51 protein-coding genes and 1 other RNA gene are annotated in these 56,347 nt (G+C 71.2%); 22 read left to right on the top strand and 30 right to left on the bottom strand.

The annotated features are described in order from the left end of the window. Positions 1 to 198: 198 nt before the first annotated feature. Complete coding sequence (locus C2L58_RS44750; protein WP_103343701.1) at positions 199 to 786, bottom strand: FMN reductase; 588 nt, start codon at positions 784 to 786, stop codon at positions 199 to 201. After that, on the bottom strand, positions 783 to 1,895 hold the full coding sequence (locus C2L58_RS44745) for an LLM class flavin-dependent oxidoreductase (protein ID WP_103343700.1): 1,113 nt from the start codon (positions 1,893 to 1,895) through the stop codon (positions 783 to 785). Before C2L58_RS44745 ends, C2L58_RS44750 begins: the two co-directional genes overlap by 4 nt. A gap of 107 nt (positions 1,896 to 2,002) precedes the next feature. Between C2L58_RS44745 and C2L58_RS44740 the strand changes: the two genes are divergently transcribed. The 3 genes from C2L58_RS44740 to C2L58_RS44730 all read left to right on the top strand — a co-directional run bounded on the left by C2L58_RS44740 (position 2,003) and on the right by C2L58_RS44730 (position 8,198). Continuing rightward, positions 2,003 to 3,499 (top strand): hypothetical protein, encoded by a 1,497-nt coding sequence (locus C2L58_RS44740; RefSeq protein ID WP_103343699.1) that lies wholly within the window; start codon positions 2,003 to 2,005, stop codon positions 3,497 to 3,499. 134 nt (positions 3,500 to 3,633) lie between these two features. Then, the gene (locus C2L58_RS44735) at positions 3,634 to 5,685 is read left to right on the top strand and encodes a DNA gyrase/topoisomerase IV subunit B (protein WP_103343698.1); all 2,052 of its coding nucleotides are present in this window, start codon (positions 3,634 to 3,636) and stop codon (positions 5,683 to 5,685) included. Positions 5,686 to 5,714: 29 nt separating this feature from the next. Continuing rightward, positions 5,715 to 8,198, top strand: a complete 2,484-nt coding sequence (locus C2L58_RS44730) for a DNA gyrase/topoisomerase IV subunit A (protein ID WP_103343697.1) — start codon at positions 5,715 to 5,717, stop codon at positions 8,196 to 8,198. A gap of 51 nt (positions 8,199 to 8,249) precedes the next feature. Here C2L58_RS44730 and C2L58_RS44725 read toward each other — a convergent pair whose 3' ends face one another. Beyond that, a complete protein-coding gene (locus C2L58_RS44725; protein ID WP_103343696.1) occupies positions 8,250 to 9,521 on the bottom strand; it encodes a ThuA domain-containing protein in 1,272 nt (423 codons plus the stop codon). Positions 9,522 to 9,549: 28 nt separating this feature from the next. Beyond that, the gene (locus C2L58_RS44720) at positions 9,550 to 11,379 is read right to left on the bottom strand and encodes a glycoside hydrolase family 3 protein (protein WP_103343695.1); all 1,830 of its coding nucleotides are present in this window, start codon (positions 11,377 to 11,379) and stop codon (positions 9,550 to 9,552) included. Positions 11,380 to 11,532: 153 nt separating this feature from the next. On the opposite strand from C2L58_RS44720, the gene C2L58_RS44715 reads away from it, so the two are divergent. Further along, the gene (locus C2L58_RS44715; protein WP_103343694.1) at positions 11,533 to 12,024 is read left to right on the top strand and encodes a mycothiol transferase; all 492 of its coding nucleotides are present in this window, start codon (positions 11,533 to 11,535) and stop codon (positions 12,022 to 12,024) included. Between the two features lie 245 nt (positions 12,025 to 12,269). Here C2L58_RS44715 and C2L58_RS44710 read toward each other — a convergent pair whose 3' ends face one another. The 6 genes from C2L58_RS44710 to C2L58_RS44685 all read right to left on the bottom strand — a co-directional run bounded on the left by C2L58_RS44710 (position 12,270) and on the right by C2L58_RS44685 (position 16,054). Continuing rightward, entirely contained in the window at positions 12,270 to 12,767 is a 498-nt protein-coding gene (locus C2L58_RS44710; RefSeq protein WP_103343693.1) for a YbaB/EbfC family nucleoid-associated protein, read from the bottom strand. Next, positions 12,764 to 13,147, bottom strand: a complete 384-nt coding sequence (locus tag C2L58_RS44705; protein WP_103343692.1) for a hypothetical protein — start codon at positions 13,145 to 13,147, stop codon at positions 12,764 to 12,766. Before C2L58_RS44705 ends, C2L58_RS44710 begins: the two co-directional genes overlap by 4 nt. Positions 13,148 to 13,150: 3 nt before the next feature. Continuing rightward, positions 13,151 to 14,284 (bottom strand): C40 family peptidase, encoded by a 1,134-nt coding sequence (locus tag C2L58_RS44700; RefSeq protein ID WP_103343691.1) that lies wholly within the window; start codon positions 14,282 to 14,284, stop codon positions 13,151 to 13,153. Then, the gene (locus C2L58_RS44695; protein WP_103343690.1) at positions 14,281 to 14,625 is read right to left on the bottom strand and encodes a hypothetical protein; all 345 of its coding nucleotides are present in this window, start codon (positions 14,623 to 14,625) and stop codon (positions 14,281 to 14,283) included. The genes C2L58_RS44700 and C2L58_RS44695 overlap by 4 nt, the downstream gene beginning before the upstream one ends. 109 nt (positions 14,626 to 14,734) lie before the next feature. Then, positions 14,735 to 15,481, bottom strand: coding sequence for a DsbA family protein (locus tag C2L58_RS44690; RefSeq protein ID WP_103343689.1), 747 nt, complete (start codon positions 15,479 to 15,481; stop codon positions 14,735 to 14,737). Positions 15,482 to 15,547: 66 nt separating this feature from the next. Then, positions 15,548 to 16,054 (bottom strand): MauE/DoxX family redox-associated membrane protein, encoded by a 507-nt coding sequence (locus tag C2L58_RS44685; protein WP_103343688.1) that lies wholly within the window; start codon positions 16,052 to 16,054, stop codon positions 15,548 to 15,550. Positions 16,055 to 16,130: 76 nt separating this feature from the next. Between C2L58_RS44685 and C2L58_RS44680 the strand changes: the two genes are divergently transcribed. The 4 genes from C2L58_RS44680 to C2L58_RS44665 all read left to right on the top strand — a co-directional run bounded on the left by C2L58_RS44680 (position 16,131) and on the right by C2L58_RS44665 (position 21,135). Next, complete coding sequence (locus C2L58_RS44680; protein ID WP_103343687.1) at positions 16,131 to 16,961, top strand: glutamate ABC transporter substrate-binding protein; 831 nt, start codon at positions 16,131 to 16,133, stop codon at positions 16,959 to 16,961. After that, entirely contained in the window at positions 16,958 to 19,360 is a 2,403-nt protein-coding gene (gene hrpB / locus C2L58_RS44675) for an ATP-dependent helicase HrpB (protein WP_103343686.1), read from the top strand. The genes C2L58_RS44680 and hrpB overlap by 4 nt, the downstream gene beginning before the upstream one ends. A 78-nt stretch (positions 19,361 to 19,438) precedes the next feature. Further along, complete coding sequence (locus C2L58_RS44670) at positions 19,439 to 20,353, top strand: ATP-binding cassette domain-containing protein (protein WP_103343685.1); 915 nt, start codon at positions 19,439 to 19,441, stop codon at positions 20,351 to 20,353. Continuing rightward, positions 20,350 to 21,135, top strand: coding sequence for an ABC transporter permease (locus tag C2L58_RS44665; RefSeq protein ID WP_103343684.1), 786 nt, complete (start codon positions 20,350 to 20,352; stop codon positions 21,133 to 21,135). Before C2L58_RS44670 ends, C2L58_RS44665 begins: the two co-directional genes overlap by 4 nt. A 31-nt stretch (positions 21,136 to 21,166) precedes the next feature. On the opposite strand, the gene C2L58_RS49600 is transcribed toward C2L58_RS44665, so the two are convergent. Then, entirely contained in the window at positions 21,167 to 21,334 is a 168-nt protein-coding gene (locus tag C2L58_RS49600; protein WP_158264247.1) for a hypothetical protein, read from the bottom strand. A gap of 137 nt (positions 21,335 to 21,471) precedes the next feature. On the opposite strand from C2L58_RS49600, the gene C2L58_RS44655 reads away from it, so the two are divergent. After that, positions 21,472 to 24,519, top strand: coding sequence for a tetratricopeptide repeat protein (locus C2L58_RS44655; protein WP_103343682.1), 3,048 nt, complete (start codon positions 21,472 to 21,474; stop codon positions 24,517 to 24,519). 15 nt (positions 24,520 to 24,534) lie between these two features. Here the strand turns inward: C2L58_RS44655 and C2L58_RS44650 are convergent, their stop codons facing one another. Continuing rightward, the gene (locus C2L58_RS44650) at positions 24,535 to 25,188 is read right to left on the bottom strand and encodes a TetR/AcrR family transcriptional regulator (RefSeq protein WP_103343681.1); all 654 of its coding nucleotides are present in this window, start codon (positions 25,186 to 25,188) and stop codon (positions 24,535 to 24,537) included. On the opposite strand from C2L58_RS44650, the gene C2L58_RS44645 reads away from it, so the two are divergent. Next, the gene (locus C2L58_RS44645; RefSeq protein ID WP_233226276.1) at positions 25,129 to 26,265 is read left to right on the top strand and encodes an FAD-dependent monooxygenase; all 1,137 of its coding nucleotides are present in this window, start codon (positions 25,129 to 25,131) and stop codon (positions 26,263 to 26,265) included. The genes C2L58_RS44650 and C2L58_RS44645 overlap by 60 nt on opposite strands. On the opposite strand, the gene C2L58_RS44640 is transcribed toward C2L58_RS44645, so the two are convergent. After that, positions 26,210 to 26,884 carry a response regulator gene (locus C2L58_RS44640; protein ID WP_103343679.1) on the bottom strand — a complete coding sequence of 225 codons (675 nt, stop codon included), beginning with the start codon at positions 26,882 to 26,884 and terminating at the stop codon, positions 26,210 to 26,212. The genes C2L58_RS44645 and C2L58_RS44640 overlap by 56 nt on opposite strands. Further along, positions 26,881 to 28,452, bottom strand: coding sequence for a sensor histidine kinase (locus tag C2L58_RS44635; protein WP_103343678.1), 1,572 nt, complete (start codon positions 28,450 to 28,452; stop codon positions 26,881 to 26,883). The genes C2L58_RS44640 and C2L58_RS44635 overlap by 4 nt, the downstream gene beginning before the upstream one ends. Positions 28,453 to 28,707: 255 nt before the next feature. Here C2L58_RS44635 and C2L58_RS44630 point away from each other — a divergent pair, with 255 nt between their 5' ends. Further along, complete coding sequence (locus tag C2L58_RS44630; RefSeq protein ID WP_103343677.1) at positions 28,708 to 28,917, top strand: hypothetical protein; 210 nt, start codon at positions 28,708 to 28,710, stop codon at positions 28,915 to 28,917. Beyond that, the gene (locus C2L58_RS44625) at positions 28,914 to 29,678 is read left to right on the top strand and encodes a hypothetical protein (RefSeq protein ID WP_103343676.1); all 765 of its coding nucleotides are present in this window, start codon (positions 28,914 to 28,916) and stop codon (positions 29,676 to 29,678) included. Before C2L58_RS44630 ends, C2L58_RS44625 begins: the two co-directional genes overlap by 4 nt. Here the strand turns inward: C2L58_RS44625 and C2L58_RS44620 are convergent. After that, positions 29,660 to 29,881 (bottom strand): hypothetical protein, encoded by a 222-nt coding sequence (locus C2L58_RS44620; RefSeq protein ID WP_103343675.1) that lies wholly within the window; start codon positions 29,879 to 29,881, stop codon positions 29,660 to 29,662. The two genes, C2L58_RS44625 and C2L58_RS44620, sit on opposite strands and share 19 nt — an antisense overlap. 8 nt (positions 29,882 to 29,889) lie before the next feature. Next, entirely contained in the window at positions 29,890 to 31,017 is a 1,128-nt protein-coding gene (locus tag C2L58_RS44615; protein ID WP_103343674.1) for an inorganic phosphate transporter, read from the bottom strand. Between the two features lie 194 nt (positions 31,018 to 31,211). Here C2L58_RS44615 and C2L58_RS44610 point away from each other — a divergent pair, with 194 nt between their 5' ends. Both C2L58_RS44610 and C2L58_RS44605 read left to right on the top strand, forming a co-directional pair. Continuing rightward, complete coding sequence (locus C2L58_RS44610) at positions 31,212 to 32,630, top strand: acyltransferase (protein ID WP_103343673.1); 1,419 nt, start codon at positions 31,212 to 31,214, stop codon at positions 32,628 to 32,630. 81 nt (positions 32,631 to 32,711) lie between these two features. Then, positions 32,712 to 33,575, top strand: coding sequence for a lipase (locus C2L58_RS44605; RefSeq protein WP_103343672.1), 864 nt, complete (start codon positions 32,712 to 32,714; stop codon positions 33,573 to 33,575). On the opposite strand, the gene C2L58_RS44600 is transcribed toward C2L58_RS44605, so the two are convergent. The 6 genes from C2L58_RS44600 to hutH all read right to left on the bottom strand — a co-directional run bounded on the left by C2L58_RS44600 (position 33,559) and on the right by hutH (position 41,741). Next, complete coding sequence (locus C2L58_RS44600) at positions 33,559 to 34,716, bottom strand: FAD-dependent oxidoreductase (protein WP_233226275.1); 1,158 nt, start codon at positions 34,714 to 34,716, stop codon at positions 33,559 to 33,561. The two genes, C2L58_RS44605 and C2L58_RS44600, sit on opposite strands and share 17 nt — an antisense overlap. Positions 34,717 to 34,823: 107 nt before the next feature. Beyond that, positions 34,824 to 35,969 carry an imidazolonepropionase gene (gene hutI / locus C2L58_RS44595; RefSeq protein ID WP_103343670.1) on the bottom strand — a complete coding sequence of 382 codons (1,146 nt, stop codon included), beginning with the start codon at positions 35,967 to 35,969 and terminating at the stop codon, positions 34,824 to 34,826. Further along, positions 35,957 to 37,189: a formimidoylglutamate deiminase gene (locus tag C2L58_RS44590; RefSeq protein WP_233226277.1), complete on the bottom strand. Its 1,233-nt coding sequence runs from the start codon at positions 37,187 to 37,189 to the stop codon at positions 35,957 to 35,959. The genes hutI and C2L58_RS44590 overlap by 13 nt, the downstream gene beginning before the upstream one ends. Positions 37,190 to 37,314: 125 nt before the next feature. Next, a complete protein-coding gene (locus C2L58_RS44585) occupies positions 37,315 to 38,511 on the bottom strand; it encodes an allantoate amidohydrolase (protein ID WP_103343668.1) in 1,197 nt (398 codons plus the stop codon). Next, a complete protein-coding gene (gene hutU / locus C2L58_RS44580) occupies positions 38,508 to 40,160 on the bottom strand; it encodes a urocanate hydratase (RefSeq protein ID WP_103343667.1) in 1,653 nt (550 codons plus the stop codon). The genes C2L58_RS44585 and hutU overlap by 4 nt, the downstream gene beginning before the upstream one ends. A gap of 57 nt (positions 40,161 to 40,217) precedes the next feature. Then, positions 40,218 to 41,741 carry a histidine ammonia-lyase gene (hutH, locus tag C2L58_RS44575; protein WP_103343666.1) on the bottom strand — a complete coding sequence of 508 codons (1,524 nt, stop codon included), beginning with the start codon at positions 41,739 to 41,741 and terminating at the stop codon, positions 40,218 to 40,220. An 84-nt stretch (positions 41,742 to 41,825) separates the two neighbouring features. Here hutH and C2L58_RS44570 point away from each other — a divergent pair, with 84 nt between their 5' ends. The 3 genes from C2L58_RS44570 (at position 41,826) to C2L58_RS44560 (ending at position 45,325) form a co-directional block, all read left to right on the top strand. Continuing rightward, complete coding sequence (locus C2L58_RS44570; RefSeq protein WP_103343665.1) at positions 41,826 to 42,608, top strand: IclR family transcriptional regulator; 783 nt, start codon at positions 41,826 to 41,828, stop codon at positions 42,606 to 42,608. Positions 42,609 to 42,729: 121 nt separating this feature from the next. Beyond that, positions 42,730 to 43,947: an MFS transporter gene (locus tag C2L58_RS44565; protein WP_199191729.1), complete on the top strand. Its 1,218-nt coding sequence runs from the start codon at positions 42,730 to 42,732 to the stop codon at positions 43,945 to 43,947. A gap of 139 nt (positions 43,948 to 44,086) precedes the next feature. Then, the gene (locus C2L58_RS44560) at positions 44,087 to 45,325 is read left to right on the top strand and encodes a GGDEF domain-containing protein (protein WP_103343663.1); all 1,239 of its coding nucleotides are present in this window, start codon (positions 44,087 to 44,089) and stop codon (positions 45,323 to 45,325) included. 4 nt (positions 45,326 to 45,329) lie between these two features. Here the strand turns inward: C2L58_RS44560 and C2L58_RS50130 are convergent, their stop codons facing one another. Together C2L58_RS50130 and ssrA are read right to left on the bottom strand one after the other, a co-directional pair. Next, positions 45,330 to 45,485: a hypothetical protein gene (locus tag C2L58_RS50130; protein WP_014466647.1), complete on the bottom strand. Its 156-nt coding sequence runs from the start codon at positions 45,483 to 45,485 to the stop codon at positions 45,330 to 45,332. A 699-nt stretch (positions 45,486 to 46,184) separates the two neighbouring features. After that, positions 46,185 to 46,552: a transfer-messenger RNA gene (gene ssrA / locus C2L58_RS44555) on the bottom strand. 152 nt (positions 46,553 to 46,704) lie between these two features. Here ssrA and C2L58_RS44550 point away from each other — a divergent pair. The 5 genes from C2L58_RS44550 to C2L58_RS44530 all read left to right on the top strand — a co-directional run bounded on the left by C2L58_RS44550 (position 46,705) and on the right by C2L58_RS44530 (position 50,982). Then, positions 46,705 to 47,379, top strand: a complete 675-nt coding sequence (locus C2L58_RS44550; protein WP_103343702.1) for a sensor domain-containing protein — start codon at positions 46,705 to 46,707, stop codon at positions 47,377 to 47,379. Further along, the gene (locus C2L58_RS44545) at positions 47,376 to 48,509 is read left to right on the top strand and encodes a sensor histidine kinase (protein WP_103343662.1); all 1,134 of its coding nucleotides are present in this window, start codon (positions 47,376 to 47,378) and stop codon (positions 48,507 to 48,509) included. Before C2L58_RS44550 ends, C2L58_RS44545 begins: the two co-directional genes overlap by 4 nt. A 39-nt stretch (positions 48,510 to 48,548) precedes the next feature. Continuing rightward, positions 48,549 to 49,190 carry a response regulator transcription factor gene (locus C2L58_RS44540; protein ID WP_103343661.1) on the top strand — a complete coding sequence of 214 codons (642 nt, stop codon included), beginning with the start codon at positions 48,549 to 48,551 and terminating at the stop codon, positions 49,188 to 49,190. A 156-nt stretch (positions 49,191 to 49,346) separates the two neighbouring features. Continuing rightward, complete coding sequence (locus C2L58_RS44535; RefSeq protein ID WP_103343660.1) at positions 49,347 to 49,571, top strand: hypothetical protein; 225 nt, start codon at positions 49,347 to 49,349, stop codon at positions 49,569 to 49,571. A 97-nt stretch (positions 49,572 to 49,668) separates the two neighbouring features. Continuing rightward, positions 49,669 to 50,982 (top strand): acyltransferase family protein, encoded by a 1,314-nt coding sequence (locus C2L58_RS44530; RefSeq protein ID WP_103343659.1) that lies wholly within the window; start codon positions 49,669 to 49,671, stop codon positions 50,980 to 50,982. Positions 50,983 to 51,028: 46 nt separating this feature from the next. Here C2L58_RS44530 and C2L58_RS44525 read toward each other — a convergent pair whose 3' ends face one another. From C2L58_RS44525 to C2L58_RS44500, 6 genes are all read right to left on the bottom strand, one after another. Next, positions 51,029 to 51,928 carry an amidohydrolase family protein gene (locus tag C2L58_RS44525; protein ID WP_103343658.1) on the bottom strand — a complete coding sequence of 300 codons (900 nt, stop codon included), beginning with the start codon at positions 51,926 to 51,928 and terminating at the stop codon, positions 51,029 to 51,031. Further along, complete coding sequence (smpB, locus tag C2L58_RS44520) at positions 51,925 to 52,407, bottom strand: SsrA-binding protein SmpB (protein ID WP_013223156.1); 483 nt, start codon at positions 52,405 to 52,407, stop codon at positions 51,925 to 51,927. Before smpB ends, C2L58_RS44525 begins: the two co-directional genes overlap by 4 nt. A gap of 45 nt (positions 52,408 to 52,452) precedes the next feature. After that, the gene (ftsX, locus tag C2L58_RS44515; protein WP_103343657.1) at positions 52,453 to 53,346 is read right to left on the bottom strand and encodes a permease-like cell division protein FtsX; all 894 of its coding nucleotides are present in this window, start codon (positions 53,344 to 53,346) and stop codon (positions 52,453 to 52,455) included. Positions 53,347 to 53,393: 47 nt separating this feature from the next. Then, positions 53,394 to 54,083, bottom strand: a complete 690-nt coding sequence (ftsE, locus tag C2L58_RS44510) for a cell division ATP-binding protein FtsE (protein WP_003082104.1) — start codon at positions 54,081 to 54,083, stop codon at positions 53,394 to 53,396. Positions 54,084 to 54,195: 112 nt separating this feature from the next. Beyond that, positions 54,196 to 55,293: a peptide chain release factor 2 gene (gene prfB / locus C2L58_RS44505; protein WP_199191728.1), complete on the bottom strand. Its 1,098-nt coding sequence runs from the start codon at positions 55,291 to 55,293 to the stop codon at positions 54,196 to 54,198. Positions 55,294 to 55,356: 63 nt separating this feature from the next. Further along, positions 55,357 to 55,857 carry a PadR family transcriptional regulator gene (locus tag C2L58_RS44500; protein ID WP_086852689.1) on the bottom strand — a complete coding sequence of 167 codons (501 nt, stop codon included), beginning with the start codon at positions 55,855 to 55,857 and terminating at the stop codon, positions 55,357 to 55,359. Positions 55,858 to 56,347 lie beyond the last annotated feature (490 nt).

Here is a 56,347-nt window from a genome sequence, read left to right as displayed (position 1 = left end):
CACGAACCACTCCCATTCGCAGCCTGAACACGGGAAAGGCCCGCAGCCACACGGCTACGGGCCCACACCCACGCGAATCCGGGTTAGCGACCGACTCAGCAGTCGCAGCGCTTCGTCTGCGCCGCAACCACCGGGCAGCCATCCGCCGCCCAGCTCAACCACCTACAGGACACCCCGAGCCGGGCAGGGAAGCCGGGCTCACTCGGCCGCCAGCAACTGCTCGAACGGAACGAAATCCGGCTCCCCCGACACTGCAGGCCGTCCCCCGGCCAGCGAAGCCAACTCCGCCCCCGCCTTCTCGATCCGCCGCTGCAACGCCCCTGAGGCCTCACCCCTGCCCCAGTCGGACGAAGCCGCGTACACGCCCGTAGCGACCGGATCCGCCTTCAAGTACCCGAACAACGGCCGCAGCTGGTAGTCGAGCACCAGGGAATGCCGTTCCGTCCCGCCCGTGGCCGCGAGCAGCACCGGCTTGCCCACCAGCGAATCCGCGTCCAGGACGTCGAAGAACGACTTGAACAACCCGCTGTAGCCCGCCGTGAACACCGGCGTCACCGCGATCAGCGCGTCCGCGCCGGTCACCGTCTCGATCGCCGTGCGCAGCTGCGGGCTCGGGAAGCCGGTCAGGAGGTTCTTCGTGATGTCCAGCGCGATGTCCCGCAACTCCACCACGGACACCGAGACCGGTTCCCCGGCCGCGGCGACGGTCGCCGCGGCCAGGCGGTCGGCCAGCAGGCGGGTCGATGAAGGCACCGACAGGCCGGCCGTCGCCACTGCGAGTTTCATACCGAAGCCTCCATCGAATCCGCCACCGAAGCCGCCTCCGGAGAAGCCGCCTTCAGGGACGCGTGCGTCGGCGCGTCCGGGACGTGCGCGGGACGCAGGGAGTCCAGCTCCTTGCGCAGCACCGGAATCACCTGCTCGCCGAGCAGGTCGAGCTGCTCCAGCACCGTCTTCAGCGGCAGGCCCGCGTGGTCCATCAGGAACAGCTGGCGCTGGTAGTCGCCGAAGTTCTCGCGGAAGGTCAGCGTCTTGTCGATGACCTCCTGCGGGCTGCCCACCGTCAGCGGCGTCTGCTCCGTGAACTCCTCCAGGGACGGGCCGTGCCCGTACACCGGCGCGTTGTCGAAGTACGGCCGGAACTCGTTCCACGCGTCCTGGGACTTCGGGCGGATGAACGCCTGGCCGCCCAGGCCGACGATCGCCTGGTCCGCCGAGCCGTGGCCGTAGTGCTCGAAGCGCCGGCGGTAGAACGAGATCAGCTGCTGGAAGTGCGACGTCGGCCAGAAGATGTGGTTGGCGAAGAAGCCGTCGCCGTAGTACGCCGCCTGCTCGGCGATCTCCGGGCTGCGGATGGACCCGTGCCAGACGAACGGCGGGACGCCGTCCAGGGGCCGCGGGGTCGACGTGAAGCCCTGGAGCGGCGTCCGGAACTTGCCGGACCAGTCGACGACGTCCTCGCGCCAGAGCCGGCGCAGCAGCGCGTAGTTCTCGATGGCCAGCGGGATGCCCTGGCGGATGTCCTGGCCGAACCACGGGTAGACCGGGCCGGTGTTGCCGCGGCCCATCATGAGGTCGACGCGGCCGTCGGCGAGGTGCTGCAGCATCGCGAAGTCCTCGGCGATCTTCACCGGGTCGTTCGTGGTGATCAGCGTCGTCGACGTCGACAGGATCAGCTTGGACGTCTGCGCCGCGATGTGGCCCAGCATCGTCGTGGGCGACGACGGGACGAACGGCGGGTTGTGGTGCTCGCCGGTCGCGAAGACGTCGAGGCCGACCTCCTCCGCCTTGAGCGCGATGCGGACCATCGCCTTGATCCGCTCGTGCTCGGTGGGCGTGGTTCCGTTCGTGGGATCGGTCGTGACGTCGCCCACCGTGAAGATTCCGAACTGCATGACCTGCTCCCTTCGCGAGCACCATCTTACATGCGCGTTCAACTACTTCCAAGCAAGAGATATTCCGGCCGTCAGGTGCTCCAGGGGCACCGGCTAAGGTCGTGGGCATGGACGCGGAGCTCGCTCGGCTGGGTTTGGCAGAACGTTCGGTACGACTACTCGCCGGTCGCGACATCTGGGCCTCGATCACCCCCTTGCTCGCCCCGCGCCGGAACCTGGTGGCCGCCTTCGGCCACGTCGGTCCCGGCGCGGCGGCCCTGCTGCCCTTGCAACCCGGAGACACGCTGATCACGGACGCGAGCCTGGACACCGTGCTGTCCGGCGCGACGAGCCCGCACGCGCTGCTGCACTGGGTCAAGGCGGGGGTGATCGTGCACTCGCTGCGGGGGCTGAACGCGAAGCTGGTGATCGCGGAGGACGACCCGTCGTTCGTCGTGGTCGGCTCGGCCGACGTCACGGCCGCCGGCCCGCGGCAGCTGTTCGAGGCCGTCACGCTCTCCCACGAGCGGCAGACCGTCGAGGAGGCCCAGGAGGCCTGGCTCGAGTGGTGCGACCTCGCGGGCCCCTCGCTGACCGCCGGTGACCTGGAGCCGCTGCTGGAGCAGTACGGCGCCGGCAAGCCGGTCACGGCCCGCCCCGCGGCGACCCGGCCCGCCGCCGCCCGGCCGGTGGTGACCAGCCGCCCGGTGACGCCGGTCCGGCCCGCGGCCGCGACGCCGCCGCCCTCACCGGTGCGCCCCGCGGCTCCCGCGCCTTCGCCCGTCCGCCCGGCTCCCACGCCGCCCGCCTCCCCGGTGCGCCCGGGCGTTCCGGGCGCGGCTCCGTCGGGCGTGATCCGCCCGGGTGTTCCCGGAGGCCCGGCCGCGACGTCTGCGGCCCGCCCCGGCGTCCCCGCCGAGGTCGCGAGCCCCGAACAGCCCGCCACGGCCCCGCCGGCCGCCTCCGCCGCCGAGCCGGGCACCACGCAGCCGGAACAGCCGGAACCGGCCACGCCCGCCGCTGCCGAGGCCGGTTCGCCGGCCGGCACCGCGGAACCGGTTGCGGCCGAACCGGAAGCCAACGAAGCCTCCGAAGGCACTGAAGCCCCCGAAGCCACTGACGTGCCCCGGCCGTCCTGGCCGCGCCCGGCCGAGCTGTACCTGGTCAGCCTCGTCGAAGGCGGCGAACCGAACGCCGAGGCCGCGTACCGGCTCGAAGAGCTGCAGCGCGAATACACCCACCCCGGCGAGGACGGCGAATCACCGTTCCGCGTCGAGCTGCTCTGGGCCGACGACGGCCAGGGCCAGGACCCGCCGCGCACGCTCCGCGCGGGGGTGCACGTGATCCCCGTCTACAGCCAGAAGCAGGGCCGCCCCCTCGTCGGGTCGCGGATCGAGGCCCCCGGTCTCGTCCTGCAGGCCTACATCGACGAATTCGCGTACCCCCGCCGGACGTACTGCTACGTCCTGACCCGGCAGTCGGCCGCCAAACCGGCCTTCGGCGACCTCCGCAAGGCCCTCGCCACGATCGGCGAGAAGCCGAACTTCCGGAACAGCTTCCAGGTCCCGCGGAAGATCGAAGCCCTGCTGGGCCTGTGGCCCGACCTGGGCTACGACCCCCGCTGACGGGCGGCGTACGCCACTCCGGGGACGGGAGCGCGCGAAAGTTGTCGGGGTGGGCGGATATCCTGCACTACGGTGCAGGCGAGTCCGCACCACCACCAGCACTTTCGCGAGCCACGATCCGGGAGAACGACCCTGTGACTGCCGAGACCTTGTACGGGGCCGACGACCTGACGCATCTCGAGGGTCTCGAAGCCGTCCGCAAACGACCCGGGATGTACATCGGCTCCACCGACAGCCGGGGCATCAACCACCTCTTCTCGGAGGTGGTGGACAACTCCACGGACGAAGGGGTCGCCGGCCACGCGACGAAGATCGTCGTCACCCTGCACGCCGACGGCAGCGTCCAGGTGGACGACGACGGCCGCGGCATCCCGACCGGCACCCACGCCAAGTCCGGTTTGTCCGGTGTCGAGCTGGTGCTGACGCGCCTGCACGCGGGTGGCAAGTTCGGCGGCTCGGGCTACAAGACCTCCGGCGGCCTGCACGGCGTCGGCGCTTCGGCGGTCAACGCGCTGTCGCACCGCTTCGACGTCACGGTGAAGCAGGACGGCAAGGTCCACCAGATGTCGTTCAAGCACGGCGTCCCGGGCACGTTCGACGCGCCCGGCCCGAAGGCGAAGTTCACCCGCCGGTCCGGGCTGAACCTCACCGGCAAGATGAAGCGCGGCGAGCGCAGCGGCACGTCGATCCGCTACTGGTACGACGCGCGCTACTTCGAGTCCGGCGCGGCGCTCGACGTCGACGGCGTACGGGCCAAGCTGCGCAACACCGCGTTCCTCGTCCCGGGCGTCACGTACGTGCTGCGCACCGCGATCGAAGACACGATCAACGAGGAAACCTTCCACTTCCCGCACGGCCTGGTCGACATGGTCGACTTCCTCACGCCGTCGGGCGAGAAGCCGGTCTGCGGCACGCTGCTGATCACCGGCGAAGGCACGTACAAGGAGAACGCGGCCGACGCCGCCGGGGTGATGCAGTCCAATGTGGAGCGCCACGCCGAGGTCGAGGTGGCGATGCGCTGGGGCACCGGCTACGAGCGCACGGTCGAGTGCTTCACCAACACGATCCGCAACGTCCACGGCGGCACGCACCGCCGCGGCTTCGACCGCGCGGTGACGAAGGCGCTGCAGGAGGCCATCTCCAAGACCCGCGGGCTGCTCAAGCCCAAGGAGGACATGCCGACCCTCGAGGACGTCCTCGAGGGCATGACGGCCGTGGTGCACGTCCGGCTGCCGGAGCCGCAGTTCACCTCACAGACCAAGGACGAGCTGTCCACCGCCGGGATCACCCGGGTCCTGCAGGCCATCGTCGACAAGCACGTCAAGGCCTGGACCGAGGATCGCAAGACCAAGTCCGAGGCGAAGGTCGTGCTGCAGAAGGTGGTCGACGCCTCGCGCGTCCGCCTCACCCAGAAGCAGCAGAAGGACGCCGCCCGGCGCAAGACCGCCCTGGAAGGCGCGGCGATGCCGCCGAAGCTGGTCGACTGCCGCACCACCGGCGTCTCCCGCAGTGAGCTGTTCCTGGTCGAGGGCGACAGCGCGCTGGGGTCGGCGCGGATGGCGCGCGTCTCGGAGTACCAGGCGCTGCTGCCGCTGCGCGGCAAGATCCTGAACGTCCAGAAGGCGTCGCTGGGTGACACGCTGAAGAACGCCGAGATCGCGTCGATCGTCCAGGTGCTCGGCGCGGGCACCGGGCGCACGTTCGACCTGTCGACCATGCGCTACGGCCGGGTGATCCTGATGGCCGACGCCGACGTGGACGGCTCGCACATCCGCACGCTGCTGATCACGCTGTTCGCGAAGTACATGCGCCCGGTGATCGAGGACGGCCGGCTTTACGCGGCGATGCCGCCGCTGCACAAGCTCGTCACGAAGGGCCGCAACCCGGAAACGCACTTCACGTACACGCAGCAGGAGATGGAGACGAAGTTCGCCGAGCTGGAGAAGGCGGGCAAGAGCATCGTCACCCCGGTGCCGCGGTTCAAGGGTCTCGGCGAGATGGACGCCGACGAGCTGTGGGAGACCACGATGAACCCGGCCACCCGCTCGGTCCGCCGCATCACCATGGACGACGTCGAAGCCGCCGAAGGCGCGCTGGAACTGCTGATGGGCGAGAAGGTCGAGCCCCGGCGGAACTGGCTGGTCGCCTCTTCGGACCGGATCGACCGCGAAGCCATCGACGCCTGAGTTTTTCATAGCTACCAAGGAGTTCTGCCGTGGCACGCCGCAAGGGCACCACCACCAAGGTCGATCCGAGCGCGTTCGACGCCGCCGGGGCGCAGGTCTTCGAGAACCCGCTGAAGACCGAGATCGAAGACTCCTACCTGGAGTACGCGTATTCGGTCATCCACTCGCGCGCCCTGCCGGACGCGCGGGACGGGCTCAAGCCGGTGCACCGCCGGATCCTGTACTCGATGAACGAGAACGGCTACCGCCCGACGCACGCGTACGTGAAGTCGTCGCGCGTGGTCGGTGACGTGATGGGCAAGTACCACCCGCACGGCGACGTCGCGATCTACGACGCGATGGTGCGGCTGGCGCAGGACTTCTCGCTGAACGTCCCGCTGATCGACGGTCACGGCAACTTCGGCTCCCCCGACGACGGCCCGGCCGCCAGCCGGTACACCGAAGCACGGATGTCGCCGGAGGCGATGCAGCTGGTCGGCGAGCTCGGCGAGGACACCGTCGACTTCCGGCCGAACTACGACGGTTCGCTCGAGGAGCCGTCCGTGCTGCCCGCGGCGTTCCCGAACCTGCTGGTCAACGGCACGTCCGGGATCGCGGTCGGGATGGCGACCAACATGATCCCGCACAACCTCGGCGAGGTCGTCGCCGCGGCGCGGTGGCTGATCACGCACCCGTCCGCGACGCTCGACAAGCTGATGGAGTTCGTGCCCGGCCCCGACCTGCCGACCGGCGGCAAGCTGCTGGGCCTCGACGAGGTCCGCCGCGCCTACGAGACCGGCCGCGGCGTGGTCCGGATGCGCGCGAGCGTCGAGACCGGCCCCCTGGAGGGCAGCCGCGGGCGGCAGGCGATCACCGTCACCGAGCTGCCCTACGGCGTCGGCCCGGAGAAGGTGATCGAGAAGATCACCGACGAGGTCAACAAGTCCAAGCGGCTCACCGGCATCGCCGACGTCAAGGACCTCACCGACCGCGAGAACGGCACGCGGCTGGTCATCGAGTGCAAGGTCGGCGTCAACCCGCAGGCGCTGCTGGCCGACCTCTACCGGCTGACGCCGCTGGAGCAGTCGTTCGGCATCAACAACCTGGTCCTCGTCGACGGCCAGCCGCAGACCCTGGGCCTGAAGGAACTCCTGGAGGTCTTCCTCCGCCACCGCTACGACGTCGTCACGCGGCGCACGAAGTACCGGCGCCGCAAGCGCGAAGAGCGCCTGCACCTGGTCGACGGCCTGCTGATCGCGCTGCTGAACATCGACAAGGTGATCAAGCTCATCCGCGAAAGCGAGAACGCGCAGGCCGCGAAGGACGGCCTGATGACGCGCTTCAAGCTGTCGGAGATCCAGGCGACGTACATCCTGGACACGCCGCTGCGCCGCCTCACGAAGTACGACCGGCTGGAGCTGGAGTCGGAGCAGGAGCGGCTGCGCGAGGAGATCGCGGAGCTGACCAAGATCCTCGACGACGAGTCGGTGCTGAAGAAGCTCGTCTCGGCGGAGCTGGCGAAGGTCGCGAAGGACTTCACGACCGAGCGCCGCACCGCGCTGATCGACGGCGACCTGAAGGAGGTCCTAGCCGCGTCGAAGCCGTCCGGGCCCCTCGAAGTCGCGGACGACCCGTGCCAGGTGATCCTGTCGGCGACCGGGCTGGTGGCGCGCACCGCGGCCGAGTCGGAGGAAGCGACGGAGACGCGGCGCCGCAACGGCCGCGTGAAGCACGACGCGGTGGCGGCCCTGGTCCACACGACCGCGCGCGGGCAGGTGCTGCTGGTGACCAGCCGCGGCCGGGCGTTCAAGACCGACGTGCTGCCGCTGCCGGTGCTGCCGGAGCAGGCCGGCACGGTCTCGCTGCGCGGCGGCATGGCGGCGAAGGAACTGGTGCCGCTGGAGAAGGGCGAGACGGTCGTCGGGATCGCGCCGCTGGGCGAGCAGGCGGCGGCCTCGCCGGGCCTGGCGCTCGGCACGAAGGCCGGCGTCGTGAAGATCTGTTCACCGGAGTGGCCGGTCCGCTCGGACGAGTTCGAAGTGATCTCGTTGAAGGACGGCGACGAGGTCGTCGGCGCAACGTGGCTGACGGACGGCTCGGAGACGCTGGCGTTCGTGTCGTCGGAGGCGTCGCTGCTGAAGTACCCGGCGTCCCTGGTCCGCCCGCAGGGTCTCAAGGGCGGCGGCATGGCGGGCATCAACGTGGGTTCGGGCTCGGTGGTGTTCTTCGGCGCCGTCCGCACGGACGACGACGAGCACGGCGAGCCGATGGTGATCACCGCGACGGGCCAGAGCGTGAAGGTGACACCGTTCAGCGAGTACCCGGCCAAGGGCCGCGCCACGGGCGGCGTCCGGGCGCAGCGGTTCCTCAAGGGCGAGACGGAGCTGCGGGTGGCGTGGATCGGCCCACGCCCGGCGGGCGCGGCCCGCAACGGCGACCCGGTGGAGCTCCCGGAGATCGACGTCCGCCGCGACGGCTCGGGCCACGCCCACCCGGGCCCGGACGTGGTGGGCCACCTCATCGAACGCGGCTGACGGTCGTGAGTGTTTAGGCGGGTTAGAACCCGCCTAAACACTCACGACCCGCTAGCCGACCTTGAACGACTGAGCGGCGCTGCCGCTGCAGGCCGCCTGGACCAGCTGGACGCTGTCCGCCGTCGACGAGCCCGGCACGGTCAGGCACTTGCCGCTGTGGCGGGCGGCGAAGTGGTAGTAGCCGCCACCTTCGGAGACCGGCTGCCACTGCTGGTTGCCGCCGCCGCTGTAGGACCACAGCTGCAGCCCGGCGTTGTCCGCGGTCGAGACGTCGGTGACGTCGATGACCTCGGCCGTGTTCGTCCGGTTGTTGATCCGGTCGTAGCCGCCGCTGGTCGGGGCGAACTGGTACTGCTGGGCCGCGGTGCCGTTGCAGGTGTACTGCTGGATCACCGTGCCGTTGGCGCTGCCGGCCGCGCGGGCGTCGACGCACTTGCCGGACGCCTTGTTCGTCACCGCGTAGAACGCCGCGGGGTCGATCGTGCCCGGGTCGGTCGGCCCGGTCGAGCCGCCGCCGAGCCACTTGAGCCCGTCGAGCACGAACCGGTTCTGGTCGGCGCTCTCGAACGTCGACGACAGCGCCGTGTTCGTCTCGTAGTTCATCGCGTTGTGGCCGAAGTTGGCGTAGAGCATCTTGTAGTTCTTGTTCGTCCACGCGATCGGGTAGTAGCCGCTGTACCAGGTCTGGTTCGGGTCGGTGCCGATCGGGAAGGTGCCCTGGTCCATCGACGCCAGGACGGTGATGTTGCCGTTCTGGCGCAGGTCGTTCTGCCAGGCGTACCACTCCGACGTCGACGACCGGATCGTCGCCGGCAGGTTCGCCGTCGACGGGTGCGTGCGGTTCTCGATCTTCAGGGTCTCCGGGGTCGGGCCCCACGTGTTCGACGTGAACCGGCCGGTGCCGAGGAAGTCGTTGTGGAACCAGTTCGCGTAGAACGGCGTCGAGCTGTCGTTGTAGGCGGTGACGTGGAAGCCGAAGAACCCGCCGCCCGCCTGCATGTACCGCTGGAAGCCCTGGAACTGCGCCTGCGACTGCGGCTGGTCGTCGAGGAACAGCACCACCTGGTACTGGTCCGGGGTGAGGGTGGTGAGCTGGTTCCAGTTGGTCGTCGCGGTGTAGGTGAACCCGTTGGCCGCCGCCTGCTGCGGGAACCAGACGTTCGCTTCCTTCTCGAAGCTGATGTGCGCGGCGTCGTACGTGCCGCTGTAGAACGCCAGGACCTTGAACGGGGTGGCGGCCTGCACGGGCGGGCCACCCAGGCTCAGCCCGAGGCAGGCGGCGAAGAACGCCAGGATCCGGATCAGCGGACGGCGGGATCTCATGGGCGGACCTTTCCGTGGGGGACGGGGATCACCAGGGGCGGTGCGGGTACCGCAGGCCGAAGCCGAACGGGAACAGCGCGGGCTTGCCGTCGCCGGCGTTGATCGGCTGCTGGTCGGCGCTGCGCATCCAGGTCACCGGCAGCTTGCCGGTGGGGTTGTAGTCGCCGAAGAGGACGTCGGCCACGCCCTGCCCTTCGCTGCCCGGCAGCCAGGATTCGACGAGCCCGGCCCAGTCCGGCAGCTGCGCGGCGATGTCGAGCGGGCGCCCGGACACCAGCACGACCACCGTCGGCACGCCGGAGTCCTTCAGCTTCTGGAGCGTGGCGAGGTCGGTGGCGTCCAGCCCCATCCCCTGGGGACGGTCGCCCTTGCCTTCGGCGTACGGCGTCTCCCCCACGACCGCGACGGCGACGTCGTAGCTCTTGTCGATCCCCGTGCCGTCCTTGGCGAAGGTGACCTGCGCGGACTTCTGCCGGATGCCCTGCAGGATGGTGGTGCCCGGGATGACCGGGCCGCTGGTGCCCTGCCAGCCGACCGTCCAGCCGCCGGACTGGTTGCCGAGGTCGTCGGCGTTCTTGCCGGCCACGAAGACCTTGCCGCGCTTCGAAAGCGGCAGGACACGCCCCTCGTTCTTCAGCAGCACCTGGGATTCCCGCACGGCCTGGCGCGCCAGCTCGCGGTGCGGCTTGCTGCCGATCGTGGCCAGGAACCGCCGGTCGGTCAGCGGGTGCTCGAACAGGCCGAGCTCGAACTTCTTGGTGAGGATGCGGCGGTTGGCGTCGTCGATCCGGGACATCGGCACGCGCCCCTGGTCCACCAGCGACCGCAGCGTGTCGATGAACTTCTGCCACGCGTAGGGCACCATCACCATGTCGATGCCGGCGTTGATCGACGCCTCGACCTCTTCCGGGGTGAAGCCGCTCTGGCCGTCGATCTTGTCGACGCCGTTGTAGTCGGAGACGACGATCCCGGTGAACCCGAGTTCCTTCTTGAGGACGTCGTTGATCAGGTAGGAGCCGGCGTGCATCTTGACGCCGTTCCAGCTGCTGTAGGAGATCATCACCGAGCCGACACCGCGCTGGATCGCGGCCTTGAACGGCGGGAGGTGGATCGCGCGCAGCTCCTGCTCGCTGATCTCGGTGTTGCCTTCGTTGACACCGCCGGTGGTGCCGCCGTCGCCGACGTAGTGCTTGGCGGTGGCCATGACCGAGCCGGGCCGGTTCAGCGCGTTCCCTTGCAGGCCGGTGATGATCGACGTCATCTGCGTGGCGAGCTGCGGAACCTCGCCGAAGGATTCGTAGGTCCGGCCCCAGCGGTCGTTGCGGGCGACGCACAGGCAGGGCGCGAAGTCCCAGTCGATCCCGGTGCCGGAGACCTCTTCCGCGGTGGCGCGCCCGATCTTCTCGACCAGCCGCGGATCGCGTGTCGCGCCGAGGCCGATGTTGTGCGGGAAGACGGTGGCGCCGTAGAGGCCGTTGTGGCCGTGAACGGCGTCGACACCGTAGATCAGCGGAATGCCCAGCGGCGTGGCGAGCGCGGCTTTCTGGAAGCCGTCGTACATGTCGGCCCAGGTGACGGGCGTGTTCGGGGTCGGCTGCGAGCTGCCGCCGGAAAGCAGCGAGCCGAGCCGTCCGGTGGTGACGTCCGCCGGGCTGCTGACCCCGAGCCGTTCGGCCTGCATCATCTGGCCGAGCTTGTCGTCGAGGGACATCCGGCTGAGCAGGTCCGCCACCCGCACCTTGACCGGCCGCCAGGAGTCCTTGTAGGCCGGGCCGTTCCCGGCCAGCGCGGGTGTTTCCGACGTCAGCAGCAACGCGAGAGCCAGCGCGCCGATGCCCAGCCTGCGTCCGAGGCGCATCCGGGTCCTCCTCGTCGAGAGACCAAAATTCACGCCTTGAATTAATACATAGCCGTTCCCGGTTGGTCCAGACCTCTACGGGAACTCGGTTGCCGCTCAGCGGGATGGCACTTCCGGTCGGGAACTGGCCTGATTCGGTCCTACGGTGTGCTCATGACCCGAGAACACGAAGACCTCCTGGGCCTCCTGGCCGAAGTCCGCAAGCGCTTGCTGATCCCGGCCCGCGACCTCTCGGACGCCGACGCGGCCAAGCGCACGACGGTCAGCGACCTGACCCTCGGCGGCTTGATCCGCCACCTGGCCACGGGCGAGCGCCTGTGGCTCCGGATCCTGCGCACGGCCGACGGATCCCTGCCGGACGGCATGCTGGACACGGACCAGTACGCGATGAGCGAGACGCTGTCCCACTGGCTCACGGCTTACGCGGAGGCCGCCGCGGCGACGGACGAGTACGTGGCTTCGCTGCCTTCACTGGACGTCGAGGTGCAGCTGCCGACGACGCCGTGGTCACCCCCGGAACCCCGGTTCTGGTCGGCCCGCCGGATCATCCTGCACCTGATCCACGAGACGGCCCAGCACGCCGGCCACGCGGACATCATCCGCGAATCCCTGGACGGCGCGAACTCCACCGCCCAGCTCGGCTGACTACTTCGGGCTCTTCGGCTTTCGCACCCGGCGACGAGAAGAAGGCACCCGTGATCCATCTCCGCGTTCCGGCCCGCGCAGGGTCACGACGAACAATGGACGAGTTCGGGTTCGCGTGAAGCGGGTGCACCACACCCTCGGCATTGTCCGCGGTGTGGCGCCGGAGCCGTTTCCGCCAATGCCGTCGCGGTCCTCCACGCAGACCGCCGCCCTCAAGGGACGGCTTCACGATAACACGAAGAGAGTCACCGATCCGAGCGCAGCGAAGCCGGGTCGAAGGACTCCCAATACGCGTCCTCGTCGTCAACACCGGCAGCGGGCTCCGGTGACGAAGGCGAAGAAGCCCCCAGCCGCTCGGCCCGCTGCCGTTGGAACTCCTCGACCGTCATGCCCGGGTCGTCGTCCTCGGCGCGGGCCGGGGCCGGCATGCCGGTCATCTGCTCGATCATCGCCGTCATGTCCTCGCCGAGCAGCAAGGCCACCTTGTTGTAGCCGTCCTGGGTCGCCTCGCGCATCGCCGCCTGGGCGATCTCCACCACCAACGGCCCCAGGCGCTCGCCCAGATCGACCGCCGAGGGGGCCAGCCACAGCCGCAGGAGCTTTCCGCGGGCGTCGACCGTCACCTCGACCTGGCCGTCGAGGTCGTGGGCCGTGCCCGACGCCGACGCGAGCAGTTCCTCCACGCGGGCCATGGCTTCTTCGCGGGCGCGGGCCTGGGCGATCAGCTGGCGGGTCGTGATCACCGCGGTCCCCCACCGTAGGAGTAGGTCTCGGCGTCCGGGTCGTCGTCCGGAATCGGCTCGTAGCCCAGGGTTTCCAGCTGTTCGCGGTCGACGACGGGCGACAGCGCGTGGTACATCCGGTCGCCCGCGCGGCGGGTCGCGCGCTGGGCCAGCTCGAAGATCCGGTCGGCGAGCACCGCGGACCCGTGCCGCAGCTCCGAGCGGTGGATCGACACGCCGGTCAGCAACCCGCCCGGCGCCACCTGGACTTCGATCCCGTCGGACGCGGCCTTGCCCACCACCGGACCCGAGCGGGCCAGGCGTGCGGACACCTCCTCGCCCGCGCGCGAGGCCTGTTCGGCGATCCGCGCGGACGCCAGGTCGATGTCGAATTCAGCCACAGCTCACCCCGTAGGCCGGTAGAAGCCGATGAACGACTGCCCCGCGTTCGTGGTGCGGATCTTGCTGATCTGCACCGGGTCGCCCGCCTCGATCATCTGGCCGTCGCCGATCACCATCGCCACGTGCCCGGACCACACCACGAGGTCGCCGGGCAGCAGCTGGTCGATCGAGGGCACCTCGGCCCCGACCGTCTGCTGCGCCGCCGTCCGCGGCAGCTGCATGCCCGCGTCCTGGTACGACGTCATGGTCAGCCCGCTGCAGTCGAGGCCGACGCCGCGGGCGGTGCCGCCCCACACGTACGGCACGCCGAGCTGGGAAAGCGCGTTGCGCACGGCCTTCGCCGCGGTTTCGTTCGGCGCCATCACCTGCCTGCCGCCGGGCAGGTTGATCGCGACGCCGCTGCCGGGCTGCGGCGGGATCGCCACCGGCAGCCGCGGTTTGTGGACGGCGCCACCGCCGCCACCGCCGCCCCCACCTCCCCCGCCGCCGCCTCCGCCGTTCGAACCGCCGGAGTACCCGCTGTTGCTGTTGAACGACGATCCGACCTTGGTCGAGGGAGCGGAGGCCGAAGACGACGACGTCGTCTGCTCCTCGCCACCGAGGCGGGTGCCGATGGCGGTCAGGTCGTTGATCGTCTGCTCGCTGAACGTCGCCGCCTGCCCGGTGAGCTGGCTGATCTTCGTCTGCAGCTTCATCAGGATGTCGCGCGAAGCGGCGCCGCGGCTCTCCGGCGGCTGGATGGTCTTCACCGCTTCCAGCGCCTTCATCGACGCCGCGATCTCCTTGATGATCCGGTCGCGGACCTGGTCGTTCTTGATCTCGCCGACGTGCAGGGTCTCGGCCGCCTCCGCGACGGCCTTCTCGATCTCGGCGCTCTCGTCGAGGAGGTCCTGGACCTCCTTCTCCAGGCTCTGTGACGTCGCCGTGGCGCGGTCGGTCGTCGAGCCGGAACTGGCCGAAGCCAGCGAAACGCGCTGCTCGGACGCGACATCGCGGGTGCGGCCCACCGACGTCTGCAGCGCGACGTGCGCGTCCCGCGCGCCGCCGATGGCCGCCGGGTCGTGGCGCAGCTTCTGCGCGAACTGGTTCGTCGTGTCCAGGTGGTGCCGGACGAGCTGGTCGGTGTGCTCGGTCACGCGTCGCCCTGCCCCAGATCGCCACCGAGCCGCCGGACGACGTCGCCGTGCTCGCCCTCGACCGCCGCGTAGTTGCGGTCGGTCTGCCGGGCGGCTTCGCCGACCTGCCCCCAGCCGCCGCCGACGCGGTGCATCTTCTCCTGCAGCGCGCGCATCCGGCCGCTGTAGGCGCCGGAGAAGCCGGACTCGCCGCCCATCTCCGAAAAGCCGTGGCCGCCGAGCGTCACGTGCGGGCCGACGTGCCGCTCCGCGGCCCCCTTGACGTCTTCCCCGAGCGGGTCGACTTCGCGCGCGTACCGCGTGTACGCGCCCTCATCGACGTGAAACCCCGAACCGTCCACTGGCCCTCCCTGTCACCGGAGGTGCGACGTGCGCCCGGCATCCCCGGTTCCCCTGGTGCGGGAATCAGCGTAGTCCAACGTCCGTACCCGGGTGGGCGAATTGCCGGAGTCAGCCGAGGACCTTCTTGAGCCAGTTCGGGTCCTGCCAGGACACGATCGAGCCGTTCGCGGTGACCGTCGGCGTGCCGAACCCGCGCTGCCCGCCGCCGAAGTCCTGCGCCAGCTTCGGGTCGTTTTCGATCTGCTGGAACGCGGCGTTCAGCTGCTGGTCGTAGGTACCGGCGTTGACGGTCTGGGCGAACTCCGGGTCGGTGATGCCGACGTTCTTGCCGAGCTCGATCAGCTGCGCCTTGTCGTAGCCGCGCTTGCCCTCTTCGGGCTGGCTGGCGAACAGCGCGTCGTGGAACTGGAGGAACTTGCCGGCGTTGGCGGCGGCCAGCGCCGCGTTCGCCGAGTCGAGCGAGTAGCCCGGCGGGCTGGACCGCTCGTTGAGCAGCGGCACCATGTGGTAGCGCACCTGCAGCTTGCCGTCGTTGATCGCCTGCTCGATCTGGCTCTTGTACTGCTTCTCGAACTCGCCGCAGATCGGGCAGAGGAAGTCGGCGTAGACGTCGATCGAGGCCTTGGCGCCGGTCTTGCCCACGATGGCGACCACGCCGTCACGCTTCTGGGTGACATCGCCCGCCGGCGCGCTGGTCGACGCGCCGGGGTTGATCACCTGGCCCTCGGTCTTGTTCCGGTCCGAGATCGTCCAGATCACGCCGCCGATCACCAGCAAGGCCACGACGACCACGGCGGCGACCCCGATGATCACCTTCCGCCGGTCGCCGGACGCGCCCCTGGCCTGCGCGACCACGTTCGAACCGGCCTGCGCCGCCTGACGGCGCTTCCGTGCGGTCCGCTCAGCTCCACCCACTGTGTATCAGTTCCCTTCCGCGATACCCGAGTAGTCGTGCCCGGGTTCGCCCGAGTTCCCGCGACCTCGCGCCAGCCAGCCGTCGAGTGACAGCCAGGTGCGCGGACGCGCCAGCAGCCAGCCGGCGAGCAGCGCGAACCCCGTGTCGCGGAGGATCTCCTGCGGGTACTCGGTCTGCCCCGCCGCCACCTGGCCGCCGCCGCCGAAGCACCCGCAGTCGATGCTCAGGCCGCGCGCCCAGGACTGGGCGATCCCGGCGATGAGCACGACGAGCAGCCCCAGCGCGGCCGCGGCGGCCCACCGGGTCGCCAGGCCCGCGAGCAGCAGCAGCCCGAGCACGAGTTCCACGAGCGGCAGCGCGATGGCCACCACGTCTTCGAGTGCGTCCGGCAGCACCTCGTACGCCTGCACGGCGATCAGCGTCTGACCGGGATCCGCCAGCTTGAGCGCGCCGGAAACGAGCCAGACGGCCGCCAGCCCGAGCCGGGCGAGCGTGCCGACGGTGTTCAGCACGGGTTGGGACGGTCGCACCACGCACTTAGGCTAACGGGAGGACCTGAGAACAACGTGAGGCGGAGGGAGCGGCCGGATGCGGTGGCGCACGCTCTTCGGCTCGTTGTTGCTGCTGGTCACCGCGTCGGCCTGTGGCCCGGCGAAGGTTTCGCCGACGGACTCGCTCGTCACCCGGGCGAGTGCCACGGATCACCTGACCATCGGCATCCGGTTCGACGCGCCGGGGCTTTCCGAGCACACCATCGACGGCCGGTTCGTCGGGTTCGACGTCGATGTCGCGACTTTCGTCGCGAGTGAGCTCGGTGTGCCGGCGAAGGACATCACGTGGCGCGAGACGACGTCGGCGACGCGGGAGACGGACCTCACTTCCGGCGCGGTCGACCTGGTCGTGGCGAGCTACTCGATCACCGACAAGCGTAAGCAGGTCGTGTCGTTCGCCGGCCCGTACTTCACCACCGGCCAGGACCTGCTGGTGCGGCGGACGTCGGCCGACATCGCCGGGCCGGAGGCGCTCAACGGCCGCCGGCTGTGCTCGGTCACCGGGTCGACGCCGGCGCAGCAGGTGAAGGACAAGTACGCCCAGGCCGTCCAGCTGGTCGAGTACCCGCGGTACTCCGACTGCGTGACCGCGCTGCTCGCCGGGCAGATCGACGCGGTGACCACGGACGCGGTGATCCTGGCGGGCTACGTCGCGCGAGACCCGGAGCTGCTGAAGATCGTCGGGAAGCCGTTCTCGAAGGAGAGCTACGGCGTGGGCCTGCGCAAGGACGACACCCAGGGGGTGGCCGCGGTCGACGACGCGATCCGGAAGATGATCTCCTCCGGCGAATGGCTGCGCTCGCTCAACGCGAACATCGGCCCGTCCGGTTACCAGCTGCCCCCGCCTCCCGAGGTCACGGCGAAGTGAAGCTCCCCGACCTGCCGGTCCGGTCCGTGCTGCCGGACGTCGTCGCCGCGCTCGACGAACGCGGCGCCGCGGTGCTCGTGGCGCCGCCCGGCACGGGGAAGACGACGCTGGTCCCGCTCGCCCTCGCGGAAGCCACCCCGGGCCGGGTCGTGGTCGCCGAGCCGCGACGGCTGGCGGCGCGCGCGGCGGCGGCTCGGATGGCCGCGCTGCTGGGTGAGCCGGTCGGCGAGACGGTCGGCTACGCCGTGCGCGGCGACCGGAAGGTGTCGGCGCGGACCCGCATCGAGGTCGTGACGTCGGGGCTGCTGGTGCGGCGCGTGCAGGGCGACCCGGAGCTGCCCGGCGTCTCGACGGTGCTGCTCGACGAATGCCACGAGCGGCACCTGGACGCCGACCTGCTGCTCGCGCTGCTCCTGGACGTCCGCGCCGGGCTGCGCGAGGACCTGCGGCTGCTGGCGACGTCGGCGACGGTCGCGTCCGGGCGGCTCGCGGCCCTGCTCGGCGACGCCCCCGTGGTGACGGCCACGGCTCGGACGTACCCGGTGGAGTTCTCCTACGTCCCGCCCGCTCGCGGTGAGCGCGCCGAGGCCTGTGTCGCCCGGGCGGTAAGAACAGCGTTGTCCGAGGGGGACGGCGATGTGCTGGCTTTCCTGCCCGGCGCCGGAGAGATCGCCCGGACAGCGGGTTTACTGCGTCTGTCCGAATTGGACGCTGTGGACGTTCTTCCGCTGCACGGCCGGTTGTCGGCGGCGCACCAGGATGACGCGCTGCGGCCGCGTGACCGGCGGCGGGTGGTGCTGGCGACGGCGGTGGCGGAGTCGAGCCTGACGGTCCCGGGCGTGCGCTCGGTGGTGGACTCCGGGCTGGCGCGCGTGCCGCGCGTCGACCACCGGCGCGGGCTGCCGGGGCTCGCGACGGTCCGGGTGTCGGCGGCGGTGGCCGCGCAGCGGTCCGGCCGCGCGGGCCGCGAGGCACCCGGGCGGGCGTACCGCTGCTGGGCCGAGCACGAGCAGGCGACGCTGCCGGCGTACCCCGAGCCGGAGATCCGCACGGCCGAGCTGGCCCGGCTGGCGCTGGAGCTGGCGTGCTGGTCGACACCCGACGGCAGCGGACTGGCCTGGTGGGACCCCCCGGGCGAAGGCGCGCTGGCGGCGGGCCGGGCCCTGCTGGTGACGCTGGGCGCGACGGCCACGAACGGGACGGTGACCCAGCGCGGACGGCGGATGGCCGAGCTGGGCCTGCACCCGCGGCTGGCCCGCGCACTGCTGGACGGATCTTCCGAGGTGGGCGCCCGCAACGCCGCGGAGGTGGTGGCGCTGCTGGACGCGGGTGCGACGCTGACGGACGTGGCGGCGGAGCTGCGCCGCCTGCGCTCGGCGGGCGACGAAGGAGCGCGGCGCTGGAAGCGGGAAGCGCGGCGGCTGGAGGGCCTGGTCCCGGGACGGCGGGCCCAGCGTCCGGCTTCGGCCGATCCCGCGCTGGTCGTCGCCCTCGCCCATCCCGAGCGGCTCGCCAAGCGGCGTCCCGGCGGCGCGCCCGTGTACCTCATGGCCGGGGGCACCGCCGCCGAGCTCCCGCCCGGCAGCGGCCTCGACGCCGAGTGGCTGGCGATCGCCGAAGCCACCCGCGATCCCGGCCGCGTCCACGGCACCATCCGCCTCGCCGCGGCCGCCGACGAAACCCTCGCCGTCCGCGCCGGCACGGTGTCCGAAGTGGACGAAGTCACCTGGGACGGTGACGTCGTCGCCCGGCGGGTCCGCAAGCTCGGCGCCATCGTGCTGTCCGAGAAGCCGCTGAAGAACGCCGACGTCCGCGCCGCCCTGCTCGCCGGCCTGAAGTCCGAGGGACTCGGCCTCCTCAAGTGGAGCCAGGACGCGCTGCGCCTCCGTGAACGGATGGCGTTCCTGCACCGCGTCCTCGGCCCGCCGTGGCCCCCGGTCGACGACGCCGCCCTGTTGTCCGATGTGGACAGCTGGCTCGACCTCGGCACCGCCCGCCGGAAGGCGGACCTGGCGAACCTCAACGCGGGTACCGCCCTGAAGGCCCTCCTCCCCTGGCCGGACGCGGCGAAACTCGACGACCTCGCCCCGGACCGCCTCGAAGTGCCGTCGGGGTCGCACATCCGCGTCGACTACCGCGGTGACCGGCCCGTGCTCGCCGTGAAGCTCCAGGAGACCTTCGGCTGGACCGAAACCCCGGTGCTCGCCGGCGTCCCGGTGGTGCTGCACCTGCTTTCCCCCGCCGGCCGGCCCGCGGCGATCACCGCCGACCTCGCGTCCTTCTGGACGTCCGGCTACCCGGCCGTGCGCGCCGACCTGCGTGGCCGGTACCCGAAGCACCCCTGGCCGGAGGACCCCGCGGCCGCCGTCCCGACCCGGCACACCCGCCGCCGTTCCTGAAACCCTGACGAAAGTCGGGGGCGGCCCGCGACCGTCGTCCGATGCCCGCGCACCCCCGCGGACCGCAGACTTCGACGCATGATCACACTCAGGGGACTCACGAAGCGCTACGGGGAGAAGACCGTCGTCGACGCGCTCACCTGCGACGTCGCCGCGGGGCGGGTGACCGGGTTTCTCGGCCCCAACGGCGCCGGGAAGTCGACGACCATGCGGATGACCGTCGGGCTCGACCACCCGCAGGCGGGCGAAGCCCTGGTCGGCGGCCGGCGCTACGCCGAGCTGCGGCACCCGCTGCGCGAGGTCGGCGCGCTGCTCGACGCCAAAGCCCTGCACCCCGGCCGCAGCGCCGGGAAGCACCTGCTGGCCATGGCCCGCAGCAACGGCATCGCGGCGAGCCGCGTGGAGGAAGTCCTGGCGACGGTCGGGCTGTCGGACGTCGCCGGCAAGCGGGCCGGGCAGTTCTCGCTCGGCATGGGACAGCGGCTCGGCATCGCGGGCGCGCTGCTCGGCGACCCGGCGGTGCTGCTGTTCGACGAGCCGGTGAACGGCCTCGACCCGGACGGCGTCCGCTGGGTGCGACAGCTGATGCGCTCGCTGGCGGCCGAGGGGCGGACGGTGTTCGTCTCGAGCCACCTGATGAGCGAGATGCAGCTGACCGCCGACCACCTGGTGGTGATCGGCAAGGGCAAGCTGCTGGCCGACGCACCGGTGGCGGAGTTCATCGCGGGCCATTCCCGCACGACGGTCTCGGTCCGCGTCCCGGCCGACGCCGAACGCTCTTCGCTGGACGCGCGGTTGCGAGCCGAAGGCGGGCTGACACACCCGGGCGAGCCGGGAGAGCTGGTGGTGGACGGCATCGACGTCACCCGCGTCGGCGACCTCGTGCACGAGCTGGGGATCCGCGTGCACGGCCTCGCCGAGCGGACGGCATCGCTCGAGCAGGCGTACATGGAACTGACGGCTTCTTCGGTGGAATACGGGGTATCGGCATGACCACAGCAGCCGAAGTACGCGGCGGCGGGCTCCCGGGCGCGGTGGCCGCGGAGTGGACGAAGTTCTGGTCGGTCCGGGCAACGTGGTGGTGCTTGGTGGCAGGAACGGTCCTGATGTTGTGCTACGAAACGCTGTCGGCCATCGCCCAGCACATCGGCGACGACCCGCAGGCCGCCAACACGATCACCCTCGGCGGCGGGTTCTACTTGACCCAGTTCGCGGTGATCGCCCTGGCAACGCTGTTCGTGACAAGCGAGTACGCGAGCGGCGGCATCCGCTCGACACTGCTGTGGACCCCAGTCCGCTTTCGGGTGGTCCTGGCGAAGGCGGCGGTGGTCCTGCCGGTCCTGTTCGCGTACGGGGTGCTGCTGTCGTGCGCGGGGATGGCTTTGACCACAGCGGTGATGAACGGCCACGGCCTGCCGACATCGTTCGAAGCGGCCTTCACAACGGCATCGGGCACGGGCGGCTACTTCGCGCTGCTGGGTTTGTTGTGCACGGGCATCGGCTGGGCGTTGCGCAGCGCGGCGGGGACGCTGGTGTCGGTGATCGTGCTGCTGGTCCCGCTGCCGCTGATCGTGGCATCGCTGGGTTCGCCGGAGGCGGTGCCGTACTTCCCGGGCATCGCGGGGGTGAACGCAATGGTCGAGGCGGGCCGGCCCAACCCGATCACGATGGCGGCCGCACCATACGCGCCTTGGGTGGGGTTGGCGATCTGCGCGGCTTGGGCCGCGGCGGCGCTGCTGGTGGGCGGGGCGGTGCTGCGCCGCCGGGACGCCTGACGTCCGGCCGGGCCAGGCACGCCCATGTCCTTCAGAGGCCCTCGTGAGGCATCAGCAAGTCGATCAAGGCTCGAACGATCCCGGAGACGACCCCCTTGATGATCGTGCTGACCAACGGACGCGGCAGGCGCTTGCGGTGGCGAGTCATGACTGTCTCCTCGTGGTGGTGGCCGGTCTTTTCGTCCGGCCGGCTGCTCACCACGATGAGGCAGTGCGCCATTCGGGTGGGCCGATCCCGGAGCACCCCGGAGACCGGAGTCCGGATGAGCCGGATGAGCTAGCTTTCCGGATTCCGGAGTCCGGACGGTTCCGGAACTTCGGAGCCGGGGAGGACGAGTGGACACAGGAACGAACCCGCGGAGGTGGTTCGTCGGCAAGCTGGCGGAGTTGCTCGCCGCCGCCGGACGTCCGTCCCAGGCGGAGCTGCTGTCCTTCGATCGCGAGCGCGACAACGCTCTGAGCAGGTCATCGCTATCGGATCTCCTGTCAGGCAAGTTCAAAAAGGCACCTCCGTGGGAGCGCATCGCGGCCTACGGGAGGGCCTGCGTCGCCGCTGGGCATGCCCACGGCACGGACCTGCCGCTCGAGACGACGCTCAAGCGGCTTCGGGCCTATCACGACATCCTCACCGAACAGCTCGAGACCGACAGCCGGCACCCTGCCGCGCGGCTGCGGCAGTCGCGGCCGGAGGCTCCGCAGCAACCAACTCCTTCGCGGCGGATGTTCGGTGCCGTGCCGGTCCGGGCCGACGGGTTCCAAGTCCGCGAGGTCGCCGAACAGCTGACCAGGACCGTCGACGGCCGAGGCACCACAGCCCTCGCCGGAGCAGCGACCATTCCCACGATCGTTCTGACCGGGCTGGGCGGGGTGGGGAAGACCCAGGTCGCCGCCCATCACGCGCACACTCGGTGGGACGCGGACGACGTCGATCTGCTGCTGTGGATTTCGGCGCGCAGCCGCGACGCCATCATTGCGGCATACACCGACGTCGCGGTGGATCTGCTCGGCGCAGACCCGGCGACGCCGGAGCGTGCGTGGCGACGCCTGCTGGCATGGCTTGCCGAAACCTCGCGTCGGTGGCTGATCGTCTTCGACGACCTCCAACAGCCGGCGCACATCACCGGGTTGTGGCCACCTCATTCAGCCGTGGGCCAGGTGGTGCTGACCACTCGCCGCCGCGACGCCGTGCTGCGCGGGCACCGCCGGCAGATCGTCGAAGTCGGCCTGTACACGCCCATCGAAGGGCTGAACTACCTGGTCGAGAAACTTCCCGCCCGGGCGCGTACCGACAGTGACAAGGCCACACTCGCGGAATTGGCCGGAGACTTGGGACACCTGCCACTGGCACTGGCCCAAGCGGCCGCCTACCTGATCAACAAACCCCTGCTCAGCACCGCCGGCTACCGCGTTCGGCTCGCCGAACGCCGGACGGCACTGCGGGACATTCTCCCTGAAGTACACGAACTCCCGGACGAGCACGAACAGACGGTCGCCGCCACGTGGGCCATTTCGATCGACGCTGCGAACCAGCTTGCACCGGCGGGGCTGGCTCAGCCGGTGCTGGAACTCACTTCGCTCCTCGATTCGTCCGGCATCCCCGCGGCTGCCTTCTCGACCGAAGCCGTCACCAACCACCTCGCCGAGCGTCTCGGACGCGACCTCACCGCCGAGCAGGCTCAGGCCGGGCTCGAATCCCTGCACAGGTTCAGCCTGCTTTCCCTGGACCCCCAAGAGCCCCCGCACGCGATTCGCGTGCACGCGCTCGTCCAACGCGTCGTTCGTGACTCGCTCGACGAAGAGGCCCTGGCCGACCTGGCATGGGCAGCCGCAGATGCGCTCCTCGCCCTGTGGCCCGACATCGAAAGCGATCACGAACTGCGCGAGGCCCTCCGCTCCAATACCGCCGTGCTCCGGGAAACCGCCGAACAGGGACTGTGGTGTTCCGTCGGACATCCGCTGCTGTGGCGCGCGTTGGAAAGTCTCGGCGACGCCGGCCTGCTCGACTCGGCCATCACCGCAGCCACGCAGCTTCACGATTGCGCGCTTCGCTACTTCGGCGCTGATCACCCCGACACACTTGCCGCCCGCGCCAGGCTCGCCGCATGGCGCGGGGCAGCCGGAGATCCCACCGGCGCGGCCCGGGCGCTGGAGGAGCTGCTCGCGGATCGGCTGCGGCTCCAGGGTCCGGACCACGCCGACACCTTGAGCACCAACGCCAACCTGGCCGCTTGGCGCGGAGAATCAGGTGATCCCGCCGGTGCCGCCGAAACCCTCGAGGAAGTACTCGCCGACCAACTGCGCATCCTCGGTCCGGCAAACCCGAACACCCTCGTCACCCGCAACAACATCGCCTACTGGCGCGGGGAAGCCGGTGATCCCGCCGGGGCTGCTGAACTGCTGGATGTTCTGCTGGCCGACTACCTGCGGGTCCTGGGTCCGGACGACCTCGGCACATTGACGACCCGGAACAGCCTGGCGCGCTGGCGGGCAGAGGCGGGGGATCCCCTCGGCGCTGCCGCCGCCCTCGAGGACTTGCTTGCCGACCGCCTGCGGATCCTCGGCCCGGACCATCCCCACACCCTCAGCACCCGCGCCAGCCTGGCGGGCCGGCGCGGGGACGCCGGTGATCCCGGCGGCGCCGCCGAAGCGCTGGAGGAACTGCTGGCCGACTACCTGCGGATTGTCGGACCGTCCCATCCCGACGCACTCAGCACCCGCAGCGGTATCGCACACTGGAGCGGGGAAAGCGGCGACGTGACTCGTGCCTGCGAAGCTTTCGAGGAGCTGCTGGCGGACCAGCTGCAGATCCTCGGCCCGGACCACCCGCAGACGCTCGGAACCCGCAGCAACGTCGCGTTCTGGCGCGCCCGAGCCGGCGACTTCACCGGTGCCGTCGTCGCACTCGAAGAACTTCTCACGGACCAACTGCAGATCCTCGGCCCGGACCACCCGCAGACGCTCGGAACTCGCGGCAACCTCGCTGCCTTGCGGGAGCGAGCAGGCGACGCCGCCGCCGATGTCATCGATACGCTCGAGGAAGTCCTTGCCGACCAGCTGCGGGTCCTTGGCCGGGATCACCCGCATACCCTGCGCACTCGTAACAATCTCGCCGACCTGCGCGGGCAAGCGGGCGATCCCGCCGCTGCAGTCGACGCGCTCGAGGAAGTCCTTGCCGACCAGCTGCGGATTCTCGGGCCGGATCACCCTCAGACGCTCACCGTCCGCGCCAATCTCGCCGCTTGGCAGGCGGAAGCCGGCGACCCGGCCGCCGCGCGCGACGCGCTCGAACGATTGCTCTCCGACCAGGTGCGGGTGCTGGGGCCGAACCACCTCGACACCCTGAATACCCGCAGATACCTGGCTGACCACGGAGAGAGTGAATGACTTCGCGACCGGTCGTCACGCCACGCCGATGCCCGACAGGATCTCCCGGGCGCTCGCCACCAACTCGGACAAGTCAGGCGGCGCAAGCGATCCCGTCCCCGCCAGCGCCCCGAAGATCGTCCCCTCCATCCAGTCCACCACCACCCTCGCGTGCCGCGAAGGGTCCGTCGACCCAGCCGCCTTCAGCGCGGCCGCCGCTTGGCGGCGGATCTGCAACCCGCCCTCGTCGTACACCGCTCGCAGCTCCGGCCGCCGAGTCGCTTCCAACGCGAACTCGTACCGCGCCAGCATCCGCGTCCGCCCCGAAGTGATCGCCTCGAACGCGTAGCCCGCGATGAACTCCGCTAAGGATCCCGACGACTCAGTCGGAGCCTGGTCCAAGACCACGATCCGCGCGATCGTCAGCTCCAGCAGCGCCGCCCGCGTGCGCGCGTAGTACGACGTCGACCCCACCGGCAGGGCCGCCGCGCGATCGACCGCCCGGTGGGTCAGGCCGCGCATGCCCTCCGCCGCGATCACCGCGATCGCTGCGTCGGCGATCACATCCATTCGCTCCACGAGAATGCACTCTACAGGTGTAGAGTCCTCTACAGATGTAGAGGAGGCACCATGCACGCAGTAGTGGTCGGCGGAGGCATCGGCGGCCTGGCGGCGGCCGCGGGGCTGCACCGGGTCGGCTGGACCGTCACCGTCCTCGAGAAAGCGTCCGAGTTCGGCGACGTCGGTGCCGGGATCTCGCTCTGGCCGAACGCCCTGCGGAGCCTCGACGAACTCGGCGTCGACCTCGGCGGGCGCCTGGCCCCGCAGCAAGAAGGCGGGTTCCGCGACCGCCGCGGCCGGCGGATCTCCCGCTTCGACGCCACCGAGTTCGCGCGGCGGCACGGGCGGCCGCTCGGCGCGATCCACCGGCGGGACCTCATCGCCGCCCTCCGGGACGCGGTTCCCGCCGAAAGCCTGTGCACCGGCCAAGAAGTCACCGAAGTCCGCGAAGACGGCCTGGTCCGCGTCGGCGGCAAAGACCTGCGCGCCGACCTCGTCGTCGCGGCCGACGGCATCCACAGCCGGGTGCGCCACACGCTCTTCCCGGACCACCCCGAACCCGTTTACACCGGCAGCACGGCGTTCCGCGGCGTCGCGCACCGCCCCGGAACCGGGCTGAGCACGAGCTTCGGCCGCGGCACCGAAGTCGGCGTCCTCCCGCTGACCGGCGGCGACGTCTACTGGTGGATCTCGGCCCTCGCCGCACCAGGCACCTGCCGAGCCGACCTCGAGCACGCCTTCGGGAACTGGCACGACCCGATCCCGGCCCTCCTGGCCGCCACCCCGCCCGAAGCCGTGCTGCACCACGACCTCTACTACCTCGGCGCCCCGCTCCCCACCTACACCCGCGGCCGGATCGCGCTGCTCGGCGACGCCGCCCACGCGATGCCGCCGTTCCTCGGCCAGGGCGGCTGCCAGGCCATCGAGGACGCCGTCGTGCTCGCCCACGCCGTGTCCACACAGGACACCGTCGACACGGCCCTCGCGCACTACGACCGGCAACGACGGCCGCGCAGTCAGCACGTCGTGCGCGAGTCCGTCCGGATGGGGAAAGTCGGCCCGCAGCTGACCAACCCCGTCGCGGTGGGACTGCGCACGGCCCTGCTGAAGTGCCTGCCGGCCGAAGCGACGGCCCGCGCCGGCGCGGGGATCACGGGGTGGACGCCGCCGCGTCTCCCCCGACCAGTCCCGCCTCGTACGCCGTGATCGCCGCCTGGACCCGGTTTTTCGCGCCGAGCCGGGTCAGGATGGTGCTCACGTGCGCCTTCACTGTGCCCTCGACGACGAACATCTTCGCCGCGATGTCCGCATTGGACAGTCCCGAACCCAGCAGCGTCAGCACTTCCCGCTCGCGCGGGGTCAGCGCGGCGATCCGCTCGCGGGCCGCGGCGGCGCGCGCCAGCTGCCCGCCGGAGAGCCGGGCGATCACCCGCTGCGCCACCTTCGGCGAGAGGAACGCGGCCCCGCCCGCGACGGCGTGGATGCCGGCGAGGAGCTCGCGCGGGTCGCCCGACTTGAGCAGGAACCCGCCCGCGCCCAGGGAAAGGGCGCGCTCGATGTAGTCGTCCTCGCCGAACGTGGTCAGCATGATCACGCCGGTCGCGGGCAGCAGCCGCCGGATCTCGGCAGCCGCGCCGAGGCCGTTGAGGCCCGGCATCCGGATGTCCAGGAGCACGACGTCGGGGTGCGTGGCGAGGACCTGGGAGACAGCCGAACGGCCGTCGGCGGCTTCGGCGACGACCTCGATGCCCGGGTCCGCGGCGAGGATCGCCGCCACCCCCGCCCGCATCATCGCTTCGTCGTCGGCCAGCACGACCCTGATCACGTTGCCCCCTCGGCGAATCTGTCCTTGGCGACCAGTTTCCCATCGGCGAAACACAGCCGGTAGGCGGCGTAGTCGTTGTCGAGCCAGGACCGCCCGGTGCCGTAGTACTCGCACGCGATCCCGGCCACCGCCGGCCGCGGCGGCTCGCCCCGCACCGGCCGGGCGATGCGCTGGTTCTCCGGCAGCTGCGGCGTCACCTCGGCCCGCGGCTGCCCGATCCGCAGCCGCTCGTAGACCGGTGTTGGCAACTCAGAGGAGTTCCACTGGTAGAGGAACGCGATGCCGGCGACCGCGAGGACCATCGCGAACAGGACGAGCGGGACGGCGACGGCCTGGATCAGGCTGCGCCGCACGTCACGCCGGGCCAGTTCGAGAGCGCGGGCCGACGTCGACTGCCCGGATTCGTCATCCGCCGAGGCGGCCTCCAGCTCGACCGGCGCGGCCCCGTGCGGCAGCGTCGCGGTGACGGCGAACCCGCCGGCGTCAGGCCCGGCCCGCAGCGTGCCGCCGACGAGCCGGACGCGCTCGCGCAGCCCGATCAGCCCGACCTGCCCGGACGCGGAACCGGGCAGCGGCCCGGCGGGCGGCGGCGCGTTGACCACGCTGACGTCGGTCCGCGCGGCGGTGCCGGTCACCCGGACCGTCACGGCGGCGCCCGGCGCGTGCTTCGCCACGTTCGTCAGCGCTTCCTGCACCACCCGGTAGGCGGCGCGGGCCACCATCGGCGGCACTTCCGCGGCGTCCACTGTGGACTCGATGAGCAGCCCGGACGCCCGCGCCCGCGCGATCAGCTCACCGAGGTCGCCCTGCACCGGCTCGACCGGCGCGGCGTCCTCGCGCAGCACGCCGATGATCTCGCGCAGCCGCTCGGTCGCCGTCGCGGCGCTGATCCGCAGCTGCGCGGCGGCGTCGCGCTGGGCGTCGTCGAGCCCGCCCGCGACCTCCAGCGCGGCGGCACGGACGGCGATCAGGCTCAGCTCGTGCCCCAGCGAGTCGTGCATGTCGCTGGCGATCCGCGCCCGCTCCCGCAGCCGGGCCTGCTCGGCGACGAGCTGCTGCCTGCTCTCCATCTCCTCGGCCCGCCGCCAGCCGGTGCGGGCGAGCTCGCCGCGGACCCGGACGTACCGGCCGAGCAGCCACGGCGACAGCCCGGCGAAGACGATGACCGCGACCATCTCCGCCCAGTCGCCGAGGCCGTCCGGGCCGAAGACGAGCGCGACCGGCAGCCCCAGCATCGTGACGGCCACCCCGGTCAGGATGCCGGGCCGGGCGCGCGGCATCCGCAACCCGGCCTGGTAGCCGATCGCGACCAGCACGAAGATCACCCACGCGGGCATGCGGCTGCCGTAGGGGAACGGCACGGCCAGCGCCCCCGCCAGCGCGATGCCGAGTGAGACGGCCGGGTACCGCCGGGCCGTCGCGACCGAGCCGGCGACGACCACGAGGCCGCCGGCCAGCTCCCAGTAAAACCGGGTGTCCAGCGTGCCGACGACGACGGTGAACGCGAGGAACAGCCCGACGGCGACGTCGAGCACCGCCCGCCACCTACGCTTCGTCCCCGCCCGCACGGGGTCGAAACTACAAGGCGTGACAGCGGCCGACCACTGCCGAAAGTCAACCGTTCAGCTTGTCCACGCTCGACAGGAACCCAGTCTTGGCATCTCCGAGAGCGGTGCTCTCGAAGCAGAGCGCCGCCGGCCATTTAGCGAGAGCAGTGCTCACAACACGGAGCACCGTGCTGCAAGGTCGCCGACACGGACGAGTGGGCGTCTCGGTGCGCATATCCGCACGGTGGCGGCCGCGGTGTTGCATGATGATCCACCATGGCCGAGCGCACACTCGCCGACCAGTTGGGCGGCTACCTCCCCGAAGGCATCGAGGCCCTCGAGGAGCACGAACGACAGGACCTCGCCGACGCGCTGCGCGACGCGCGCAGACGTCAGGCGAAAGCGCTCGCCGAGGCGGGCGAAGAAGGGCTCCGGTACGTTCCCTCGCTGCTGCGCGGCGCGGTCCGGAAGGTGGTCGGCCTGTGACGGAGCACGCGGCGCCCTCGGCGAACTACGGCGCCGAGGCCGAAATCCTCAAGCTGGCCCGCGTCCTCGGCGTCGAGCCCGCGCGCCTGACCTACCTCGCCCGCGTGGACGCCGACGACCTGCAGGCCTTCCGCGAGCAGGTCACCGACACGCTGTTCGACGCCAACGCCGCCGCGCTGCAGCGGATGGCCCTGGCCGCGCGGGTCGTGCCCGTCGGGGTGCTCGCCAAGATCGCCGAGAAGGTGTTCGGCCCGCTGCTGTGCGCCCGGATCGCCGGGCTGGTCGACGTCGCGCGCGGGGTCGACGTCGCCAAGCGGCTCAGCACCCGGTTCCTCGCCGACGTGGCCGCGGAGCTCGACCCGCGGCGCGCGAGCGCGATCATCAGCCGGATCCCCTTGGACACCGTCCTCGCCGTCGCCGGCGAACTGGCGCGCAAGGAGGACTGGATCACCCTCGGCCGGTTCGTCGGGCACCTGCCGGACCCCACCGTGCGGCGGGCCCTGGAACAGATCGACGACCCGGCGCTGCTGCGGATCGCGTTCGTGCTCGACGACAAGCGCCGCATCGACCACGTCGTCGGCCTGCTCCCGGCGCACCGGCTCGGCCGGCTGGTCACGGCGGCGAGCGCCGACGAAGACCTCTGGACGCCGGCGCTCGACCTGCTGACCCACCTGGGCGAGGCGCGGCGCGCCACGCTCAAACCGATGCTCAGCGGGCTGCCCGGCGGGTTCCGGGAACGCGTTCAGGCGACGATCAAGTAGATCCCGTAGCCGACGATCGCCAGGCAGGCGGCGAAGCAGACGACCGCGCCGGCCAGCGGCCCGTTGCCCGAGCCACCCTCCGCGCGGGCCGATTCGCGCTGCGAGAGCCCGACCACGCCGAAGGAGAAGAGGCTCGTCAGCACGACGACCGAAGCCAGCGCGACGACGAAGACGAGACCGAGGGAACCCCAATTGATGTGCACGGCGCTCCTCAGGCGTTGGCCGGCTGCGCGACGCCGGACTCGGGCTCGTGGATGGAGTTGGCGTTGACGGGGTTCCGCTTCGAGGCGAGGTAGATGCCCAGGGCGACGACGACCCCGGCCAGGCCGACCAGCACGGTGCCCCAGGTCCCGAGCGTCGAGACCTCGGCGGCGAGCGCGCCGACGATCGCGGCGGCGGGCAGCGTCAGCGCCCAGGCCAGGACCATCCGGCCCGCGACGCCCCAGCGGACCTCGGCGAGCTTGCGGCCGAGCCCGGAGCCGATGATGCCGCCCGAGCAGACGTGCGTGGTGGACAGCGCGAACCCGAGGTGCGCCGAGGTGAGGATGACCGCCGCGGCGCTGGTTTCCGCCGCGAACCCCTGCGGTGTCTGGATTTCGGTGAGCTTCTTGCCCATCGTCTGGATGATCCGCCAGCCGCCGAGGTAGGTGCCGAGCGCGATCGCGGTGCCGGCGGTCAGGATCACCCAGAGCGGCGGCCCCGAGTTCGGCGCGAGCGAGCCGGACGCGATCAGCGTGAGCGTGATGACGCCCATGGTCTTCTGCGCGTCGTTCGTGCCGTGGGCGAGCGAAACCAGCGACGCGGAGGCGATCTGGCCGGCCTTGAAGGTGCGGCCCACCGTGTCCTGCTTCGCCCGGGCGGTGATCCGGTAGACGAGGAAGGTGCCCAGCGTCGCGACGAGCCCGGCGACGATCGGCGAAGCGAGCGCCGGGATCAGCACCTTCTCGACGACCTTCCCGAAGTGGACGGCGTCGGAGCCCGAGGCGATCCAGGTCGCGCCGATCAGCCCGCCGAACAGCGCGTGCGACGAACTCGACGGCAGCCCGATCAGCCAGGTCACCAGGTTCCACACGATGGCGCCGACGAGCCCGGCGAAGATGATCACCGGTGTCACCTTCGTGTCGTCGACGATCCCGCCGGAGATCGTCTTGGCGACCTCGACCGAGAGGAACGCGCCGACGAGGTTCAGCACGGCCGAAACGGCGACGGCGACTCTCGGTTTGAGCGCCCCGGTGGCGATCGAGGTGGCCATCGCGTTGGCGGTGTCGTGGAAGCCGTTGGTGAAGTCGAAGGCCAGCGCGGCGACGATCACCACCAGCACGATCAGCGAGAAGTCCATGGGCGGCCCACTTTCGTTGCTGTTCGTTAGCAACGCTACTGATCGACAGGGACCGCTCCGATCCCTGTCGAGTGACGGCTTACTGAACTCTGCGTGAACCGGGGTGGGGTAAACCCCACCCCGGCCCGGTGGTCCAGCCCAGTGTGTCCGCCCGCGCCGCCTGGAACGATCGGCACCGGGCGAAAGGGGCCACGATGAACAAGCTGGGGTGGGCGGTCGTCGCGACGGTGGCGTCGGCGGTGTTGTTCTTCTTCGGCACGGGCTTGGCCCCGGTCCCCGAACTGGCCTGGGTGGCCCCGCTGCCGATCCTGCTGCTCGCGCCGCGCGTCCCCGGCGCCGCGGCGATGGCCTGCGCGTTCGCCGCCTACCTCGCGGGGAGCACCGGGAGCTGGAGTTACTACTGGCATTCGCTTTCGATCCCCCGCCCCGCGGCGATCGGGATCCTCGGCGGCAGCGCGCTGCTGTTCGCCCTGTCCGCCGGGCTGTTCCGGGTGCTGGTCCGGCGCGGGCACGGCCTCCTGGCGGCGCTCGCCGCACCGGCGTTGTGGACCGTCGTGCTGTACGTCGTTTCGCTGCTCAACCCGACCGGCGTGATGGACACCCTGATGACGACCCAGGCCGACCGGCCGGCCGTGTTCCGGCTCGCCACGGTGACCGGCGGCTGGGGTGTGGAGTTCCTGGTGCTGTTCGTCCCGGCCGCCGTGGCCGCCGCGCTCGCGCCGGGCGTCCGCGGCCGGGCCCGGCTCGCCGGCCTGGTCGTCACCGCCGCGGCGCTGGCCGGGCTCGCCTTCTGGACCACGCCGCCGCTCACCGGCCCGCCGACGCGGGTCGCCCTGCTCGCCATGGGACAGAGCCGCTGGGGGCTCGACGTCGCCACGTTCGAGGGCCGCACCCGCCTCCAGTCCTATGTGGACGAAATCGGCCGGCTGCCGGACGGCGTCCGGGTGGCCGTGCTCCCCGAAGGCACCTTCGCGGTGGACCAGGCCAGCCGCCCGCGGCTCGTCGAGGCCTTCGCGAACGTCGCTCGCAAGCGGAACCTCGACGTCGTCACCGGCGTCATCGACACGACCCCGGACGGCCGGTTCAACGCCGCGCTGGCGATTCCGCCGTCCGGCCCGCCGGTGGAGTACCGCAAGTGGCACAACGGGGATTCGCCGAACCTCACCTCAGGCACCCAGCTCGCGCACGTCGCCGGGATCGGGCTGATGGTGTGCATGGACGTCAACTTCGCCGACCCCAGCGGCGGTTACGGCGAAGCCGGCACGGGCCTGGTCCTCATCCCGGCCTCCGACGAAGACGTCGACGGCTGGGCCCACAGCCGCACCGCGCTGATCCGCGGTGTCGAGAACGGTTTCTCGGTGGCGTGGAGCGCCGCGCGCGGTACGCCCATGCTGGCCGACGCCCAGGGACACGTGCTGGCCGACGCCCACACCGGTGACCGCCCGTTCTCGGTGGTCGTCGCCGACGTCCCGCTCGGGCCAGGGAAGACGCCCTACGCCCGCTTCGGCGACTGGTTCGCCTGGCTTTGCGGGCTGGTCGCGCTGGCCGGGCTAGTCACCGCGACCCGCAGGCCGTCGTTGTCACCCGTCACAACGCCCGCCGGGCAACTCTGAGCGTTTTCCCAGGTCGCCTCCAGGCGCCTGTGACCGATCATGATCTGGGTCACGTACTGACGGGTAACTGGAGGCAACGGAATGTGGGTCACCAACGGCGGTGTCAAGCGAACCCTGGCCGTGCTCGCCGCGGCGCTCACCCTCGGCGCGGTCGCGCCGCCGGTCGCGGAAGCGGCCCCGAGCAGCGGCTGGAACGACTGGGGCTGCCGGCCCTCGGCCGCGCACCCGGAGCCCGTCGTGCTCGTGCACGGGCTCGGCGCGAACGACACCGTCAACTGGTTCTTCCACGCGCCGAAGATCGCCGCCCAGGGCTACTGCGTCTTCTCACTGACGTACGGGACCGGCATCCTCGGTCCCGGCGTCGGCGGGCTCGCGTCCATGCGCGACAGCGCGGCGCAGCTCGGCCGGTTCGTCGACCGGGTCCGGTCCACGACCGGAGCGGCGAAGGTCGACATCGTCGGCCACTCCGAAGGCAGCACGATGCCCGCGTACTACCTGAAGTACGGCGGGGCCGCCAAGGTCGCCCACTTCGCCGGCTTCGGCGCCAACTACCGCGGGACGACGCTCGGCGGCCTCGACGCGCTCGCCAAGGCCCTGCTCACCTCCGCGCCCGGGCTCGGCGCGGTCCTGCGCACGACGTGCGGCGCGTGCACCGAGTACCTCGCGCCGTCGGCCTTCCTGGACGACCTCGCCCGCGGTGGCGTCCACGTCCCCGGCCCCACCTACACGAGCATCGTGAGCAAGTACGACGAGGTCGTCACGCCCTACACCAGCGGAATCCTCGGAGAACCGGGCACCACGGACGTCGTCCTGCAGGACTTCTGCGCGGGAGACGCGTCCGGGCACCTGAGCCAGGCGGTCGACCCCAACGTCACCGGCCTGATCCTCCACGCGCTCGACGCGAGCTACGCGCCGGCGTGCACGCCGTTCACCCTGCCGTTGTGAGCGGGTTCTGCCCGAGGTACCGGCGCCCGTTTTCGGCGGACTCCCGCACCGCGGCGAACCCGTAGGCCACCATCGCGGTCTCGTAGGCCGCCACCGCCTCGAGCGGCGGAGCCCCGGCCAGCGCGGACGCCAACGCCGCACCGTCGCGCAACGCGGTGTTGGCGCCCGCGCCGGCGGCCGGGCTCATCGCGTGGATCGCGTCGCCGACGAGCGTCACGCGCGACGGTTCCCACGGCCCGATCGGGATACTCGTCCGGATGGGTTGCGGGAACGTCGCCGGGACGTCCCAGTGCTCGACCATCGCACGGGCCAGGGGGTGCCAGCCGTCGACCAGGCGGAGCGCCACCTTCTGCAGGTCCTCCGGCGCCATCACGGCGAGCTCGGCTTCGGAGTGGCCGGCGATCTCCCAGCGCGCGCCCACCGAGCAGGTCATGTACGGCCGGTCGTCGCGCAACCGCAGGTCGGGCACCAGCCGCGCGCACGCGTCGGCCACCGGTTCGGGGTAGTCGACCGGCGCGAACCCGGCCATCGTCCGGTCCGGGCCGAGCATCATGGAGAACACCGCGAACATCTCCGGCTCGAACAGCGCGCGGGTTTCCGGCGTCAGCGGGATCCGGCCGTAGAGGTGCACCAGCCCGGCGTCGACGACCGGGGCGTGCGGGAGGTACTGCCGCCGCACGCCGGAGTTGATGCCGTCGGCGCCGACGAGCAGGTCGCCCCGCGCGGTCGTCCCGTCGGCGAAGTGCGCGGTCACGCCGTCCGCACCGGTCTCGTGGTGCGTGAACTGCTTGCCGTAGGCGACTTCCTGGCCGTGCAGCAGGATCTGCCGCAGGGTGAAGCGGTTGATGTTGAGGTGAGTTCCCTCGTCTTCCAGGCGCGTGAGCAGCCGCAACCGGTGGTCGTACACGTTCGTGTGCGGCAACGCGCGGCCCGCGGTGGCGCGGAAGAGTTGGTGCAGCTCCGGCGGCAGCACCTCGCGCAACGCCGCGTCGCCGACGCCGCTGATGTGCAGCCGGTACCCCTGCTTGCGCGCGCCCGCCGACTCGTCGCGTTCGTAGATGCGGCACGGGATCCCGGCGCGGCGCAGGCCGTGCGCGAGGCTCAGGCCACCCAGGCCGGCCCCGATGATGATCACAGACACAGCTGTCCCTTCGTCACGGATGAGGAAGGGACGCACAGGTAAGCCTGCGTAAGCCGCCCGGACTAACCCATACCGGACTGTGTCTTCGCGCGTCCTCGCTTTCGACGTTAGCGCACACGCTCCCCGGCACGCCACACCATGTTCGTCAGCGGCACGCCGGGCCGGTAAGCCAGGTGCGTCACCGAAGGCGCGTCGAGCACGTGGACGTCCGCCCGGGCGCCCGGGCGCAGCACGCCCACGTCGTCGCGGCGCAGCGCCTTCGCGCCGCCGGCCGTGGCGGCCCAGACCGCCTCCTCGATCGTCATGCGCATCTGCAGCACCGCCGTCGCGACGCAGAACGCCATCGACGTCGTGTACGAGCTGCCCGGGTTGGCGTTGCTGGCCAGCGCCACCGTCGCCCCCGCGTCGAGCAGCCGCCGAGCCGGGGCCAGCGGCTGTCGGGTCGACAAGTCGCAGGCGGGCAGCAAAGTCGCGACCGTCTCGGAAGCCGCCAGCGCTTCGACGTCCGTGTCCGCGAGATAAGTGCAGTGGTCGACGCTCGCCGCGCCCAGCTCGACCGCCAGCCGGACACCGGGGCCTTCGCCGAGCTGGTTGCCGTGCACCCGCAGGCCGAGCCCACGCCCGGCGGCGGCCTTCAGCACCCGTGCGGACTGGGCCTCGTCGAACGCGCCCGTCTCGCAGAACACGTCCGCCCAGCGCACGCTTTCGGCCACCGCGTCGAGCATCTCGCCGCACACGAGGTCCACATAGGACTCCGCGTCGGCACCGGGCGGCACGAGGTGCGCGCCGAGGAACGTGACCTCGTCGGCCACTTCACCGGCGATCCGGGCACTCCGGGCTTCGTCGGCCACCGTGAGCCCGTAGCCCGTCTTGGTCTCCAGGCACGTCGTGCCCTGCCGGGCCGCCTCGGCGACGTGGTGACGCAGGTTCGCCGCCAGCCGCTCGTCCGTCGCCGCCCGAGTGGCACCGACCGTGGTCGCGATTCCGCCTGCGGTGTAGGGTTTCCCGGCCATCCGCGCCTCGAACTCGGCGGTGCGGTCGCCGGCGAAGACGAGGTGCGTGTGGCTGTCGACCCAGCCGGGCAGCACCGCGCGGCCGCCGACGTCGACGCGTTCGTCGGCGTCCGGGGCCTGCGCGGCGGACCCGGCCCAGGCGACCTTCCCGCCCTCGACGACCAGGGCGGCGTCGGTCAGCCGGCCCAGCGCCGGGTCGTTGGTGGTGAGCTCGCCGATGCCCGTGATCAGGACCGCCACAGTGCCTCGATCTCCTTCGCCAGTAGGGTTTCCGGTCGGTCGACGAGCAGGTGCGCGCCGTCCCGCACGACCTCGCGGCCGGCGACGACGACGTGCCGGACATCGGCGCCGGATGCCGCGAACACGACACCCGACGGCTCGATCCCGGCCGTCCGCACCGAATCCAGGGCCACGGTGACGAGGTCCGCGCCCGCCCCCTCGGCGAGCGCGCCGACCTCGTCCCACCCGATCGCCGCATGGTCCGTGCCCGCTTCGAGGAGCTCTTCGGCGCTGAACCGGCCGCGTTCTTCGCTGGCCAAGCGATCGTCCAGCTCCAGCGCGCGGGTCTCTTCGAACGCGTCGACGACGGCGTTGCTGTCGCTGCCGATGCTCAGCCGCACCCCGGCGTCGCGCAGGGCGCGGGCCGGGCCGATGCCGTCACCGAGGTCGCGTTCGGTGGTCGGGCAGAAGCACGCCCGCGCCCCGCTCAGCCGGTCGATGTCCGACGCCGTCAGGTGCGTGGCGTGCACGGCGACCAGGCGCTCGGTCAGCACGCCGTGGTCGTCGAGCAGCTCGGTGGGCGTGCGGCCGTAGGCGGCCCGGCACTGCTCGTTCTCGGCCCGCTGCTCCGACAAGTGGATGTGCACGACCCGGGCACTGTCCACAAGCGACAGTTGATCGGCGGGCACCGCCCGCACCGAGTGGATCGCCGCGCCGACCCGGAACAGTTCGTCTTCCTTCAGCGTGGCCACCCGCGAAGCCCATGCCGGCGCCGAGCCGTCGGAGAACCGCCGCTGGACCTCGTCGGGCTCGACACCGATCCCGCCGGCCAGGTAGCACGTGTCGAGCAGCGTCAACCGGATCCCGGCGTCCGCCGCGGCCTGCCGCAGGGCCGCCCCCATCGCGTTCGGGTCGGCGTAGGGCTTCCCGCCGGGCGCGTGGTGCAGGTAGTGGAACTCGCCGACGCTCGTGTACCCGCCGAGCACCATCTCCGCGTAGACCCCGCGGGCCAGCCGGTAGTACGTGTCCGGGTCGAGCCGCGCGGCCAGCGTGTACATGCGCTCGCGCCACGTCCAGAACGTGCCGCGCTCGTGGTGCGTCCGCCCCCGCAGGGCGCGGTGGAAGGCGTGCGAATGCCCGTTCGCGAAGCCCGGCAACGTCAGTCCGGTGAGCACGGTGCCGGACCGCGGTGAGCCCGGTGTCACGCCCGTGATCCGGCCGCCGTCGACGTCGATCCGCACCCCGGCCGCGATCCCGCCCGGCAACCAGGCCTGTTCGCACCAGAAAACTGTCGGTGCCGGGCGATAGGCTGGAAACGGGGGGCGCCCCCGCGGGCCGAGGGTCGGGTTGGGGGTCGGGTTGGGGGTCACTGCGCCAGCCGCTCCAGGGCCGTGGCCAGCGCCGCGGCACCGGCTTCGACGTCGTCGGCTTCGGCGAACTCTTCCGGCGAGTGGCTGATCCCGGTCGGGTTGCGCACGTAGAGCATTCCGGCCGGGACGAACCCCGCCAGGATGGCCGCGTCGTGGCCGGCGCCGGTCGGCAGCTCCGGCGGCGCGCCGAGCCACTCGCCGAGGTCACGCCGGAGACCGTCGTCGAACACGACGTCGCCGGAGTAGGACTCGCGCGTCACCTCGACCCGGCAGCCTTCCTCCTTCGCCGCGTCCGAGGCCGCCCGGCTGATCTCGGCGACCAGCCCCGGCGTGCCCTGGCCGGGCACCCGCGCGTCCAGCCACAGGTCCACAGTGGACGCGATGACGTTGGTCCCGCCGGAGGTCGGCACGAGCCGGCCGACGGTCGCCCGCGCGTCCGGCACCTTCGCGGCCAGCCGCCGCACGGCCGTGACCGTCGCCGCGGCGGGCAGCATCGGGTCCGCGCGGTCGGCGAGCAGCGTCGCCCCGGCGTGGTTCCCCTGCCCCGCGAAGGAAAACCGCCACCGTCCGTGCGCGATCACCGTGCTGCCCACGGCCACCGGCGAACCTAGGTCGATCAACCCGCGCCCCTGCTCGACGTGCAGCTCGAGGAACTGCCCGATCCGGTCGAGCCGCTCGGTGTCCCGGCCCATCCGCGCGGGGTCGACGCCCGCCTTCCCGGCCGCCTCGGCGAACGTCACGCCGTCGGCGTCCCGCAGGCCGCGCGCCTTGTCGGCGTCGATGGTGCCGGTGAGCAGCCGCGAACCCAGGCAGGGAACGCCGAACCGGCCACCCTCCTCCTCGGCGAACACCACGACGGCCAGCGGCCGGCGCGCCCGGAACCCCTTGGCCTGCAGGGCTTCGACAGCGGCCAGCGCGCTCACCACACCCAGCGGGCCGTCGAACGCGCCGCCACCCGGCACCGAGTCGAGGTGGCTGCCGGTGACGACGGCGTTGCGTCCCGGCGGCCCCCACCAGGCCCAGATGTTGCCGTTGCGGTCGGTCTCGACGTCCAGCCCGAGCCCCAGCGCGCGCTCGACGAACCACTCGCGCAGGTCGTGCTCCGGCGAGTCGAAGGCGTGGCGGGAGTAACCGCCGCGCTTCGGGTCGCGCCCGACGTCGGCGATCTCCCCGAGGAGCCCGGAGGCGGTCACTCGGCCTCCCGCATCGGCACCCGCACACCGCGCTCGTCGGCGACGTCGGCCGCGCGGTCGTAGCCGGCGTCGACGTGCCGGATGACGCCCATGCCCGGGTCGTTGGTGAGCACCCGCTCCAGCTTCTGCGCGGCCAGGAGCGTCCCGTCGGCGACGCTGACCTGGCCCGCGTGGATGGACCGGCCCATGCCGACGCCGCCGCCGTGGTGGATCGACACCCAGCTGGCGCCCGAGGACGTGTTGACCAACGCGTTGAGCAGCGGCCAGTCGGCGATCGCGTCGGAGCCGTCGGCCATGCCTTCGGTCTCGCGGTACGGCGAGGCGACACTGCCGGAGTCGAGGTGGTCGCGGCCGATGACGACCGGCGCCTTCAGCTCGCCGCTGGCGACCATCTCGTTGAACCGCAGCCCCGCCAGGTGCCGCTCGCCGTAGCCGAGCCAGCAGATCCGGGCGGGCAGGCCCTGGAACGCCACGCGCTCGCCGGCCAGCTTGATCCAGCGGGCGAGGGATTCGTTCTCCGGGAACAGTTCCAGCATCGCGCGGTCGGTGGCCGCGATGTCCTCGGGGTCGCCCGAGAGGGCCGCCCAGCGGAACGGGCCGTTGCCTTTGCAGAACAGCGGGCGGATGTAGGCGGGCACGAAACCGGGGAAGTCGAACGCGCGCTCGCAGCCGCCGAGCTTGGCTTCGCCGCGCAGGGAGTTCCCGTAGTCGAAGACCTCGGCGCCGCGATCCAGGAAGCCCAGCATGGCCTCGACGTGGTCGGCCATCGACTCGCGCGAGCGGTCGGTGAACTCGTCGGGCTTCTTGGCCGCGTAGTCGTGCCAGTCGTCGACGCTGACGCCCTTGGGCAGGTAGGACAGCGGGTCGTGCGCCGACGTCTGGTCGGTGACGATGTCGACCTCGACGCCGCGGCGCAGCAGCTCCGGCAGCACCTCGGCGGCGTTGCCGACGACGCCGACCGACAGCGGGCGCTTCTCCTGCTTCGCTTTGGTGACGCGGGCGATGGCGTCGTCGAGGTCGTCGGCCACCTCGTCGAGGTAGCGGGTCTCGACGCGGCGGTGCGCGCGCTGCGGGTCGCACTCGATGACCAGCGCGACGCCGTCGTTCATGGTCACGGCCAGCGGCTGCGCGCCACCCATGCCGCCGAGGCCGGCGGTCACGGTGAGGGTGCCTTTCAGCGTCCCGCCGAACTTCTTTTTCGCGACCGCGGCGAACGTCTCGTACGTGCCCTGGAGGATGCCCTGGGTGCCGATGTAGATCCACGAACCCGCGGTCATCTGGCCGTACATGGTCAGGCCTTGCTGCTCCAGGCGGCGGAACTCCGGCCAGGTCGCCCAGTCGCCGACCAGGTTCGAGTTCGCGATGAGCACGCGCGGCGCCCACTCGTGCGTGCGGAACACCCCGACCGGCTTGCCGGACTGGACGAGCAGCGTCTCGTCGACCTCGAGCGAGGTCAGTTCGCGGGTGATGGCGTCGAAGCTGGCCCAGTTGCGGGCGGCTTTGCCGGTGCCGCCGTAGACGACCAGGTCCTCGGGCCGCTCGGCGACGTCGGGGTCGAGGTTGTTGTGGAACATCCGCAGCGCGGCTTCGGTCTGCCACGACTTCGCGGTGAGCTGGGTGCCGCGGGCGGCACGGACGACGCGGGACATCAGACCTCCAGGTAGGCGGTCGTGAGTGGTAAGGCGGGTTCTAACCCTCCTTACCACTCACGACAGGCGGGCGGCGTCGAGGACGGCGCCGGAGCGGACGAGTTCTTCGGCGGCCGCGATTTCGGGCGCCAGGTGGCGGTCGGGGCCGGGGCCGTTCACTTTGGTGCGCAGCAGGTCCCGGACGCGGCCGGTGACCGGCGACGGTTCCAGCGGCGCCCGGAAGTCCAGCGCCCGGGCCGCCGTCAGCAGCTCGATGGCCAGCACGGTCGTCAAGCCGTCGACGGCCTTGCGCAGCTTCCGCGCGGCCGACCAGCCCATGGAGACGTGGTCCTCTTGCATCGCGCTGCTCGGGATGGAGTCGACCGACGCCGGGACGGCGAGCCGCTTGAGCTCGCTGACGATGGCGGCCTGGGTGTACTGGGCGATCATGTGGCCGGAGTCGACGCCCGGGTCGTCGGCGAGGAACGGCGGCAGGCCGTGCGAACGCGCCTTGTCGAGCATCCGGTCGGTGCGGCGCTCGGCGATGCTGGCGACGTCGGCGACCGGGATGGCCAGGAAGTCGAGGACGTAGGCGACGGGCGCGCCGTGGAAGTTGCCGTTGGACTCGACGCGGCCGTCCGCGAGGACGACGGGATTGTCCACCGCGGACATCAGCTCGCGCTCGCCGACGAGTTCGGCGTGCGTGAGGCTGTCGCGCGCGGCGCCGTGCACCTGCGGGGCGCAGCGCAGCGAGTAGGCGTCCTGGACGCGGTTGCAGTCCGGGCCGCGGTGGCTCTCGACGATCTTCGAGCCCTGCAGCGCCTGCCACATCCGGGCCGCGGACTTCGCCTGCCCGGGATGCGGGCGCAGGGCTTGCAGGTCGGCGGCGAACGCGCGGTCGGTGCCGAGCAGGGCCTCGACGCTCATCGCGGCGGTGAGGTCCGCGATGTCGAAGAGCCGGTGCAGGTCGGCGGCGGCGAGCAGGAGCATGCCGAGCATGCCGTCGGTGCCGTTGGTGAGCGCGAGGCCCTCCTTCTCGGCCAGGACGACGGGCTCGATCCCGGCCTGCTTCAACGCCTCCGCGGCGGGCTTCAGCCGACCGGCGTGGATCACTTCACCCTCGCCCATGAGCGCCAGCGCGACGGCGGCCAGGGGCGCCAAGTCGCCGGAGCAGCCGAGCGAGCCGTACTCGTGGACGATCGGGGTGATATCGGCGTTGAGCAGGGCCGCAAGCGTTTGCGCGGTGCCCGGGCGGACCCCGGTGTAGCCGCTGGCGAGGGTGCGCAGCCGCAGCAGCATCAGCGCGCGGACGACTTCGGGTTCGACGGCGGGCCCGGCACCGGCGGCGTGCGACCGGATCAGGCTGCGCTGCAGCGCGGTCCGGCTCTCGACCGGGATGTGCCGGGTGGCGAGCGCACCGAAGCCGGTCGAGACGCCGTAGGTGGGCGTGACGGCGTGGGCGAGGTCCTCGATGTGCAGGCGGGTCGCGGCGAGGTTCTTCTCGGCGGCGTCCGTGAGCCCGACGGGCGCGTGGCCGCGGACGACGTCGACGACCTGGGCGGCGGTCAGGGGCTCCGGGCCCAGGAGCACTTTTTCCGGCATGGGCCCATTGCACCCCTTCGGAACCGCTGGTGGGATGCCTCAACGGGTGGTTCTGTCTGGGATCCCAGACGCTAGGCTCGGGCCATGGGCGACAGCAGCGAGGTCCCGGCGCTGCGCCGCGGGCTGGCGGTGCTGAGCCTGCTGGCGACGCGGCCGGGTCCAGTCACCGCGGCGGCCATCGCCCGGGAAGCGGGACTCCCCCGCTCGACCACGTACCACCTGCTCAGCGAGCTCGAAGCGGCCGGTTTCGTCGTGCACCTGGCCGCCGAGCGCCGCTACGGCCTGGGCATCGCGGCGTTCGAGCTGGGCTCGGCCTACCTGCGCCACGATCCGCTGGAGCGCCTGGCCGGGCCGTTGCTGCGCAAGCTCGTCGACCGCGTCGGGCACACCGCCCACCTCGGCGTCCTGCACGGCAACGAGTCGCTGTACCTGATCAAGGAACGCCCGGCCCGCCCCGAGACGCTGGTGACGGAGGTCGGCGTCCGGCTGCCGGCGCAGCTGACCGCGTCCGGCCGGGCGATCCTGCGGCACCTGCCGGCCCCGCACGTCCGGGCGTTGTTCCCGGCGGCGCCGGCGTTCGTGCTCCGCACCGGCCGCGGCCCCCGCACGCTGGCCGAGCTGCGCCGCACCCTCACCGCGGAACGCCGGCTCGGCTGGTCGGTCGAAGACGGCCACGTCACTGCCGGCTTCGCCTCGGTGGCCTGCCCGGTCTTCGACCACGGCGCCCGCCCCCTGGCCGCGATCAGCGTCACGCTTCGCCACCACTGCGCGGCGGAGCCGTGCCCGGAGACCTGGCCGGACCTGGCGGCGGAAGTGGCGACGACGGCGGCCGAGCTCACCACCCGCATCGGCGGCCACCCGGCCTGACGGCCGTCGCGGGCCGTCCGGGGGTTGTGGCTGGTGCGATCGGGGCAACTGTCACCGAACGGCTCGATTCCACTCCGGTGGGTGATTACCGTAGCGGGGGCTGCGGTTTCGAGGGGCACCGATGGATGACGCAGGGGTGAAGAAGGCCGGTTTCGGTGCGGTGCTCGCCGTCGCCGAGTTCCGGGCGATGTGGACCGCCGAGCTGCTCTCCGTCTGCGGTGACCAGCTCGCCAGGGTCGCGCTCGCGGTGCTCGTCTTCCAGCGCACGTCCTCGGCCGCGCTGACCGGGCTCACCTACGCCCTGACGTACGTGCCTTCGCTGCTCGGCGGCATCCTGCTGGCCGGCGCGGGCGACCGGTGGCCGCGGCGGAACGTGATGGTCGCGGCCGACCTGGCGCGGGCTGCGCTGGTCGCGGTCATCGCCGTCCCCGGTGTGCCGCTGTGGGTGCTGTGCGTGCTGGTCGCGGTGATGACGGCGCTCGGCGGGCCGTTCAAGGCGGCGCAGCAGGCGCTGCTGCCGTCGGTGCTGGAAGGCGAGCGGTACCTCGTCGGGATGGCCCTGCGGAACGTGACGATGCAGGGCGCGCAGCTGGCCGGGTTCGCCGGGGGCGGCGCGCTGATCGCCGCGTTCACCCCGTCGGCGGCGCTGGCCTTGGACGCGGCGACGTTCCTGCTTTCGGCGTTGTTCCTGGTCACCGGCGTCCGGCGGCGAGCGGCGATCACCCAGGCGGTCCGGCCGGCCTGGCTGTCCACGACCGGTGCGGGTATCCGGCTGATCTGGCGCGACCCGGCGTTGCGGACGTTGGTGGCGCTCAACTGGCTGGCCGGGTTCTACGTCGTGCCGGAGGCGCTGGCCGCGCCGTACGCGGCCGGGATCGGCGCGGGCGCGACGCTGGTGGGGCTGCTGATGGCGGCCGATCCGGCGGGCAGCGTGCTCGGCGGCGTCGTGTTCGGCAAGTGGATCCCGGAGCACGTGCAGGTCCGCGTGCTGGGCTGGCTGGGGATCGTGGCCGGGCTGCCGCTGGTGGTGTTCGTCTGCCGGCCCGGCCTGGTGGCGTCGGTGGTGCTCATGGCGGCGTCCGGGCTGGTGGCGACGGGCTACAACATCCAGGGCACGGTCTCGTTCATGCGGCGGGTGCCCGACGAGCACCGCGCGCAGTGCGCCGGGGTGAATTCGACGGGCTTGATCACCGTGCAGGGGCTGGGCGCGGCCGCGGCGGGCGCGCTGGCCGACGTGCTGGGCCCGGCGCACACCATCGCCGTGGCCGGGGCGGCCGGGGCCGCGGTGGCCGTGCCGATCGCGAGGGCGTGGCGCCGGGCCGGGGTGGTGAGCCGATGACCTCAGTTGTCGCGTCCGCACATGGTGCGCCTCCCTTCACCGCCTCGAGCCGGACCGGCTCCGTCACCGGCCGGACACCATGAGTATGCGGACCGGGGGCGGGATCGCGCGCACTGGGCCGCGTGTTCGTGACGTCCTCGTGGCACCGCGACGCTGGGTGCTGTGGCGCCAGGGTCCGCGGGTGATCGTCTACTGCCTGGTGAGCGAGGTGGTGGCGGTGGTGCTGACGCTGCGCCCGTCCCCGGTCGCGGTGGACCGCCGGACGCTGTCGATCCTGGCGGTGCTGCTGGTCCTCGGGGTGGCGCAGTCGGAGACGGGCCGGCGCGTGGAGCGGATCCGGCGCCGCGTGTCGGGGACGCCGCACATCAACATGACGTCGGTCTGGACGTTCGCCGGCGTGCTGCTGCTGCCCCCGCTCCTGCTGGCGGTCCTGGTCGGGGGCCTGTACGCGCACCTGGCGGTCCGCAGCTGGTACCGCCTGCAGCGGGTGCCGGTCTCCCGCACGGTCAGCAACGCGGCGATCATCGTGCTGTCGTGTTACGCGGCTCAGTCGGTGCTGCGGGTTTCGGGTTTCTCCGACGTCCGCTCGGCGATGCCGCACAGCTGGGCGGGGGCGTTCGCGATCGCGGCCGCGGGGGTGACGTTCTTCGCGGTGAACGCGCTGCTGGTGCTGCCGGCTCGCCGTGAGGTGGGCCGGACGCCGGAGGCGCTGTTCGGCACGTGGTCGGACAACGGCCTCGAGGTGGCGACGCTGTGCCTGGGTGCGCTGAACGCGGTGGTGCTGGCGACGTTGCCGGGCCTGGTGGTGCTGGTGTTCCCGCCGTTGCTGCTGTTGCACCGGACGGTGCTGGTGAAGCAGCTGGAGGTGGCGGCCCACCGCGACGAGAAGACGGGCTTGTACAACACGAGCGGCTGGCACGCGCTGGCGGAACGGACGCTGGCGGCCGCTGCTCGCCAAGGGGGCACGTTCGGGCTGCTGATGCTGGACTTGGACCACTTCAAGCAGGTGAACGACACGTACGGTCACCTGGCGGGTGACGCGGTGCTGAAGGCGGTGGCCGAGGCGATCATCTCGGCGGTCCGCGGCCGGGGGGACGCGGTGGGCCGGTTCGGTGGTGAGGAGTTCGTGGTGCTGCTGCCGGGGATCGCGCAGCCGGACATCGGCGCGGTGGCGGAGCGGGTCCGCCGGGCGATCAGCGCGTTGCGGGTTCCGGCGGGCCAGCTGGCGATCTCGGGCCTGTCGGTCTCGATCGGCATCGCGGTCTACCCGTCAGCAGGCGCTTCGCTACAGCGCCTGCTGGACGCCGCGGACACGGCGCTCTACCACACGAAGGCGACGGGGCGGAACAAGGTGGTCCACGTGGCGGACCTGGTGTGAGAGGTCAGGCGGTCCGCTGCCGCCGCCCGGCGTCGAGGCCGAGCATGGCCAGCAGTTCGGCGCAGTCGTGGACGTCGGAGGAGTGTCCGGCCACGGTGAGCACGGCGCGGTCGTTCTGTTCGCCGAGGCGCACCGCCTCTTCAGCCCGGATAACGCCCATCCGGCTGTCTTCATCATTGGCAAGGGAGCTGCCACTACGCCGGGCCCAGGTCATCTGGCCACCTACTTCCGACTCCACGGGTGCGGAGTCATGGTCGGACCCCAAGCATGACATTGACACGAATTTCACTCACAAGTGGCCCCCACCACAAGCAGCAACCACCCCACCCAAAACCGAACACACCAGGTGAGCGCCCCGGCGAACCCCTCCCCCAGACGAACGACCCGCCACAACCCCGCGCACACCCGGGCCCGCCCTCATCACCCGATCCACGCGCCCGCCGCCGGCCCCACCACCGACAGCCCGCGGTCGCCTGGTCACCACCTAAGGCGGCCCCACCGCGCCTGACTCACCCCGCCCGGCCCCACTCATCACCCACGAAGGCCTCACCGCGCCTGAACCACCACCCACAGTGTCCCCGCCCGGCCCGACTCACACCCCCCACGGAGGCCACCTGGCCGGGCTCACCACCCAACGGAGGGCCCACCTGGCTACTACCCAACGGAGGACCCACCCGAGCCTGACTCACCACCAACGGAGGGCCCGCCCGAGCCTGGCCAACCACCGAACGCAACCACCCGGGGGGGTCCAGGGGGGCGGAGCCCCCCTGGCGGGGGTTTGGGGGTCCGACCCCCAAAGAACACGACAAAACGAAGGGAAGGCCCAGCCCCGAAGGGGCGTGGGCCTTCCAACGACGTATCGTGGAGGTGCCGGGAATTGAACCCGGGTCCTCTGGCGTATCAACAGGACTTCTCCGTGCGCAGTCCGCTACGTCTCTGCTTGGCTCCCTCAATCACGCGAACAAGCTGAGGTGACGAGCCCAGCCACTGTTTGCTTCACGACTGTTCCCCGTGGCCGGGACAGTCGCTGAGCCTCCTAGCTGATGCCGGTACCCGGGCCGGAGGCGAACCCGGGCCGACAGAGTCGCACTCGCTCAGGCGGCGAGGGCGAACTCGCGCTGACTGGAGTCGGCGCTTATTTGGTTGCGATGACGCTTACGGTGGTCTCTCGCCTGCACCGGCACGCTTCTCCTGAATCAACGTCCAAAGTCGAAACCGTTCACCCCCTTGTCGGGACACAACCTGTCCATCATAACGCGCGGCGCCATCGGTTTAGTCCGGGTGGGGTGGGGCCAGCCCTACCGCCGGGATGCCCGCTCGCACCATGTCGCCCACCTCGCGAAACCGCGATGCTGGTACTCGATGAAGGGAGCGCGGTCATGGTGAGCGAGAGGCGGGATCCGCCGTTCGGTGGTTCGGTGGTGTTCTTGCTGATGAACTTGCCGCTGGGGGTGGTGGCGTTCACGTTCCTCGCCGTTTTCCTGTCGGCCGGGGCGGGGACGGCGGTGGTCTGGGTCGGGGTGGGCCTGCTCGCCCTCGTCGTGCTCGCGGTGCGGGGGGCCGCGCGGCTGGAGCGGGCGCGGGTCTACGCGCTGCTGGACCGCTACATCGACCTCCCCTACCTGCCGTTGCCCGCCGGGAAGCAGGTCGCGCGGTGGAAGGGGCGGGTGAAGGATCCGTCGACCTGGCGGGACCTGACGTACTTCGCGCTCCTCTTCCCGGTGGGCCTGGTGGAGTTCGTGCTCGTGACGACGTTCTGGGCGACGAGCCTGGCGCTCGTGGGCCTGCCGGTCTACTTCCGGTGGCTGCCGGGCGGGGAGTACCACTTCCCGGCTTGGGAGGTGCCGTGGCTGACCGTGGACTCGACCGTGGAGGCGCTACCGTGGGCAGCGCTCGGGGTGTTGTTCGTCGCGTTGTCGGTGGCGTTGACCAGGGCGCTGGCGGGCACGCACGCCCGGCTGGCGGCCGCGCTGCTGGGGCCGACGGTGGCGCAGCGCCACCGGATGGAGCGCTGGTGGGAAAACGCGGAAGAGAAGAACCTGGTGGCGGGATGACCGAGGCGCAACAGCTGGAACACCCGCGGCCGCACCCGGCTCGCACGATCCTCTACATGATCGTCGGTTTCGTCTTCCGGCTCGTGCAGTTCGTGCTGATCGTGGTCGGCATCGCGGTGGGGGTGTCCACGGCGGTGATCTGGGTGGGGTTCCCGATCCTGCTGGCGACGACGAGTTTCGTCCGCTGGTCCGGTGACCGCGAGCGGGGCTGGCTGGGGACGATGCTGCGGGTGCCGCTGCCGCCGGTGCAGCGGCGGCCGTACGAAGCGGGGCAGCCGCTGCTGCGGCGGTGGATGGTCAGGCTGAGCGACCCGACGACGTGGCGTGACCTGGCCTACCTGATGGTCGCGTTCCCGCTGGCGTGCGCGGAGCTCGCGATCGCGCTGGCGTCGGTCGTGCTGCTGCCGATGGCGATCTGGGTGACGCCGTGGCTGGGCTGGCTGCACGGCGAGCTGGCGCTGGCACTGCTGGGGCCGGACCGCACGAAGCGGCTGGAGCAGAAGGCCGAGCGGCTGCAGGCGTCGCGAGCACGCGGTGTCGACGCCGCCGAAGCCGAACGCCGTCGCATCGAACGGGACCTGCACGACGGCGCGCAGCAGCGGCTGGTGGCCGTCGCGATGAGCCTGGGGCGCGCGAAGTCGAAGTTCGACCAGGATCCGCAGGCGGTGCGGGAGCTGATCGACGAGGCGCACTCGGACGCGAAGCTCGCCGTCTCGGAGCTGCGGGACCTGGCGCGCGGCATCTACCCGGCCGTCCTCGGTGACCGGGGGCTGGACGCGGCGTTGTCGGCGCAGGCGGCGAAGTCGCCGATCCCGGTGGACGTCTCGGTGGACGTCGACCCGCGTCCGCCGGCCGCGGTGGAGACGACGGCGTACTTCATCGTCGGCGAGACGCTGACGAACATCGCGAAGCACGCGGGAGCGACCGAAGCGACCGTAAAGGTGTGGCGGACCGACGACCACGTCGTCGTCGAGATCACCGACAACGGCCACGGGGGCGCGGAGGTGCGTCCCGGCGGCGGGCTGGCCGGCCTGGCCGACCGCGCCGCGACGATCGACGGCGTGATCACCGTGGTGAGCCCGGTGGGCGGGCCGACCGTGATCCGGGCTGACCTCCCCTGCCAGTGGTGAATAGGCTGGACCCCGTTCATCCACGAGCTTGGGGGCCGGATGCGGGTAGTGATCGCCGAGGACGCCGTGCTGCTGCGGGCCGGGGTGACCCGCCTGCTCGCCGACGAGGGCATCGAGACGGTCGCGGCCGTCGACAACGGCGACGACCTGCTCGGCGCGATCAAGGAACATCGCCCTGACCTCGCGATCGTCGACGTCCGCATGCCGCCGACGTTCACCGACGAGGGGTTGCGCGCGGCACTGGCGGCGCGCAAGGAGATCCCGGGGCTGCCGGTGCTGGTGCTGTCGCAGTACGTCGAGGAGTCGTACGCGGTGGAGCTGCTCTCGGGTGGCGCGGGCGGCGTCGGCTACCTGCTGAAGGAGCGGGTGGCGGACGTCGCGGACTTCCTGGACGCGGTCCGCCGCGTGGCGGGCGGCGGCACGGCGATCGACCCGGACGTGATCGCCCAGCTGATGGCCCGCGGCCGGCGCAACCCGCTGGGCGCGCTGACGGCCCGCGAGTCCGAGGTCCTGGGCCTGATGGCCCAGGGCCTGTCGAACACGGCGATCGCGAACTCCCTGGTGGTTTCGCACGGCGCGGTGGAGAAGCACATCGGCAACATCTTCTCGAAGCTCGGGCTCGAAGCCAGCGCGGAGGAACACCGCCGGGTCCGGGCGGTGCTGACCTACCTGGGCCGCTGAGCCCGCCACCCTTCGCCGGCGACCCGCACCGATCCCGCCGGCGACGGACGGTGACCAAAAGTCCCGTAGGGTGGCGACGGGTCACCCGTTCCGCGGGCGGCACCCGGGTGAGCGCTCACCTACCATGAGCGGACCCGCCGTCGAGAGGAGCCGCAGATGTCCGACGAGACCCCCTGCGTCCGCTTCTTCGGCGGCCCGCTCGACGGCCGCGTCCAGGAGCTCGGGGACGCCGAGCCGATTCCCGGCACCGTCATCCGGCACATTCACCTGCACGGCGGGCCGAAGATCGAGACCCGCTACGAGCTCGGCCTCACCGACCACGGCTGGGAGTACCGCCTCGCCGCCGCGCAGCACGAACCCGAGCCCGACGGCCTGCGCTAGTAGGGAGAACCCCCGAATCCACCGGGGGTGAACAGGACCCCCGATAGGCCGGGCAGCACCGCTGTCTTCCGAGGTCGAACCGGCCAGGCTGAGCAGCATGCACACGAGCCGCGACAGGTTCCTCGACGTCGTCCGGGCGGGGGCCATCCTCGCCGTCATCGCCCAGCACTGGATCATGCCGGTGCTCTCCTACTCCGACGGGCACCTCGCCACCGGCAACGCCCTGGCGACGCCGGGCTGGTGGGTCGTGACCTGGTTGTCGCAGGTGATGCCCTTGGTCTTCTTCGCCGGCGGCGCGGCCAACCTGATCTCCTTCCGCCGCGCGGCGTCCACGCAGCAGTGGCTCGCCGGGCGCATCAAACGCCTGATGGTGCCGGTGCTGCCGCTGATGGCGGTCTGGCTGATCGTGCCGGACTTCCTGCGCGGCCTGGGTGTCCCGCCGCAGCCGTTGCAGGTCGGCAGCGCGATCGCCGCGCAGCTGCTGTGGTTCCTCGCGGTGTACGTGCTCGTCGTGCTGCTCACGCCGCTCATGGTCGCCGCGCACCGGCGCTGGGGCCTGAAGGTGCCGCTCGTCATGGGCGCGGCGGGCCTCCTCGTCGACGTCGCGCGCTTCAACGACTTCGGCTACATCGGTTACGCCAACGCGATCTTCGTCTGGGTCGCCGTGCACCAGCTGGGCTTCCACTACGTCGAAGGCCGCCTCGGCTCGCTGACCCGCCGCGGCGCGCTGACGTTGTCGGCGGCTGGATTCGGCGTCACGGCGCTGCTGGTCGCGTTCGGGCCGTACCCGGCCAGCATGATCGGCATGCCGGGCGCACCGGTGTCGAACATGAGCCCGCCGACCGTGCTGCTCGCCTTCCTCGCCGTCGGCCAGATCGGCCTGCTGCTCGCCTTCCGCCCGCAGCTCAACGCGCTCGCGGCGCGCCCCGGCATCGGCGACGCCCTCGGCTGGCTCGGCGCGCGGTTCATGAGCGTCTACCTCTGGCACATGCCGGCGCTGGTCGTGGTGGCGGGCGTGACCGTGTACGGCCTCGGCTACCAAACGCCCGCCCCGGGCACGGTGTTCTGGCTGGTCATGGCGCCGGCGTGGTTCGCGGCGTGCGGGATGGTGCTGTTCGGGCTGCTCCGGCTGTTCGCCCACTTCGAAATGCAGCGCGACACCGCGATCGCGACGGCCAGGGTGCCGCAACTGGTCGCGGCCGGGCTGCTGGTCTCGGGTGGCCTGCTGGGCCTGGCGGCGCACGGGTTCGCCCCGCTGTCCGACGGCATCGCGCGCGGCCCGGTGCCGTGGGTGGTCCTGGCGACGGCCGGGTTCCTCCTGGCCGGCAAGCAGCTCCAGGGCGCCGCCCTCGGCACTCGCCTGCTCGGCCGCGCGGTGGCGGTCTCGGAACAAGCCTCGCTCAGGCGGTGACCCGGCCCTCGTGAGTGGTAATTCGGGTTCTAACCCGAATTACCACTCACGAGGCGTTGAGCAGGCGCAGCGGGGTGTCGTGCAGGACGGCTCGCAGGAACGGCTCCCCCAGGCGATCGTCGGCCGCCCAGCCGGCGATCGCCTGCAGCTGCGTCGCGTAGGAGTACGGGATGTTCGGGAAGTCCGTGCCGAGCACGACACGATCGGCGAACTCCGCCAGCCGCGCCGTCCAGTCGGGCGGCAGCGGCGACATCGCCTCGGCGAACGGCACGCCGACCATCGTGGTGTCCAGGTGCACCCGGGGGTACTTCGCCAGCAGGTCGAAGGCCGTCCCGAACTCGGGCATCGCCGCGTGCGCGAGCACCGCCGTCAGCTGCGGGTGCCGGGCGAGGACCTCCTCGAACACCGACAACCCGGTGAAGTCGCCCCGCAACGGTCCGTGTCCACAGTGGACGACGACCGGGACGCCGGCGTCGGCCAGCGCGCCCCACACGGGCTTCAGCAGGTCGTCGCGCGGGTCGTACGCGCCCACCTGGACGTGCGCCTTGAACACCCGGGCGCCGGCGCGCAGCGCACCGTCCACAGCGGACCCGACGCCGGGCTCGGGGTAGAACGTGCCGGTCGGCACCGCGGCCGGGACCCGGGCGGCGAACTCGAGCGCCCAGTCCGTCAGCCACTGCGCCATCCCCGGCCTGTGCGGGTAGACCAGCGGCGCGAAGCGCGTCACGCCCAGCGCACGCAGGGTGTCCAGCCGCTCCTCTTCGGACGTCCGGTAGTGCACCGGCCACTCGGTGCCGTAGTGCGTCGAGGCCCGGTCGAAGTACGCCCAGACCTTGTCCATCACCGGCTTCGGCAGGAAGTGGACGTGCAGGTCGACCAGGCCCGGCAGGCCCAGCGACGCCGTCCAGCGCGCGACGTCCGCGTCGGAAGCCGGGCCGGGCGTCACTCCGTGAACCGGCCCTTCAGCGCGCGGCCCATGGCCTTCCTGATGTCGCGGTCCGCGTCGCGCTTGGCGAGCGTCTGCCGCTTGTCGTAGGCCTTCTTGCCCTGGGCCAGCGCGATCTCGACCTTGACCTTGCCGTCCTTGAAGTACATCGACAGCGGGACCAGGGAGAGCCCGCTCTCCTTGGTCTTGCCGATGAGCTTCTCGATCTCCCGCCGGTGCAGCAGCAGCTTCCGGGTGCGCCGCGGCATGTGGTTGGTCCACGTGCCCTGCGTGTACTCCGGGATGTGCACGTTGCGCAGCCACACTTCGCCGTCGTCGACCGTCGCGAACGCGTCCGCCAGGGACGCCTTGCCCTCGCGCAGGCTCTTGACCTCGGTACCGACGAGCACGAGACCGCACTCGTAGGTGTCGAGGATGGAGTAATCGTGGCGCGCCTTGCGGTTCGACACGATCACCTTCTGGCCACGTTCCTTGGGCATACGACCACTCTACGTGATTCCGACGGTGACGAGCAGCGGGTTAACTCAGTGCCGGACGTACAGGCGCAGCGTGACGTAACCGGTGATGGCGGAGATCACCACGGACACCCCGAGCAGGATCGGCGCGACCGGGAACAGCAGCTCCAGCGTGGTGATCTTCGGGAAGACGTCGCCGGTGAACACCGCGTCGAGGAAGCTCACCTTGGTCAGCACCAGCATGATGATCCCGAGGATCGCACCGACCGCGCCGGCGACCACCGCCTCCAGGAGGAACGGCAGCTGCGTGTACCACCGCGTGGCGCCCACCAGCCGCATGATGCCGACCTCGGTGCGCCGGGTGAACGCGGACACCTGGATCGTGTTGGCGATCAGCAGCAGCGCGGCGATGGCCATGATGAGCGCGGCGCCGAAGGCCATGTTGCGGACGCCGTTGAAGGCGTTGAAGACGCGGTCGAGGAACTTCTTCTGGTCGTCGACCTTCCGCACGCCCGGCTTGTTCGAGTACTCCTGCACGATCGCGTCGCTGCGGTCCGGGTCCTTCAGCTTCACGTGCAGCGACGCGGGCAGCGACTCGGGGCCGGTGAGCGCGACCAGCTCCGGCTGGCTCTCGAAGATCTTCTTGAACCGGTCAAAGGCCTGGTCGCGGTTCTCGAACACGACCGACTCGACACCGTTGTTGCTCTGCAGCGAGGTCCGCAGCGACTGGCACAGCGCCTGCGTGCAGTTCTTGTCGGTCGCGCTGATGTCGTCGGTGAGGTAGACGGAAACCTCGACGTCGGCGAGGAAGTTGGACTTCATCTTGTCGATCGTCCGCACGGCGAGGAGGCCGCCGCCGAGCATGGCGAGCGACACGGCCGTGGTCAGCATCATCGCGATGGTCATCGTGACGTTCCGGCGCAGGCCGGTGACTACCTCACTGAAGACGAAACTGGCGCGCATGGCGGGTGCAGGTCCTTGGGGTCGGGGTCGTTGAAGGGCGGGTGCGGTCAGCGACCGATGCCGTAGACGCCGCGGGCGTCGTCGCGGATCACCCGGCCGAGCTGCAGCTCGACGACTCGGCGCCGCATGGAGTCCACGATGGAGTGATCGTGGGTGGCCATCAGGACGGTGGTGCCGGTGCGGTTGATCCGCTCCAGCAGCAGCATGATGTCCTGGCTGGTGTCGGGGTCCAGGTTGCCCGTCGGTTCGTCGGCGAGCAGCACCAGCGGCCGGTTCACGAACGCCCGCGCGATGGCGACGCGCTGCTGCTCACCACCGGAGAGCTCGTTGGGCAGCCGGTCCGCCTTGCCGTCGAGGCCGACGAGCTCCAGCACCTCGGGAACGACCTTCTTGATGGTCGGGCCCGGCTTGCCGATGACCTCGAGGGCGAACGCGACGTTCTCCGCGACGGTCTTGTTCGCGAGCAGGCGGAAGTCCTGGAAGACGCAGCCGATGGTCTGCCGCAGGCGCGGGACCCTGCGGCGGGCCAGCTTGGCGACGTCGAAGTTGGACACCATCACGCGGCCCTTGCTGGGCGTCTCTTCGCGCAGCAGCAGCCGGAGGAAGGTCGACTTCCCCGATCCCGAGGGACCGATGAGGAAGACGAACTCACCCTTTTCGATGTCGACGGACACCCGCTCGAGCGCGGGCCGCGTCGAGGTCTTGTAGACCTTGGAAACCTCTTCGAGCCGGATCACGATTCGGCATACTACCCACCGGTCTCGTGAAGCCCCGGTTGCCCGGTGCACCCGAGTGGAGCAGCGGGTGTTTGCGCACGGTGAGCGGTCGCGCGAACACCCCCTGCGCCGATCAGGCGCTCCGCACGCGCCAGCGGATGCCGGCGTCGAGGAAGCCGTCGATGTCGCCGTCGAGCACCGCGGTGGGGTTGCCGACCTCGTAGTCGGTCCGCAGGTCCTTCACCATCTGGTACGGGTGCAGCACGTAGGAGCGCATCTGGTTGCCCCAGCTCGAGCCGCCGTCGCGGAGCGCATCCATCTCGGCACGCTCCTCTTCCTTCTTGCGCAGCATCAGCCGGGCCTGCAGGACCTTCATCGCGGCCGCCTTGTTCTGCAGCTGCGACTTCTCGTTCTGGCAGGAGACGACGATGCCGGTCGGCAGGTGCGTGATGCGCACCGCGGAGTCGGTCGTGTTGACGCTCTGGCCGCCGGGACCCGACGAGCGGTAGACGTCGACCCGGATGTCCTTCTCCGCGATGTCGACGTGGTCGACCTCTTCGACCTCGGGCAGCACCTCGACGTGCGCGAACGACGTCTGGCGGCGGCTCTGGTTGTCGAACGGCGAGATCCGGACGAGCCGGTGGGTGCCCTGCTCGACCGAGAGGGTGCCGTAGACGTAGGGAGCGGTCACCTTGAACGTCGCCGACTTGATGCCCGCCTCTTCGGCGTAGGAGATGTCGTAGACGTCGGTCGGGTAGCCGTGGCGCTCCGCCCAGCGCAGGTACATGCGCAGCAGCATCTCGGCGAAGTCGGCCGCGTCGACGCCGCCGGCCTCGGAGCGGATGGTGACGACGGCGTTGCGGTCGTCGTATTCGCCGGAGAGCAGGGTGCGGACCTCGAGGCCGTCGATGGCCTTGCCGAGGTCGGCGAGCTCGCTCTCGGCCTCGGCCATGCTGCCGGAGTCGCCCTCGGCCTCGGCGAGCTCGTACAGCACGGCGAGGTCGTCGGCCCGCTGGCGCAGTTCGGAGACGCGCCTCAGCTCGCCCTGCCGGTGGGACAGCTGGCTGGTGACCTTCTGGGCCGCCTCCGGGTCGTCCCAGAGGTTGGGACTGGAGGCCTGCTGTTCCAGGTCGGCCACCTGGGCACGCAGCGCATCCAGGTCCATCACCGACTCGATCTGGGTCAGCTTGCCGGTCAGGTCCCTCAGTGCCGCGTCGAACTCATCACTCACGTTTGTCAAGGTTACGGCAAAACCCACGACCGGTTGCGAGGACCGGTCGTGGGCGCGCGAACCTCAGGCGGCGGGGATGGCGTCGAGCAGCTTCAGCGCGGCCTTGGCCTGCGCTTGGGCGAACTCGGCGACCGCCTTCTCGTACGGCCCCTCGGCGGCCTTGGTGGCCGCCTTGGCGTCGTCGAGCTGCTGGCTGTAGCTCGTCCGGGCCGACTCGAGCAGCGACTGGCGCTGCTTCGCGGTCAGCGACCCGGCGTGCACGAGCCGCAGGATGAGCGGGCTGCGCAGGTGGTCGGGGCCGGCTTCGGAGGTCAGCCAGGCCTTGAAGGCCTTCTTGCCGGCGGCGGTGATCAGGTACTGCTGGCTGGAGCGCGGGCCCTGCTTGCCGAGCCGGACGAGACCTTCTTTGGACAGCGCCGGGAGCTCCCGGTACACCTGGCTGCGGGTGACGCTGAAGAAGGCGCCGAATCGCTCACCCGCTCCCGCGACGAGCTGCCCGCCGGTGGCGGGACCGTCGTGGAGCAGACCGAGCAGGGCGGCGGCTGTTGCATTCAATTCGGACACGCCCCCTAGATTCCCACTTATCGGCCGCTGTGTCCACAGTGGTCAGCGGATCTGTCCATTGTGGCTAGTGAGATCCCCTCGTTCGGCCCAATGCGACCCGGTCCACTGTGGACCCGGATACGCTCTGCAACCGCTCCCAGGGCATTTTGGCCCAACCAGACGCACGCGAACCACCCCGGCAACCTCCAGGCAGGTGAGTTCGCCGGACGGCACTCCCCGGCTTGGCGCACCCCGAACACACACCGCAACCACCAACGCCCGTCCCCGATCGCCGCCCACATCACGAGATTCGTAGCAAAAGGCGACCACGACGGGGGATCCAAGGGGGCGGAGCCCCTTTGGCGGAGGTTTGGGGGTTCGACCCCCAATACAATGCGAAAGAGGGGCATGTTCGCGCTTTCCGCGAACATGCCCCTCTCAACCTCTGTAGCGGGGACAGGATTTGAACCTGCGACCTCTGGGTTATGAGCCCAGCGAGCTACCGAGCTGC

The organism is Amycolatopsis sp. CA-126428 (assembly GCF_002904335.1).
GTDB lineage: Bacteria > Actinomycetota > Actinomycetes > Mycobacteriales > Pseudonocardiaceae > Amycolatopsis.
This window is presented reverse-complemented; position numbering and strand designations above follow the sequence as displayed.

Excerpts from the sequence above, each read along its gene's own strand:
- C2L58_RS44725 (WP_103343696.1), bottom strand. The coding sequence starts at position 9,521 with ATGAGATCCCGCCGTCCGCTGATCCGGATCCTGGCGTTCTTCGCCGCC.
- C2L58_RS44605 (WP_103343672.1), top strand. The coding sequence starts at position 32,712 with ATGTGGGTCACCAACGGCGGTGTCAAGCGAACCCTGGCCGTGCTCGCC.
- C2L58_RS44745 (WP_103343700.1), bottom strand. The coding sequence starts at position 1,895 with ATGCAGTTCGGAATCTTCACGGTGGGCGACGTCACGACCGATCCCACG.
- C2L58_RS44545 (WP_103343662.1), top strand. The coding sequence starts at position 47,376 with ATGACCGAGGCGCAACAGCTGGAACACCCGCGGCCGCACCCGGCTCGC.
- C2L58_RS44670 (WP_103343685.1), top strand. The coding sequence starts at position 19,439 with ATGATCACACTCAGGGGACTCACGAAGCGCTACGGGGAGAAGACCGTC.
- C2L58_RS44570 (WP_103343665.1), top strand. The coding sequence starts at position 41,826 with ATGGGCGACAGCAGCGAGGTCCCGGCGCTGCGCCGCGGGCTGGCGGTG.
- hutH (WP_103343666.1), bottom strand. The coding sequence starts at position 41,741 with ATGCCGGAAAAAGTGCTCCTGGGCCCGGAGCCCCTGACCGCCGCCCAG.
- C2L58_RS44565 (WP_199191729.1), top strand. The coding sequence starts at position 42,730 with ATGGATGACGCAGGGGTGAAGAAGGCCGGTTTCGGTGCGGTGCTCGCC.
- C2L58_RS44540 (WP_103343661.1), top strand. The coding sequence starts at position 48,549 with ATGCGGGTAGTGATCGCCGAGGACGCCGTGCTGCTGCGGGCCGGGGTG.
- C2L58_RS44740 (WP_103343699.1), top strand. The coding sequence starts at position 2,003 with ATGGACGCGGAGCTCGCTCGGCTGGGTTTGGCAGAACGTTCGGTACGA.
- smpB (WP_013223156.1), bottom strand. The coding sequence starts at position 52,407 with ATGCCCAAGGAACGTGGCCAGAAGGTGATCGTGTCGAACCGCAAGGCG.
- ftsX (WP_103343657.1), bottom strand. The coding sequence starts at position 53,346 with ATGCGCGCCAGTTTCGTCTTCAGTGAGGTAGTCACCGGCCTGCGCCGG.
- C2L58_RS44645 (WP_233226276.1), top strand. The coding sequence starts at position 25,129 with ATGCACGCAGTAGTGGTCGGCGGAGGCATCGGCGGCCTGGCGGCGGCC.
- C2L58_RS50130 (WP_014466647.1), bottom strand. The coding sequence starts at position 45,485 with ATGGGCGTTATCCGGGCTGAAGAGGCGGTGCGCCTCGGCGAACAGAAC.
- C2L58_RS44535 (WP_103343660.1), top strand. The coding sequence starts at position 49,347 with ATGTCCGACGAGACCCCCTGCGTCCGCTTCTTCGGCGGCCCGCTCGAC.
- C2L58_RS44680 (WP_103343687.1), top strand. The coding sequence starts at position 16,131 with ATGCGGTGGCGCACGCTCTTCGGCTCGTTGTTGCTGCTGGTCACCGCG.
- C2L58_RS44630 (WP_103343677.1), top strand. The coding sequence starts at position 28,708 with ATGGCCGAGCGCACACTCGCCGACCAGTTGGGCGGCTACCTCCCCGAA.
- C2L58_RS44665 (WP_103343684.1), top strand. The coding sequence starts at position 20,350 with ATGACCACAGCAGCCGAAGTACGCGGCGGCGGGCTCCCGGGCGCGGTG.
- C2L58_RS44750 (WP_103343701.1), bottom strand. The coding sequence starts at position 786 with ATGAAACTCGCAGTGGCGACGGCCGGCCTGTCGGTGCCTTCATCGACC.
- C2L58_RS44720 (WP_103343695.1), bottom strand. The coding sequence starts at position 11,379 with ATGCGCCTCGGACGCAGGCTGGGCATCGGCGCGCTGGCTCTCGCGTTG.
- C2L58_RS44615 (WP_103343674.1), bottom strand. The coding sequence starts at position 31,017 with ATGGACTTCTCGCTGATCGTGCTGGTGGTGATCGTCGCCGCGCTGGCC.
- hutU (WP_103343667.1), bottom strand. The coding sequence starts at position 40,160 with ATGTCCCGCGTCGTCCGTGCCGCCCGCGGCACCCAGCTCACCGCGAAG.
- C2L58_RS44715 (WP_103343694.1), top strand. The coding sequence starts at position 11,533 with ATGACCCGAGAACACGAAGACCTCCTGGGCCTCCTGGCCGAAGTCCGC.
- C2L58_RS44530 (WP_103343659.1), top strand. The coding sequence starts at position 49,669 with ATGCACACGAGCCGCGACAGGTTCCTCGACGTCGTCCGGGCGGGGGCC.
- C2L58_RS44610 (WP_103343673.1), top strand. The coding sequence starts at position 31,212 with ATGAACAAGCTGGGGTGGGCGGTCGTCGCGACGGTGGCGTCGGCGGTG.
- C2L58_RS44550 (WP_103343702.1), top strand. The coding sequence starts at position 46,705 with ATGGTGAGCGAGAGGCGGGATCCGCCGTTCGGTGGTTCGGTGGTGTTC.